This is a genomic window from Streptomyces triticagri (assembly GCF_003429565.1).
Classification (GTDB): domain Bacteria; phylum Actinomycetota; class Actinomycetes; order Streptomycetales; family Streptomycetaceae; genus Streptomyces; species Streptomyces triticagri.
Genome location: NZ_QUAK01000087.1, coordinates 55,194 through 103,791, shown reverse-complemented (window position 1 = coordinate 103,791; position 48,598 = coordinate 55,194). Strand labels below are relative to the sequence as shown.

Genomic DNA, 48,598 nt, shown 5'->3' with positions numbered 1-48,598 from the left:
GCCAGGTCCGCCCCGGCGATCGGGGCGGACCTGGCGCGGTCGATGTGGCGATGGACTCCGCGGCGCGGTGTCAGCCCGTCGGGGCGTCCTTGGCGAGACGCAGAGTGGAGAGGATCTTCATGATCGTCTCGTCCTTGACCTCGTCCTTGACGCCCTTGGCGCCGTAGAAGTGCCAGGACACGAAGTCACCCTTGGCGTTCTTGAAGCCGAAGGAGATCGCCTTGCCGTCGGTGGCGCACTTCGACTTGCCGATCTGCGGCGAGTTCGTGGAACGGGACCAGGCGTACTTGCCCTTGATGCCGGCCTTCGTGGTGAAGGACTTGCCCGAGCCGGCCTTCGGGACCGTGAGACTCTTCTTGTCGGGCTGGGTGTAGCCGCCGAAGACCCACCACGGCACCGAGTTGACCGCGACCTCGTCCTCGTTCTTCGCGCCGTTCGCACCCTTGGTGCCGGCTGCGGCGAGCCTCGTGTGGTCTTCCTTGCCGTCCTTGTCGTCGTCCTCCGAGCACCATTCGCCCTTGTACTCGGCGGGCGCCGACATGGTGATCAGCGGCTTCATGTCCTTGCTGTCCGGGTCCTCGAAGCCGATCGAGGTGCCCGGCGACATGACGTTCCACTCGGCGGGGACCTCGAAGGCGGTGCCCCACTTCGGGTTCACCACGACCTTCCAGCCCGGAATGGTCGCCTTCTCACCGCCGCTGCCGTCCCGCGGGTTGTCCTCCTCCGTCGGGGTCGGCTTCGGGGCCTTCGGCGCGGACGACGACTTGTCGCCGCCCTTGGCCTGGTCCTTCTTGTCGTCGTCCTTGTCGTCCCCGCCGAGCACGAGGAAGCCCGTGACGCCCGCTGCGACCACGACCGCGGTCGCGGCGACGATCGCGATGATCGTCGTCTTCTTGCGGTCGTCCCCCTGCGGCGGCTCCGGCGCGCCGATCGGGGCCGGAGTGTTCCACTGCGGTGCGCCGCCCGGCTGTTGCTGCTGCTGGTACGGATTCGGCGCCTGGTATCCCGGCTGCTGATACGGGTTCGGTGTCTGGTAACCCGGCTGCTGGTACGGGTTCTGACTCTGGTCCTGCGGGTTCTGCTCGCCCCCGGGCGGCTGCTGTCCTGGCCACATGGCGGTCAACGATAGACGGCGCCGGTCGGAGGGTGCCACGGCCGCCCCCTGAATGTGACCGTGCTGATGCGACTGTGACCGTGCTGATGCCGTACGGCCGGACAAAGGGGACGAGTTCGCCGGGAGAAGAGGCTGGCCGCAGATGGATACCAGCGAGTAACATCGCCTTCATGAGTACTGACGAGATGTCGATCGGCGAGATGCTGTCCGCCACCGTGCCGATGGTGAAGACCCTGGGGCTGTCCTACGGCGAGGTCACCCCCGAGCGTGCGGTGGTGCACCTGCCGGACGAGCCGGAGTACCGCAACCACGTCGGCGGCCCGCACGCCGGTGCGATGTTCACCCTCGGCGAGTCGGCGAGCGGCGCGGTCGTTCTGGCCGCCTTCGGCGACCAGCTCTCGCGTGCCGTGCCGCTGCCGGTCACGGCCGACATCGCGTTCAAGAAGCTGGCCATGGGCCCGGTGACCGCCACCGCCACGCTCGGCCGCCCGGTGGCCGACGTCATCGCCGAACTGGACGCGGGCGAGCGCCCCGAGTTCCCCGTCGCCGTCGCCGTGCAGCGCGAGGACGGCGCCGTGACCAGCGAGATGACGGTCGTCTGGACCCTGCGCCCGAACAGCTGAACCGGCCCGGCCGACGCGGCGGGTGTGCCCGTGACCGTTCTTCCCGATCCGGTCACGCACACCCGCCGCTCGCGTGGTGCCACGGGGCCAGACGCGTCGTCCTGCCCGGCGTCCGCGGTGTCCGACGGTCCGTCATGTCCCTTGTGTCGCATAGTGCGCTCCGGGGGATGTCAGACGATTCCCGCGCACATCGAGGAGTGACGGACCATGTCCGACACCGTGTCCCGGCGGTCCACACTGCGCCTGCTCGGCGGCTGCGCCCTGGTCGCCGCCGCGGCCGCGACCGGCAGTCCCGCCCACGCCCTGACCGGGCGGGCGTCCGCCGCCCGGCACCGCACCGGACCCCGCCCGCTGCCCCGCGTCGAAGCCCTGATCGGCCGCCTCACCCTCGACGAGAAAGTCTCGCTCCTGCACGGCGCGCAGGACCCCGACGACCTCGGTCAGGCCGGATACGTCCCCGGCGTCCCGCGACTCGGGATCCCGCCGCTGCGCCTCGCCGACGGACCCGCCGGCGTACGGGTGAAGGCGCACGCCACCGCGCTGCCCGCGCCGATCCTGCTCGCCGCCGCCTTCGACCCGCAGCTCGCGCGGGCCTACGGCCGGGTGATCGGGCGCGAGGGCCGTGCGCTCGGCCAGGACGTCCTGCTCTCACCGATGGTCAATCTGATCCGCACCCCGTACGCCGGACGGAACTTCGAGACCTTCGGCGAGGACCCGCTGCTCGCCGCCGACCTGGTCGCCGAGGAGATCCGCGGCATCCAGGGCGAGGGCCTCATCGCCACCGTCAAGCACTTCGCGGGCAACAACCAGGAGCAGGACCGGATGTCCGTCGACGTACGGATCGACGAACAGACCCTGCACGAAACGGAGTTGCGCGGATTCGAGTCCGCGGTGACGGCCGGCTGCGGCGCCGTGATGGCCGCGTACAACAAGGTCAACGGGCGCTTCGCGAGCGAGAGCGAAGCCCTCCTGGACACCGTCCTGCGCGGGCGCTGGGACTTCCCCGGCTGGGTGATGACCGACTGGGACGCCGCGCGCAGCACGGCCGCCTCGATCGGGGCGGGGCTCGACATGGAGATGCCCGGCGGCACCCGCTTCGGGGCTCCCCTCGCCGATGCCGTACGCGACGGCAGCGTGCCGCAGTCCGCCGTGGACCGCTCGGTGCGCAGACTGCTCGGCGTGCTCGACCGCTTCGGACTGCTCGACACCGACCCGCCCGCGCGGCCCGTTCGCGACGCGGAGGCCGGCGCGCGCGTGGCCCTCGAAGTGGCGAAGGCGGGAGCCACGCTGCTGCGCAACGAGGACGCCACCCTGCCCCTGACCGGCGAAGCAGCCCGCAGCCTCGCCGTGATCGGGCCCACCGGGCTTGTGCCGTTCGTCAGCGGCGGCGGCAGCGCCCATGTCGTACCCGATCGTGCGAGAAGCCCGCTCGACGCGATCCGCAGCCGCGCGGGCGACGGAGCACGGGTCGGCCATGCGCTCGGCGAGGACGTCTTCGGGCGCGCCCTTCCCCAGGGTGTGCTCACCCGCGGCTTCGACGCCGAGGGCCAGGGCGTGGACGCCGGCGAGGAGTGGCGCTACGACGGAACCCTCCGGGTCGCCGAGGACGACACATGGACGCTCGTCCTGCACTACACCGGGGAGCGGCCCGTGGTGCACCTCGGCGACCGCGAGCTGTACCCCGTGCGCGAAGGCACCGCCGAGTACTTCGCCGGCGGTTTCGTCAGCACCGCGCCGGACGGCCTGAGCGTACGGCGGGCGACTCTGCAACTCGCCGCGGGCGAGCACCGGTTGAGGATCACCGCGAAGGGCGGGGACGAGGGGCAGCTCTTCCGGCTCCGGCACATCACCGGAGCCACCCGGGCCGAGGACGTGGCCGCGGCGGTGGCCGCCGCCCGCGCGGCGCACTCCGTCGTACTGTTCGCCTACGAGGACGCAACCGAGGGGCAGGACCGCACCGGCCTCGCACTGCCCGGTCACCAGGAGGCCCTGATCGAGGCCGTCACCGCGGTCAACTCCCGTACCACCGTGGTCCTCAACACCTCGTCGGCCACCTCGATGCCCTGGCTGCGGCGCACCGGCGCGGTGCTGCAGATGTACTACCCGGGCCAGGAGGGCGCCGCCGCCACCGCGGCCGTGCTGTTCGGCGACACCGACCCCGGCGGCCGGCTCACCCAGAGCTTCCCGGCGGACGAACGCACCCACCCGACCGCCGGCGACCCGCGCCGCTACCCCGGAGTCGACGGACGGGAGGAGTACACCGAGGGCATCCACATCGGCCACCGCTGGTACGCGGCACGCGGACTGCGTGCCCTCTTCCCCTTCGGCCACGGCCTCTCGTACACGCAATTCGCCTACCAGGACCTCGATGTGCGGGCCGCGGACGGGGGACTCGATGTGACCTTCACCGTGCGCAACACCGGTGCCAGGCAAGGCATCACCGTGCCGCAGGTCTACGTCGGACCGGCGCCCGGCCTCCGGCTCGACCAGCCGGAGACCGCGCTCGCCGGATACCGCCGGCTCACTCTGGACGCCGGGGAGCGGCGCCGGGTCGCGGTGCGGGTGACCAGGCGCTCGCTCTCCTCCTGGGACGCGGGCCGGCACGGCTGGGTGCTCGGCACCGGACTGCGCACCGTGCGCGTCGCGGCCTCCGCCGAGGACGTACGGCTGTGGGGGCAGGTCCGGGTGTAGGCCCTGGGGCCGCGGGGGTCAGGACTCGTGCGCCGCGCGGTGGGTCTTCGCCAGATCGCAGTACACCTCGGCATTGAGGAGGAGCCCCGCGCGCTCCTCGTCCGTGAGCGGGCGCCGTACCTTGGCGGGCACCCCGGCCACCAGCGAACCGGGCGGCACCTGCATGCCCTGCGGCACGAGCGCCTGGGCCGCCACCAGCGAACCGGCCCCGATCACCGCGCCGTTGAGCACCGTCGCCCCCATGCCGACCAGGCAGTCGTCCTCCACGGTGCAGCCGTGCAGTGTGGCGTTGTGGCCCACCGACACCCGCTCGCCCACCGTCAGCGGGAAGCCGACGTCCACGTGTAGCGTGCAATTGTCCTGGATGTTGCTGTCCGCGCCGAGCACGATCGGGCCGCCGTCGGCGCGCAGCACCGCCTGGTACCAGACGCTCGACCCCGCGTGCAGGGTCACCTCGCCGAGTACGACGGAGGTCGGGGCCGTGAAGGCCTCGGGATGCACCTCGGGGGTCCGGCCGCCCACCGGGGCGATCAGTGCTTCGTTCGCCATCTTCTGCTCCTGCTCTCCTGTGACCGCGCCGTCGCGCTCACCCGGAACCGTAGGCGACGGCCACCGGGAGCCGCGCGGGGGTGGGTCGAAGATCACAGGTCAGGCCCGCTGCCGCGGTCACTACCGCTGAGTACGGTGTGCGTGTGCCGAAGAACCGGAACACGTTCTCCTCGCTCACCGCGCGCCGCCGCAAGGTCACCAGCCGCGCGGTCCACGCGGCTTGGCGCTGGGTGCAGCGCCAGGGTGCCGTGACGGCCGAGCGGCCCGGCCGGCTGCGGTTCCGCGCGATCGGGCACGGCACCCGGCTCGCCTTCCCGCAGGGCACCGTCTTCGGCGAGCCGTGGATCGAGATCGGCGACCACTGCATCGTCGCCGAGCAGGTGACACTCACCGCCGGACTGATGCCCGATCTGGACCTCGGACCCGACCCGATCCTCACGCTCGGGAACGGCGTGGTGCTCGGCCGCGGCAGCCATGTCATCGCCGACACCACGGTGACCATCGGCGACGACTGCTACTTCGGCCCGTACGTGTACATCACCTCGACCAACCACAGCTACGACGACCCCGAGCAGCCCGTCGGCAAGCAGTGGCCGCGCATGGAGCCGGTGCACATCGGCCCCGGCTGCTGGATCGGCACCAACGCGGTCGTGCTGCCCGGCACACGCCTCGGCCGGAACGTGGTGGTGGCGGCCGGCGCCGTCGTCCGCGGCGAGGTGCCCGACCACTGTGTGGTCGCCGGTACGCCGGCCCGCGTCGTCCGGCGCTGGGACGCCGAGCAGGGCTGGCAGCCGCCGCTGCGTACGCCCGCCCCGGTGCCGATCCCCGAGCACATGACTCCCGAGGCCCTGGTGGCGCTCGCGGAACTCCCGGACCCGCCCGGCGGGTGCTGACCTCACCCGGTGCTGCCGACCTCGTCCGAGGCCGTTGACCTCAACCGCGGTTGAGCAAAGAGCCTGGCACTCCCGGCGCGGACATCGGACGTCCGCGCCCGACATCCGAGGAGTGCCCCGTGAACGACACCGGATTCGTCCTGGTCGTCGGCGCCACCGGCAACCAGGGCGGCGCCACCGCCCGAGAACTGCTCGCCCGCGGCCGTGACGTGCACGCCCTGGTGCGAGACCCGGACAAGCCCGCGGCCCGGGAGCTGAAGGAACAGGGCGCGGTCCTGGTGCGCGGCGATCTGAACGACCCGGCATCGCTGCGGACGGCGATGTCCGGAGCGAGCGGGGTGTTCAGCGTCCAGGCGCTCGCGTACGAACCCGAGACGCTCGCCGCGGAGGTGCGGCAGGGCAAGGCAGTCGCCGACGCGGTCCTGGAGACCGGCGTGCCGCACCTGGTGTACAGCTCCGTCGGCGGCGCCGAACGAGGCACCGGAATCGACCACTTCGAGACCAAGGCCGAGATCGAACGGCACATCGGCGCGCTCGGCCTGCCCGCCACCGTCCTGCGCCCGGTGTTCTTCATGGACAACCTGCTGCACTACGCCGAGGCGGGCGAGGAGCGGGTCCTCGAGCTGCCGGTCGATCCGGCGCGGCCGATGCAGCTCGTGGCGTCCGAGGACATCGGACACTTCGCCGCGGACGCCTTCGCGGACCCCGGCCACCACCGGGGACGGCAGATCGAACTGGCCGGTGACGAGCTGACCTTCCCGCAGATCGCCGAGGTCTACCAGCGAGTGACCGGGACCCCGACGCGGCTCGTGCCGCTGCCGATCGAGGAGCGCATGTTCGAGTGGTTCGCCGAGGGGGGCTACCGGGCGGACATCCCGGCCCTGCGTGCGCTGCACCCCGGCCTGTCGACGTTCGAGGAGTTCCTGACCCGGCGACTGCGATCGGCCGCCGGCTGATCCGGGCCGGCGCCGGAAGCTGCGGGCAGCCCGTGGTCGCGCCCTCCGCGCGCGCCCCGGTGAGGCCGGTGACCAGGAGGAACGGAGCGCGCTCCGGGCCGCCGCGCTGCGTGGTGCGCGCCGTACGGCAGTACAGTGCGGTGCACGGCAAAGGACAAGGCACCGTGGTCCGCACCGAGCGGCCACGGACTCGGAGACGACGGGACGGACGCGTGTCGGACCTCGATCAGCTGACCCGGTCGCTCGCCCGCAACCTCCGGTACTGGCGCGGCGAGCGCGGCTACACCCTGGACGCGCTGGCCGCCCGCTCGGGCGTCAGCCGAGGCATGATCATCCAGATCGAGCAGGCCAGGACCAACCCCAGCGTGGGCACCACGGTGAAGCTCGCCGACGCACTCGGGGTGAGCATCACGACCCTGCTCGACCACGAGCAGGAGGCCGAGGTCCGGGTGGTGCCGGCCGAGCAGGCGGTCCGGATGTGGTCCACGGAACAGGGGAGTTGGTCCCGGCTCCTGGTCAGCGCCTGGGCGCGCGGGCCGTTCGAGCTGTGGTCCCTGCACTTCGAACCGGGCGAGGGCAGCGACTCCGACGCCCACCTCAAGGACACCGTGGAACTGCTCCATGTCACCGCGGGCGAACTGACCCTCGTCGTGGACGGCGTCGAGCACCGCGTACCGGCGGGCGGCTCGGTGACCTTCGAGGCGAACGCCCCGCACGGGTATCACAATCGCGGCCGGGAGCCGCTGGAGCTCACGATGGCGGTGTCCATTCCGCCCGCGGGCTGAGACGCCCCGCATCCGGCCGCCGGCCCCTGTTAGCTTGCGGTCATGCGTGCACCCATCGGCAACTTCGACGAAGCCCGGCCCGCCCCGGACTGCCTGGACCTGCTCGCCGCGCCCGTCGCCGACGCGGTACGGCGGTGGCGCGGCACGGTGCCCGCCGAGCAGTTCCTGTACGTGGACACCGACCCGGCGATCGCCGACACCGCCGTGTTCGTCGAGCACCACGGCGCCGAGCTCCTCGAGCAGTCGGCGAACTGCGTGGTCGTGGCCGGCAAGCGCGGCGGCGAGTCGACCCTGGCCGCATGTCTGGTGCTGTCCTCCTCGCGCGTCGATGTGAACGGCGCGGTACGCAAGCAACTCGGCGCCCGCAAGGCCTCGTTCGCCCCGATGGACACGGCGACCGGCGAGACGGGGATGGAGTACGGCGGCATCACACCCGTCGGCCTGCCGGGGGACTGGCGGATCCTGGTGGACGCCGCCGTGCTCGACGTGCCGCACGTGCTGATCGGCAGCGGGAGTCGGCGCGGCAAGCTGATCGTGCCCGGCAAGGCCTTCGCGGAGCTCCCCGGAGCGGTGGTCGTCGAGGGCCTCGGCCTGCCGTCCGCCTGACCTCGCCGAACGGCTCCGCACCACTGAGCGGAAAGCCTCCGCACCCGTGCGCCGAACGGCCCCACACCCGTGAACGGACGACGAACGACTCGCCAAGGTACGGAAGGGGGCTTGTCCAGGGCCCTCGCGTGCTGCAGGATTCGAGCCCCGTCTGACATCGATGTCAAGGGTCGGCAGCCAGGCAGCGTGCGGCCTCCCTTGCCCGCCCGGAGAGTGGTGAGCCGTGTCTCCAGAAGAAGTGTTGTCCCCACGCGTGAGGCGCAGAACCCGCCTCGCCGCATCCGCGGCCCTCGGCACCGGAGTCGCGGTGCTCCTCACCTGCCTGCCGGGCGCCACCTCCTCCGCCGACCCGGCGGCGGCCGCCGCGAAGGCCGAACCGGCCGCATCCGTCGACCCGTTGATCGGCTCGGCGAACGGCGGCAACACCTACCCCGGCGCCGTCCGGCCGTACGGAATGATGTCGTGGTCGCCGACCAGCACCAAGGGCGACCAGACCGACACCGGCGCCGCCAACGGCTACTCGTACGACACCACCCGGACCCGCGGATTCAGCCTCACGCATGTGAACGGCGCGGGCTGCCACCCGGGCGCCGCGGGCGACATCCCCGTGATGCCGTTCGCCGGCGAGGTCGACTCCTCGCCCTCCGCGGACACCGAGGACAAGGTGTACGCCTCCGACTTCTCACACGACAACGAGCGGGCCGTGCCCGGCCGTTACACCCTCGGCCTGGACTCCGGCGTCACCAGCGACCTCGCGGTCAGCGAACGCGCCGGGGTCGCCGACTTCATCTTCCCGGCCGACAAACCCGCCAACCTGCTCTTCCGGACCTCGAACTCGCTCAACGGCAGCGAGGACGCCCACATCGAGATCGACCGGGCCGCCCGCAAGGTCACCGGCTGGGTGCACACCGGCGCCTTCTGCGGACGCCGCGCCAACGGCGGTGAGAACAACCGCAAGAGCTACTACAAGCTGCACTTCAGCGCCACCTTCGACCGCGACTTCGCCGACCACGGCACCTGGCAGGACGACAAGCTGTCGCCCGGCTCCACCTCGGCCTCCGGCGGCGAGGGCTACGCCACCGGCGACGACCGGCGCGGCCGCGGCTCCGGCGGATACGTCGGCTTCGACACCGGCAAGGACCGCACCGTCTCGATGCGTCTGGGCATCTCGTACGTGAGCCAGGCAGGCGCCGAGGCCAATCTGCGCGCCGAGATCCCGCGCCGCGCGAGCGTCGACGACGTGGCCGCCGAGGGCTACAAGGCGTGGAACCGCGAACTCGGCGCCGTCGCCGCCCGCGGCGGCACCGAGGACCGCCGCACCGCGTTCTACACCGCCCTCTACCACTCGCTCCTGCAGCCCAACCTGGTCAGCGACACCGACGGCCGCTACCCGGGCATGGACGGCAAGCCGCACCGTCTCGCCAAGGGCCAGCGCGCCCAGTACACGAACTTCTCCGGCTGGGACCAGTACCGCGCACAGATCCAGCTGCTCGCCCTCCTGAAGCCGGACGTCGCGGGCGACTTCGCCCAGTCCCTGTACAACTTCGCCCGGCAGAACGGCGGGGTCTGGGACCGCTGGGTGCACATCAACGGCCCCACCCATGTGATGACCGGCGACCCCTCCGCCGCCACCCTCGCCACCTTCTACGCCATGGGGGTACGGAACTTCGACGCCGAGGGCGCCTTCGCCTCACTGGCGAAGCAGGCCACCGTGCCGCACCCGGACGGGCTCTCGGACGCCGGCTGCCCCGGCCAGTGCGAGGGCCAACGCCCCAACCTCGAGCAGTACTTGAGCAGCAAGTACGCGGCGCAGGACGACTGCCACTGCTGGGGCGGCGCCGCCGAGACCCTGGAGGCCGCGGTCGCCGACTCGGCGCTCGCACAGTGGGCGAAGCAGCTCGGCCGCAAGGCGGACGCGCGCCGCTTCGGTGAGCGGGCCGACTACTGGCGCAATGTCTTCAACCCGAAGGCCACCGACGAGGCCGGCTACATCCAGGCGCGCAATCTGGACGGCTCCTGGGTCACCCCCTTCGACCCGGCCGGCGACCTCGGCTTCGCCCAGGGCAACAGCTCCACGTACACCTGGATGGTGCCGCAGGACGTGCCCGGACTCGCCGACGCCATGGGCGGCCGCGACACCGCCGCCGAGCGGCTGGACGGCTTCTTCCACGACGAGGACGGCAACTGGTCCGTCTCCGGCGGCGACCCGCTGCGCTACGACCCGACCAACGAGCCCGGCATCCACACCCCGTGGCTGTACAACGCGCTCGGGCAGCCCTGGAAGACCCAGGAGACCGTCCGCGAGATCTCCGACACCGTCTATGGCACCGGGCCCGGCGGACTGCCGGGCAACGACGACCTCGGCACCATGTCCGCCTGGTACGTCTTCGCCTCGATGGGCCTCTTCCCGCAGGAGCCGGGCAGCGCCGCCATGCTCTACGGCACCCCGTCCTTCGAGCGGATCACCGTGGACCGGCGGCACGGCCGGGATCTGGTGATCAACGCGCCGGGCGCCGGTGACGACCGCCCGTACATCGACGCGGTACGGGTGAACGGCCGCAGCAGCGACCGCTCCTGGGACGCCGGCAAGCTGGTCACCGACGGCGGCCGGCTCGACTTCCGCCTCGCCGGGCAGCCGAACAAGGAGTGGGCCACGGCACCGGACAGCCTGCCGCGCTGACTCCGCCCCTTTCGTGGGCCCCGTGCCGGTGCGGGGCCCACGAAGGCGTATCGGTGCGGCGCCGTCGCGGCGGGCTCGGGGCTATCGGCGTGCGTTGATCTCGATCGCCGGGCAGCGGTCCATCACCATCTCGAGGCCGGCCTCCCGGGTCCGGGCGTACGCGTCCTCGTCGACGACACCGAGCTGGAACCAGACCGCCTTCGCGCCGATGGCCACCGCCTGATCCGCGACGGGGCCGGCCAGTGCGCTGTTCACGAACACGTCGACCACATCGACGGGGAAGGGGATCTCCTCGAGCGAGGCGTAGCCCTGCTCCCCGTGCACCGTCTCCGCCTTCGGATGCACCGGCACGATCCGCTTGCCGTAGCGCTGCAGCACCTGGGCCACGCCGTACGCCGCCCGCTCCTGGTTCGCCGAGAGGCCGACCACGGCCCATGTGTCGCCCGACTCGTCGAGGATCCTGCCGATGGTCGCGGGGTCGCCGTACACGTCCGGCCTCCTGTGCAGCTTCGTGCGGATTCGCCCGTCGCATCCGCTGCGTACCACAACAGCCGCACCGCACGACCGATTCCCTACCGCCGGCCCGTCCCCGGCCGGCGCATACGCTGGGCGGATGCAGGACGCGTACCGCACCGTGCCCCACGAGGGCGTGCACGAGACCGAGATCAACCGCTCGCGCTTCCGCTGCGCGCTCGCCCCCGCGGCCACCGAGTCCGAGGCACAGGACTTCATCGCGAGGATCCGGGCCGAGCACCCGGGCGCCAACCACAACTGCTGGGCGTACGTCATCGGCACCGACGCCTCGGTGCAGAAGGCGAGCGACGACGGCGAACCCGGCGGGACCGCGGGCGTGCCCATGCTGCAGATGCTGCTGCGCCGCGACATGCGGTACACGGTCGCCGTCGTCACCCGCTACTTCGGTGGCGTCAAGCTCGGCGCGGGCGGGCTCATCCGGGCGTACGGCGGGGCCGTCGGCGAGGCGCTCGACGCCCTCGGCACGGTCACCAGACAGCGCTTCCGCCTCGCCACCGTCACCGTCGACCACCAGCGCGCGGGCAAGCTCGAGAACGATCTGCGCTCCACCGGCCGCACGGTGCGCGACGTCCGCTACGGCGAGGCCGTCACCCTCGAGGTCGCCCTGCCGGACGCCGACGTCGACGCCTTCCGCCGCTGGCTCGCCGACGCCACCGCCGGCAGCGCACACTGCGAACTCGGCGGCGAGGCCTACGGCGACGCCTGAGCCGACGCCGTCGGGCGGATCTTGACACGGGTGGAAAAGCGGGGTCCGTGGGGAATCCGGGATGCCGCGGCGTTAACGTGATCCGTGCCTGCGGCCCGGAGAGGGCCGGGGAACGTACGTGTCCGTAGGGGCGCCGGAGCGAGGGGTGGAGCAGGGAGCATGCGGGCCGGAGTCGCGTCGTGAGGATCCTGCACACCTCCGACTGGCACCTGGGGCGGTCCTTCCACCGGGTGAGCATGCTGGATGCGCAGGCCGCGTTCATCGAGCACCTGGTGTCCACCGCCCGCGAGCGGCAGGTGGATGCCGTCGTCGTCGCCGGGGACATCTACGACCGGGCCGTGCCGCCGCTCGCGGCCGTGGAGCTGTTCGACTCCGCGCTGCACCGGCTCGCCGATCTCGGGGTGCCCACCGTGATGATCTCCGGCAACCACGACTCGGCGCGACGACTCGGTGTCGGCGCGGGTCTCATCGGCCGGGCGGGCATCCATCTGCGGACCTCGGCCGCCTCCTGCGGGACGCCCGTGGTGCTGGCCGACGAGCACGGCGACGTCGCCTTCTACGGACTGCCGTATCTCGAACCGGCCCTGGTCAAGGACGAGTTCGCGGTCGAGCGGGCCGGGCACGAGGCCGTGCTCGGGGCCGCCATGGACCGGGTACGGGCCGATCTCGCCGACCGGCCCGCCGGCACCCGCTCGGTCGTCCTCGCGCATGCCTTCGTCACCGGCGGCGAGGCCAGCGACAGCGAACGGGACATCACCGTCGGCGGCGTCGACTCGGTGCCGGCCGGCCTCTTCGACGGCGTGGACTATGTGGCGCTCGGGCACCTGCACGGCAGCCAGACGCTCTCGGAAAGGGTGCGCTACTCCGGCTCCCCGCTCGCGTACTCCTTCTCCGAGGAGCACCACCGCAAGAGCATGTGGCTGCTCGACCTCGACGCGGACGGCGATGTCGCCGCCGAGCGGCTCGACTGTCCCGTGCCGCGCCGCCTCGCCAGGATCAGCGGCACCCTGGAGGAGCTGCTGGCCGATCCCGGCCTCGAGACCCACATCGAGTCCTGGGTCGAGGCGACACTCACCGACGCGGTACGGCCCGCCGAGCCGATGGCCGCGCTCTGTGCACGCTTCCCGCACACCCTCAGTCTCGTCTTCGCACCCGAGCGGGCCCCGGGCGACGAGACCGGGTCGTACGCCCGCCGGCTCGACGGGCGCAGCGACCAGGAGATCGCCGAGGACTTCGTGGCACACGTCCGCGGCACCGACCCCGACGCCGCGGAGCGCGCGGTGCTGCGCGACGCCATCGACACCGTGCGCACCGACGACACCCTGCGCGAGGTCGCCCGATGAGGCTGCACCGGCTGTCGGTCAGTGCCTTCGGCCCCTTCGGCGGCACCCAGGAGATCGACTTCGACGCACTGTCCGAGGCCGGCCTCTTCCTGCTGCACGGGCCGACCGGCGCCGGCAAGACCTCCGTCCTGGACGCGGTCTGCTACGCGCTGTACGGATCCGTGCCGGGCGCCCGGCAGAGTCAGTCCGCCGCCCTGCGCAGCGACCACGCGCCGGCCGACACCCGTACCTCCGTCACTCTCGAACTCACCGTCGCCGGACGCCGGTTGGAGATCACCCGGCAGCCCGCGCGGGTACGCCCCAAGAAGCGCGGCACCGGCACCACCGTGGACAAGGCGCAGACCTGGCTGCGGGGCCGGGACGCCGCGAGCGGCGACTGGCAGGACCTGAGCCGGTCCCACCAGGAGATCGGTGAGGAGATCGGGCAGCTGCTCGGCATGAGCAAGGAGCAGTTCTGCCAGGTGGTGCTGCTCCCGCAGGGGGAGTTCGCCCGGTTCCTGCGCGCCGACGCCGAGGCCCGCGGCCGGCTCCTCGGCCGGCTCTTCGACACCCGCCGCTTCGCCGCCGTCGAGGAGAAGCTCGCCGAGCTGCGCCGCGCGGGCCAGGCCCGTGTCCAGTCCGGCGACGACCGGCTGCTCGCCGTCGCGCACCGCATCGAGCAGGCCGCAGGTCCCGCCGCCGAACTGCCGCTGCCCGACACCGCACCCGGCGAACCGGGCCTCTCCGACGACGTACTCGGCTTCGCCGCCGTCGCCCGCGCCGGCGCGCGGGAACGCAGGGCGCTCGCCCGGTCCCGAGTCACCGAGGCCGAACGCGCCCAGGCCGCCGCCCGCCGCACCCTGGACGCCGAACTCGCCACCCACCGGCTCCAGCAGCGCGCCGCCGATGCCCGCACCCGTGCCGCCGCCCTCGCCGCGGACGACCGCGCGTACGCCGAACTGCGCGCCCGGATGGAGCGGGGCCGCAGGGCCGGGACCGTCGCACCGGCCCTGCGCCTGCGCGCGGACGCCGAGCGCGAACTCCTCGAACGCAGCACGGCCGAGGACCACGCCCGTGCGGCCCTGCCCGCCGAACTGACCGGCGCCGACGCGGTCACGCTCGCCTCGGCGGCCCGCGGCACCCTGGAAGAACTCGGCAGCCTCGAGTCGGCCCGCAGGGCCGAACAGCGCCTGGCCGCCCTCACCGCCGAACGCGCCGAACTGGACCGCGAGGAACGCGCCGACGAGGAGGCTCTCCGCGACGTCACCGAATGGCTCGAGCACTCCGACGCCACCCACCACACCCTGCGCGCCGCGGTCGAGACCGCCCGGGACGCGGTCGCCCGAGCCGAACACCTCGCCGCCGATCTCGCCGCCGCGCAGGACCGCCTCGCCGCCGCCACCCGCCGCGACGAACTCGCCGGTCGGGCCGAGCGCGGTGAGCAAGCGGCGCTCGGGGCACGGGAGTCGGCCCTCGCCGCGCACGAGCACTGGCTCGGCCTGAAGGAGCAGCGGCTGCTGGGCATCGCCGCCGAGCTCGCCGGGAGCCTCGAGCCGGGCAAGGCCTGCGCGGTCTGCGGCTCCACCGCACACCCCGACCCCGCGACGAAGGTCGCCGGACATGTGGACCGGGCGACCGAGGAGGCCGCGCTCGCCGCCCACCGCGACGCCGACGCACGCCGGCAGGAGGCCGAGCGCGAACTCAGCGCGGTGCAGGCCTCCCTGGCCGCCGCCACGGAGGCGGCCGGCGACGACACCACGGCCGAACTCGCAGCGGGCGTCGAGCAGTTGCGGCGCGAGCACGCCGGCGTACGGGAGCGTGCGGCAGGACTGCACTCCGCGCAGGAAGCCCTCGCACACGCCGGTGACGAACACACCCGCCGCCTCACCGAACGCGAACAGACCCGCACCCGGATCGCCTCCCGGCAGGCCGGAGCCGACCGCCTGGACCGTGAACGCGCCGAGCTGAGCGCCGAGTTGGCCGACGCCCGCGGCGAGGCGGACAGCGTCGCGTCCCGGGCCGGCCAGCTGGAGCGCCGTGCGGAGCTGCTCACCGCCGCAGCCGACGCGGTACGCGCCGCCGCCGACGCCGCGCAGCGGCTCAAGGACGCCGACGCCCGGCTCGCCGACGCCGCCTACCGGGCCGGCTTCGACACCCCGCGGGACGCCGCCGACGCCGCACTCGACGACGCCACGCACCGCGAACTCCAGCACCGCATCGACCGCAGACAGCAGGAGGAGGCCGCGATCCGCGCGGTGCTCGCCGAGGACGAGACGCTCGCCGCCGAGGCCCGCCCGCCCGCCGACCCGGCGACCGCCAGGTCCCGGGCCGACACCGCCGACCGGATCCTGCGCGACACGGTCTCGGCCGACGACGCGGCCGCCCGCCGCTGCACCGAACTCGACCGGCTCTCCGCCCGCGCACACACCGAGGCACGCCAACTCGGGCCGCTGCGCGCCGAGTACGACCGGGTGGCCCGCCTCGCGAGCCTCGCGGCCGGCACCTCCAGCGAGAACGAACGGCGGATGCGCCTGGAGTCCTATGTGCTGGCCGCCCGGCTCGAACAGGTCGCGGCCGCGGCGACCGCACGACTGCAGCGGATGTCCGCGGGCCGCTACACCCTGGTGCACTCCGACGACCGCGCAGGACGCGGCCGTTCGGGCCTCGGTCTGCATGTCGTCGACGCCTGGACCGGACGCGAGCGGGACACCGCGACCCTCTCCGGCGGCGAGACCTTCTTCGCCTCGCTCGCCCTGGCACTCGGCCTCGCGGACGTGGTGACCGACGAGACCGGCGGTGTGCGCCTCGACACCCTCTTCATCGACGAGGGCTTCGGCAGCCTCGACGACCAGACCCTGGACGAGGTCCTCGACGTACTGGACTCGCTGCGCGAACGCGACCGCAGTGTCGGCATCGTCAGCCATGTGCCCGATCTGCGGCGGCGCGTGCACACCCAGCTCGAGGTGGTCAAGGAGCGCGACGGCTCCTCGCTGCGGCACCGTACGGCGACGAGCTGACCGCACNAGTGTCGGCATCGTCAGCCATGTGCCCGATCTGCGGCGGCGCGTGCACACCCAGCTCGAGGTGGTCAAGGAGCGCGACGGCTCCTCGCTGCGGCACCGTACGGCGACGAGCTGACCGCACGCCACCGCGCAGGTGACCACGGGCGCCCGCCGGCCGAAGTCGGTGACCGGCCGGCGGGCGCGCCGATCACAGCTTCGACAGCTCGTCGACCAGGTCGTCGAGGCCGAGGGAACCCTGGGAGAGGGCGGCCATGTGCCAAGCCTTGGCGTCGAACGCCTCGCCGTGCGCCCGCCGGGCGTTCTCCCGGCCGAGCAGCCAGGCCCGCTCACCCAGCTTGTAGCCGATGGCCTGGCCCGCCATCGACAGATAGCGGGTCAGTTCGCTCTCCACGAAGTCGGCCGGCCGGCCGCTGTGCCGGCCGAAGAACTCCTGGGCCAGCTCCGGAGTCCAGCGCTCGCCCGGGTGGAACGGCGAGTCCGCCGGGATGTCAAGCTCCAGATGCATGCCGATGTCGACGATCACCCGGACCGCCCGCATCATCTGCGCGTCCAGATAGCCCAGGCGCCGCTCCGCGTCCGTGAGGAAGCCCAACTCGTCCATCAGGCGCTCCGCGTAGAGCGCCCAGCCCTCGGCGTTCGCCGACACCATGCCGATCGAGGCCTGGTAGCGGGACAGGTCGTCGGCGACGTGCACCCACTGCGCAAGCTGCAGATGGTGCCCGGGGACGCCCTCGTGGTACCAGGTCGACACCAGGTCGTACACCGGGAAACGGGTGTCGCCCATCGTGGGCAGCCAGGTGCGGCCCGGCCGTGAGAAGTCCTCCGACGGCGGGGTGTAGTACGGCGCCGCGGCGCCGCCGGCCGGTGCGATCCGGGACTCCACCTGCCGTACCCGGTCCGCCAGTTCGAAGTGCTCGCCGTCCAGGGCCTCGATCGCCTCGTCCATCAGGCCCTGCAGCCACTCCTGGACCGCGTCCACGCCCTCGATGTGCGTGCCGTGCTCGTCCAGGTGCTTCAGGGCCTCCCAGGGGGTGGCCGCGCCGGGCAACACCTTCTCCGCCTCGGTGCGCATCTCGCCGAGGATGCGGTGGTACTCGGACCAGCCGTACGCGTAGGCCTCGTCCAGGTCCAGGTCGGTGCCGTTGTAGTAGCGGGACCAGCGGGCGTAGCGCTCGCGGCCCACGGTGTCCGGCTCGCCCTCGACGGCCGGTGCGTACACGTCCCGCATCCAGTCGCGCAGCGCGCGCACGGACTCGGTCGCCTGCGCGGCGGCCGCGTCGAGTTCCCCGCGCAGCGCGTCGGGGCCGGCGGCCGCGAATTCGTCGAACCACCCCCGGCCGGTACCGCTCCACTCGGTCAGCTGGCCCACGAAGGTCGCCGTGGCCCGTGGGCCGCCGTACAGCTTGCGCTCCAGGCCGAGGGCGAGGGACTGTCGGTAGCCCTCGAGTGCCGCGGGCACCGCCCGCAGCCGCTCGGCCACGGCCGCCCAGTCCTCGTCGGTCGCGGTCGGGGTGACGGTGAAGACCTCCCGCACCGCGTGCACGGGCGAGGACAGATTGCCCACCGTACGCAGGTGTTCGTCCGCCTCGTGCACGGCGAGTTCGGCAGTCAGACGCTCGCGCAGCAGCCGGGCGCAGCGGCGCTCCACGTCGCTGTCGCCGCCGGGCGCCCGCTCCGCCGTCGCGAGGCGCGCCAGCGTCGTACGGGCCAGCTCGGCCCACCGACGCGCACCCGCCGGCGAGAGGTCGGGCAGCCGTGACGAGCTCTCCGCGACTCCGAGGAACGTACCGGTGATGGGATCGAGGGCGATCAGGTCGTCGACGTAGGCGTCGGCCACCTGGCGGGGCAGTGGGCTCTGAGTGGTGTCTGACATGCGGACATCCTCTTACGAGCGGGTCGCTCGCGTCACCGGATTACGCTCCCGGAATCCTTCGTCCCGGGGTGATCCGGGGCAGCCGGCGGCAGCAGGGGACCGCAGTCCCACTGCTGGAATATCAGCCGGGTCTCCACCCGTGCCACCTCGCGCTGCGAGGTGAACTCGTCGATCACCAGACGCTGCAGATCGGCGGTGCCGGTCACCGCCACATGCACCAAGTAGTCGTCGGGACCGGTGAGATGGAACAGTGCACGGGACTCCGGCAGCGCCCTGATCCGCTCCACGAACGGGCCGATGAGCTCCCGGCGGTGCGGCCGTACCTGGACCGAGAGGAAGGCCTCGAGGCCGCGGCCGAGCTTCGCCGGATCCAGGCGAAGCCGATGCCCGAGGATCACTCCGGAGCGGCGCAGCCGCGCCACCCGGTCCAGACAGGTCGACGGCGCGACGCCCGCCTGCGCGGCGAGGTCCCGGTAGGTGGTCCGGGCGTCGTTCTGCAGAAGACTGAGAATCTGCAGATCCACCGGGTCCAGTACGACGGATTCGCTCATCCATCGAACATAGCGCGGGACGCGGCCCGACCGCACCGGACGGCGTTCACCGTACTGCGCATGGAGATGGACACGGACCACACCGCCGACCTGACCTCGCCCACACCCAGGGCCCTGGCCACCGAAGCCGTGCACGCCGGCCGCGAAGACCTCGCCGGCCTCGGCCTGCACGCCCCGCCGCTCGACCTGTCCACCACATACCCCTCGTACGACAGCAGGGCGGAGGCCGCCCGGATCGACGCCTTCGCCGCCGAGGGCGCGCTCGACGACGGGCCGCCGGTCTACGCCAGGCTCGGCAATCCCACCGTCGGCCGCTTCGAGACCGCGCTCGCCCGTCTGGAGGGCACCGAGAGCGCCGTCGCCTTCGCCAGCGGTATGGCGGCGCTGAGCGCGGTGCTCCTGGTCAGGGCGTCGATGGGGCTGCGGCACGTCGTCGCGGTACGACCCCTCTACGGCTGCAGCGACCATCTCCTGGACGCCGGTCTGCTCGGCACCGAGGTGACCTGGGTGGACCCGGCCGGCGTCGCCGACGCCATCCGGCCGGACACCGGCCTCGTCGTCGTGGAGTCACCGGCCAATCCCACCCTCGCCGAGGTCGATCTGCGGGCCCTGGCGCACTCCTGCGGCTCCGTACCGCTGCTCGCCGACAACACCTTCGCCACACCCGTGCTGCAGCGCCCGGCCGAGAGCGGCGCCGGCCTGGTCCTGCACAGCGCCACCAAGTACCTCGGCGGCCACGGCGACGTACTGGGCGGAGTGGTCGCCTGCACCGAGGAGTTCGCGCGGCGGCTGCGGCAGGTGCGGTTCGCGACCGGCGGTGTGCTGCATCCGCTGGCCGGCTATCTGCTGCTGCGCGGCCTCGCCACCCTGCCGGTACGGATGCGGGCCGCATCCGCGACCGCCGCCCGACTGGTCCGGCGGCTGACCGACGACCCGCGGGTGGGTGCGGTGCACTACCCGCGGATCGGCGGCGCCATGGTCGCCTTCGAGCCGCTGGGCGACCCGCACGAGGTGATCGCGGCGGTGCGCCTGATCACCCCGGCGGTCAGCCTCGGCAGCGTCGACACGCTCATCCAGCACCCCGCCTCGATCAGCCATCGCATCGTCGACGCAGACGACCGCAGGTCGTCCGGCGTGGGGGACCGGCTGCTTCGCATGTCGGTCGGTCTCGAGGACGCCGACGACCTGTGGGACGACCTGGACCGGGCGCTCAGCGCGGCGGAGTCGGCCCCGGACCAGGCCCCGCGTCCTCGAAGCCGGGCTGCCGGCTGACGGAGACCGGCTCCGCGTCCGCCGTGACCGGTCGCAGGCGGGCCGTGATCACCAGCGTGCCCTCCTCCACCTGGTAGTCGAGCGGCAGTCCGAGCGCGCGCATCGCGGCGACCATGGCGGTGTTCTGCGCCTGCGTCACCGCGTACACGCTCGTACTGCCCGCTTCGACGGCCAGGGCCACCAGCCGGCCGAGGAGCTCCCTGCCGATGCCGCGCCGCTGCCAGTCGTCCTCGACGAGCAGTGCCACCTCCGTCTCGTCGCCGTCCCAGAGCAGATGGCCGAGGGCGACCATCCGGCCGGAGGCGGTACGGACTGCCAGGGTGCGGCCGAAGCGGGGGCTGAGCAGGTGGTTGAGGTAGCGGTCCGCGTCCCCGACGGGGCCGTGGTAGCGCAGGCTCAGAGTCCGCTTCGAGCAGCGCTCGTGCAGCGCCCGCGCATCGTCCAGGTCGTCGGTGTCGGCCCGCTGCACGGTGATCGAGTTGCCCTCGGGCAGGGTGAGCACGTCCTGGCTGCGGGGGATGCGCGGGCCGAGACGGGCGTCAAGCTCCACCAGGGCGCGGGCCCGCGCGAACTCCGTGGGGGTGAAGGGGAGATGGGCCCGCTCCACGGTCAGGGTGCCGCCCGCCGGGTCGCGCAGCCGCATCAGGGTGCCGTCGAGCACGCCCTCCACGGGCGCGGGGTCGCCGGTCGAGCGGGTGCCGGCGAGTGACTTGGCGGGGATCGACCTGATGCTGCAGCGCCCCAGCAACTGGCGCAGTGCCAGCGGCAGTTCGGCCGCGTCCAAGGCGGTGCGGGTGGCAAGGGAGAGCACCCTGGTGGGGGCGTCCACCAGATCGTGGGCGTCGGCGCGCTCGATCCAGGTCTCCGCACCGCCCGCCCGGGACACCACGGCGGTCAGTTCGGCGGCCCCGCGGTGCCCCGGTGCCCGCAGCAGGAACTCGTCGACCGTGCCCTCGGCGAGCGGATGCGTCTGCAGGCTGAGGATGTCCACCTCGATCGAGGCGAGCGCCGCGCACAGTGCAGCCAGGGAGCCCGGCTCGTCCCGGACCGTGGTCCGCATCCGCCACAGGGTGGACTCGGGCAGATCGGAGCCCCGGTCGCCGGCAGGAGCGCTTGGCACGCCGACCGCCGCGCCCGGTGCCCCGGCCGCGCCGCCGCCCTCGGTCCCCGCGGCTCGCGGGGCGCCGGTATCGACCGGCGGCGGTGCGTGACCGTGGCGTCGTGACCACCAGGTGTGGAAGCCGGCCGTGGCGAGCAGGGTGAGTGCGGAGGCGACCAGCAGAACGGGCCCGTCTGGACCGTTCACGATCGTCTTCGCGATGGTGTCCGCGACCGCGACCGCGGTGAACAGCGCGGCGAGCTCCACCAGATCGCGCCGCCAGTGGTGGTGGGTGCGGCGCGCCCGCTTCGCGTTGCGCGCCTGGGCGTTGTCGATTTTTCGGGTCATGCCAGCACTCTGGACGACCGGTGTTGCGTGATCACAAACGCCTTGTGTCTGATCGGTTAAGAGCCCGTCTGACCCTTCCGTCGACCAATGAACCACGCGCCCCATTTGCGTACGGACAGGTCCCGCGTCCCGTATGCGCCTACTGGCCCACCCGCCCCGGCTCCAGGGTCTTGCTGAACAGCACCTCGCCGCCGTCCTGCCGCAGCCGGACGGTGAGTTCGCCGCTCGAGCCGTCGATGTCGACCTCGCCGAAGTACTGCGGAGTCTCCATGGGAGAGGTGTTCGCACGGTCCGGCGCCTTGATGAACTTCTGCTGCGGCCCGAACGTCCCGTCCAGCTTCAGCGCCTGGAAACCGCCGGCCGCCAACGGCCCAGAGACGAACTCCCAGAACGGCTCGAAGTCCTGGAACGCTGCCCGCTCCGGGTCGTAGTACTGGGCCGAGGTGTAGTGCACATCCGTCGTCAGCCACAGGGTGCCGGTGATCCGCCGCCGCTTGATGTGCCGCAGCAGCTCCGCGATCTGCAGCTCACGGCCGAGCGGTTCGCCGGGATCGCCCTGCGCCACGGCCTCGAAGTCGGTGTCGCCGTCCGGGACCACGAGGCCGAGCGGCATATCGGAGGCGATCACCTTCCACACCGCACGCGACCGGCTCAACTCCCGCTTCAGCCAGTCGAGTTGCCGCGCTCCGAGGATGCCCTGCGGATCGTCCGTCTGGCGGCCCGGCGAGTTCGCGTTGCGGTACGTGCGCATGTCCAGGACGAAGACGTCGAGCAGCGGGCCGTGCCGCACCACCCGGTACATCCGCCCGTCGGTGTCCTGGCCGCCCTTGCCGGGGGACAGCGACGACACCGGGAAGTACTCGCTGAAGGCGCGCAGCGAACGGGCCGCGAGCACGTCGACGTCCTTCACCGTGTAGCGGTCGTCGTCCAGGATCTCGCCCGGATACCAGTTGTTGCACACCTCGTGGTCGTCCCACTGGACGATGCCGGGGACCTGGGCGTTGAACCGGCGCAGATTCTCGTCGAGCAGGTTGTAGCGGAAGTTGCCCCGGAACTCGGCGAGCGTCTCCGCGACCTTGGCCTTCTCGTCCGTCGTGACGTTCCGCCACACCCGTCCGTCGGGCAGTGTGACGCTGGGCTCGATCGGCCCGTCCGCGTAGATCGTGTCGCCGCTGCACAGGAAGAAGTCGGGGTCCAGGCGCCGCATGTCCTCGAAGAGCCGGTAGCCGCCGAGGTCCGGATTGATGCCCCAGCCCTGGCCCGCGATGTCTCCGGACCACACGAATCTCGCGCCCTTGCCGCGCCCGCGCTCCGCGGTGCGGAAGGTGCCCGTGACGGGGCGGCCGGTGCGCCGCGGATCGTCCGGGTCGGCGAGCACCACCCGGTAGTGGATCTGCTCACCGGCCGGCAGCCCGCGCAGCCGGGTCGTCCCCGCGAAGTCGGTGCCGGGGCCGAGCAGCGGCCCGCGCCAGGTGGTGGGCCTGGCGAACGATTCGGTTGCGGACGTCTCCACGATCATCCGGGCGGGCCGGTCCGAGCGGACCCAGACCAGGCCCGAGTGCGCGGTGATGTCACCTGCCTGTACTCCCCAGTCGGCGCCGGGACGGCCCGAGCGGGCGAGCGCCGGGGCGGCCGCGCCGCCGAGTGCGGGCAGCGCGACCGCGGCGGAAGCGGCGACGGAACCACGCAGTACGGAACGGCGGCCCGGGGCCGAGCGGGGCAGACGGTCTGACATCGATGCGCCTCCAGAGACTTCAACCGGCTGGTGTGCGGTCACACACCTACTCGTGCCTCACAGCCTTCGTGCGAACCCCAAGTGAACAACTGGCGTGCCGTCAGGGGAACCCGGCGCACCGTACTGCACGGACCGGCCTGCGGGCACCGGCCTGCGCACACCGGCTTCCTGCGGCCGGCACCGGACTTCGGGACCAGGACGAACGGCCGATGTCCCCGCTCCCCGTGCGCTGCCTACGCTCGGTGAACAGCACGCGCCGGCACCACAGCCGCCCCGCGGACAGCCACCCGGCACAACCGCAAGGAACGGGAGCCCATGTACGACATCGGACAGCGTCATCTGCGCATCGCCCGCCCGACCCGCGACATCGAGGCCGCCGAGCGCTATTGGGTCGGCGGCCTCGGCCTGCACGTCGTGTACCGGGCCACCGCAGCCGGCGACCCGGACGCGCACGACCTCCTGATGGTCGGCGCACCGGACGCCGACTGGCACATCGAACTCACCCACCAGGAACACGCCCCGGTCGCACCTCGGCCGACCGAGGAGGACCTCCTGGTCCTGTACTTCGACGGCCCGGTGCCCGAGGACCTGGTGACCCGGCTCGAGGAGCACGGCGGCACCAGGGTCAAGTCCCCGAACCCCTACTGGAACGAATGGGGCGTCACGGTGCAGGACCCCGACGGCTACCGCCTGGTGCTGTGCACACGAGCGTGGTCCAACGCCTGACCCACCCCGCATCCCGGACCGGCTCGGCGGTGCAGCTGCTCAGCGGGCGCAGCGCGATCCCGGCCGTCGGCAGCGTGCTCGTCGGGGCCGGAGTGGCCCTGGGCTCAGGCGCGTTCACCCGCCGGGATCGCAAGCGGCGCGGCCGCCGTGGCGTCGAGCAGGACGCGGGCGACCAGGGCCGGGTCGTCGTTCATCGGGACGTGCCCGCAGCCGGGGAGCCGTATCAGCCGGGCGGACGGGACGACGTGCTTGGCCCTGACCCCCTGCCGGCGGGGGAGCAGCCGGTCCCGCTCGCCCCACGCGACGGTGACCGGCACGTCCGGGACGTCCTCGGCGGTCGCCGCCCCGGCGCCCTCGCGTCCGGCGGCGAGAGTGAGATCGAAGCCGGTCGCGTTCCGCAGCGCGAGGGTCTCGCCCACCACCGCCTCGGGTGAACGCCGCCACGGCCGTGCGTAGATGGTGCCCGTCAGGGCGGTGCGCCCGGCCGCGGTACGGGACAGCCGCTCGATCACCGGCACCGGGAGCAACCGGGCGCCATGGCGCATCGCGAGCAGGGTCGCGAACGCGTACCGTCGTTCACCCGGCGTCCAGAAACCGCCCGGTGAGAGCACCGTGGCGCTGCGGACCAGCTTCCTGCGCGCCATCTCCAGGCTCAGCATGCCGCCGAGCGAATTGCCCGCCACATGCGGCCGGTCGAGCCCGAGTTCGGCGCAGAACGCGCCCAGGACCGCGCTGACCTCCGGCAGTCCGTACGGCACGGCCGCCGGCAGCGCGGGGGACTCCCCGAAGCCCGGCAGATCGACCGCGATCACGTCCCGCTCCGCGGCCAGGATGCGTAGGACCGGCTCCCAGGCCTGCCAGTGGTGCCCGATGCCGTGCAGCAGGAGCAGCGGTTCGCCCGCGCCCTCCCGGTGATACGCGACGGACACCGTCTCGGGGCCGTGCGGAGTGTCGATGCTCAGGAAGGCGGTGGCGGACATGCTGCTCCTCGACGTGGACGGCGCTCTTGTGGACAGTTTGTCAGCAACCGTTACCCGCGGGTATACCCCCAGTCGTATCGGCGCACCCGTCAACCCGCCCGCCGGACGGCGGAGTTCGGGCGCGGACACCTCGGCGGCCGCACGCCACACGGTGCCCCGCGGCCGATTGTGCGCGGTGTCGCACCCGTGGTGCCTGGACAGCGGGACTGCGGCGGCTTTGGATGTAACCGTGGCAACGGACACCCTGACCGACGTCTTCGAAGAGCACCGCCCCACCCTGACGGGCGTCGCCTACCGCATGCTCGGCCGGGTGGCCGACGCGGAGGACGTCGTACAGGACGCCTGGCTGCGCTGGTCGTCGGCCGACCGCGCGGACGTACGGGAGCCGCGTGCGTTCCTGGTGCGGATGACCACGCGCCTCGCCATCGACCGGCTCCGCCAGGTCACCGCACGGCGCGAGACATACATCGGACCCTGGCTGCCCGAGCCCCTGGTCACCGACTTCGGGCCCACCGTGCAGGACTCCGCGGAGCGCGCGGTGCTCGCGGACTCGGTGTCCCTCGCCGTCCTCGTCGTACTCGAGTCGCTCTCGCCGCTCGAGCGCGCGGTGTTCGTGCTGCGCGAGGCCTTCGGCTTCCCGTACGCCGAGATCGCCACCACCCTGGACCGGACCGAGGCCGCGGTACGCCAACTCGCGGGCCGGGCCCGTAGACACGTGCAGGAGCGCAAGCCGCGCTTCGACGTGAACCCGGCGGAGCGACGCGATCTGACCGAACGATTCCTGACCGCCGCCGTCGAGGGGGACCTGGACGGCCTCATGGCGCTGCTCGCCCCGGACGCGCGGCTCGTCGGGGACGCGGGCGGCAAGCACAAGGCGCCGCTGCGGGTCATCGAATCCGCCGACAAGGTCGGGCGCTTCCTGCGCGGTGCCGCCCAGCAGACCCTGGAGACGGGCGACTTCGAGGTACGTGCGGTCGAGATCAACGGCGGCCCCGCCGTACTCATGCTGATCGACGGCAAGCCCGACTCGGTGTTCCAGCTCGACGTCCTCGACGGCCGCGTGAGCTGCGTGTACGTGATCCGCAACCCCGACAAGCTGACGTCGTTCACCGCCTGAGAGCCCACGGATCGAGCCCGTCCAGCCCGTCCAGCCCGTCGAGGCAATCCGGCGATCGAGGGCCAGGCGCCCGAGTTCCGGCGCTCGACCAACAACTCATGAACACATCGGGCTACGCCCGCCCCGCGCTCTGTAACGGACCCAGGATTGGTCTTGACCAAGTCAGAGGCCCGGCCTATCGTCGGCGGATAGTGCAGGAACCTTTAATAAACAAGGGCACGAAAAACCGCCGGGCCACGGCGATTGCGGAGGATCAGGGTGGGGACCACGCAGCTGGAGACGGTGCCGGAGCCGAAGTACTGGCACCTCAAGAACGTCATCGGGGAAGCACTCGACTCCGAGTTCTCGATCGGCGAGATCCTGCCCAACGAGCGTGACCTCGCAGCCCGATTCGGCGTCGCCCGCGCCACCCTGCGTCAGGCGCTCGAGCAGCTCGAGCTGGAGGGCCGGCTGCAGCGCCGCCGAGGAGTCGGCACCACCGTCGCCCCGCCCCGTATGGGTGTCGCCGTGGGGTCACCCCGGCAGAACTGGCCGGGCAACGACGACGACTGGCGCACCGTCGACTGCATGCAGACCCTGGCCCCCGTCGCCGTCGCACGCCTCCTCGACCAGGACCCCGCGCGCACCGTGCACCTGGTGCGCAGGTCCCGGGTCAGCGGCGGTCAGCCCGTCGCCGCCGAGCTCCTGTACGTCACCGAGTCCGCCGTGCCCGAGCTCTCCGGCATCGACGCACCCGCGGGACCGGCCCGTGCGCGCGCCGTGCTGCGCGAACTGCACCGGCTCGACCTGGAGGGCGAGGACCGCTCGGTGGAGCTGGCCTCCGCCCGCGCGGACGACGCCAAGGAACTCGACCGCCTCCCCGGCGCCCCCGTCCTCCTGGTCACCACCCGCTACTTCGCCCAGGGGCGTACCGCAGCCGTGTCCATGGCCACCTACCGTGCCGACACCTGCCGCCTCACCTTCGGCGACACGGGTGACGTCGAGATACACCACGGTGCGGAGCGCCAGGCCCAGGCCTCTTGACCCCGGCCTCGACCGACCAGCCCGTCTCCCGGCACACGGCCGCCCCGCTCAGCGCCGCGCCGTCACCGTGCCCTCCACGGCGAACAGCTCCTCCTCCACATGATCGAGCGCAAGCCGCAGCGCCCCCGTGGCGACGGCCGCCTCACCCAGCAGGGACAGCGTGACGCGGGGGCTGCGCAGGCAGTATCGCGCCAACTCCCGCCGCAGCGGCTCCAGTACACCGTCCAGACCGGCCGCCCAGCCGCCGATCACCACGAGTTCGGGGTCGAGCGCCAGGACCAGCGCGGCGACATCGTGCACCAGGCGCTGGATGTAGCGCTCGACCGCCGCCGCGGCCCGGTCGTCGCCCTGACGGGCATGCGCGAACACCTCGGTCACGGCCTGCTCGTCCAGCGGATGCAGCGGCTCGTCCGTCGTCGAAAGCAGCGTCTCCGGCGTCACCTCACGGCCGAGCAGATGCAGTGCGCCGATCTCGCCCGCCGCCCCACCGAACCCCCGGTGCAGCCGGCCGCCGATCAGCGATCCCGCTCCCGGACTGAGCCCGGCGAGCACGAAGACCACGTCGTCGCAGTCCCGCGCCGAACCCTTCCAATGCTCCGCGACAGCGGCCGCGTTGGCGTCGTTCTCGACCAGCACCGGGCAGGCGAACGAACGCCGCAGCCGATCGCCCAGCTGCAACCCCGTCCAGCCGGGCAGCGCCGTGCCCAGCCGCACCGTCCCGTCGGCCTCCACGATCCCCGGACTGCCCGCGCCGACCGCGCGCAGCGAATCACGCGACACCCCGGTCCTGCGCAGCACATCGGCGATCGCCGCACGTAGCCGGTCGAGCCGCTCGTCCGCCGAGGCCGTCGCGTCCACGGACTTCTGCCCCGCGCCGACCACCCGTCCGTCCAGATCGGACACCACGGCGGCGACCCGGTGCGAACCGATCTCCAGGCCCAGCAGATGACCCGCCTCGGCGCGGAAACGGAACCGCCGCGCCGGCCGGCCCTGGCGGCGGGCCGTACCGTCCTCGGCGGGCACCTCCACCACCAGCGCGGCCGCCATCAGCCCGTCCACCACACCCTCGACCGTCGGCCGGGAAAGGCCGGTGCTGCGGGTGATCTCGGTCAGCGACGCGGACTCGGCGCCGCGCAGCGCATGCAGTACCACGGCCGAATTGATCCGCCGCAGCAACGAGGGATCTCCGCCGGTCAGGCCCGCCAAGGTCGTCCTCCCAGCTTGTCCGCGTGATGGCCGGATCGTACTCGTAGCCCGGTGCCCGGGCGAGGGCCGGGTGGCGGCGAACGGAACCCGGCCCTCAGCCCGGTGCGACGAAACCGGACTCATAGGCCGCGATCACCGCCTGGGTGCGGTCGCGTGCCCCCAGCTTCGCCAGTACGGAACTCACATGCGACTTGACCGTCTCGCCGCCCACCAAGAGCTCGGCGGCGATCTCCGCATTGGACAGGCCCCGCGCCATCAGGCGCAGCACCGCCGACTCTCGTTCGGTGAGCGCCGCACGGTCGAGGGCCGCGCGGGCCTCGGCGTTCCCGTACTCAGCGGCGAGCGAGCGCACCGCGGCCGGGAAGAGCAGCGAATCACCGAGGGCCACCAGGCGGACGGCGTGCACGATCTCCTCCGGCCGTGACCGCTTGAGCAGAAAGCCGTCGGCGCCCGCCCGCAGCGCCCGGTACACGTACTCGTCGTTCTCGAAGGTCGTGATCACCAGGATGCGCGGGGGATCGGACACCGTCCGCAGCACCGCGCGGGTGGCCTCGATCCCGTCGAGCAGCGGCATCCGCACATCCATCGCCACCACATCGGGCCGCAGTTGCCGCACCATCGGCACCACCGACGCCCCGTCCGCGGCCTCGCCCACCACCTCGATGCCGTCCTGCGCCTCGAGCACCGCACGCAGTCCGGCACGTACGAGAGGCTCATCGTCCACGAGCAGCACAGTCACCGACACGTCGGAGAGCTTAGAGGCCCCGGGAGGAGGACGGGCACACGACCATGCGCCAGGTCACTGCCGCACCGGCCACAAGTCCCACGGCGGCCGGCACGGTGGCGGCCAGGAACGGATCGAAGGAGTGCACGGACGGAGCGAACCCGATCCCGACGAAGAGCGCCACCCCGGTCGCACCGCCCAGTTGGTCGGCGGCGCGCTGGACGCCCGAGGCGGTCCCGGCGTCGTCCTCACCCACGCCGCTGACCGCGAGGTACTGCAGCCCCACCAGGCCGAACGCCATCCCGGCCGCGAGCAGAATCATGGCGGGGACCATCGTCACACCGTCTGCCCGCACAGCCGCGACGGCCGCGATGGCGGCCATCGCGGCCGCGGTGCACCCGATGCCGGCGAGCACGCACGCGCGTGCTCCCCAACGGCCGAGCAGCCGGGGCACAAGCATGGAGAACACGATCAGCGAGAGCGCGAGCGGCACCATCGCCAGACCGGCACCGAGCGGGCCGATCCCCAGTGCGCCGGGAAGGTCCAGCGCCGGGGCGTCCTCGGACACGGGTCGTTCCCCCTCGACCAGGACGACGGCTGCCAGCAGCACGATCAGGATGAACGGGACCGAGATCAGGAAGATCCACCGCCAGCCCAGATGGGCCGTGACGACTCCGGAGAGCACGAATCCGACGACGAGGCCACAGCTGGCCACCGCCGCCCATACGCTCAACGCCCTCGACCGGCGCGGCCCTTCGGGGAACATCAGGACGATGGTGGCCATGGCCGCGGGCAGCGCGACGGCCTCACCGGCGCCCTGCAGGAGGCGCGCGATCACCAGGAACGCGAACGTGGGGGCCAGACCCGCCAGCAGGGACGCGGCGCCGAACAGGCACTAGCCGGGCGGGTCGCCCGGGCCAAGGTCGCGATCCCTCCCGGCACCCACGGGGCCCCGCACCAAGCCCTGGCCGAGCGGCAGCTCCACACGTACCCGCCACTCGCTGTCCTCGGGGCCGGCCGTCGCGCGGCCGCCGAGCAGTGCCGCCCGCTCGCGGATGCCGCGCAGACCGCTGCCGGCACCGACGTCCCGGACACCGGACGGGACGGGCAGCGGATTGCGTACGTCGATCTCCAGGAGGGCGTCGTCGACGGTCATGCGGAGCCGTACCGGCGCACCGCGGGCATGACGCAGCACATTGGTGAGGGACTCCTGCAGGATCCGGTACCCCTCGCGCGAGACCGGGGCAGGAATCCCGCCGAGCGGCCCCGTGATGGCTGCCTGCACATCGGTGCCCGCCGCACGGGCCGAGTCGAGGAGCCCGTGCGCGTCGGCGAGCGTCGGCTGCCCGCTCGCCGGCGGCGACGGGTCCCGCAGGACGCGCAGCACCCGGTCCAGATCCTCCAGCGCCGCACGGCCCGTGCCCTCGATCGCGTCCAGCGCCCGGTCGGTGAACTCCGAGCTGCCCGCCGCACGCGCCGCACCCGCCTGCACCACCGCGACGGTCAGCGCGTGCCCGATCGAGTCGTGCAGCTCGCGCGCGATGCGGTTGCGCTCCAGAAGCAGCTCGGTACGCGCTTCGAGCGCCGCGAGGCGCTCCGCGGGCGACGGACCGAGCAGCCGGCGGGCCGCGGTCGTCATCAGTACACCGGCCCCGGCCATCAGATACACCAGCACGATCGCCGGTACGGGTGAGAGCAAGCCGTACGTCCAGTGCCCGCCCTCAAGGTGCAGCACCGCCGCCTGACTCGGCGGGGCGCCCGTCGCCGCGGTGACGAGATCCAGGCTCATCGCGAGCATCTGGGTGGTCGCCGCCGCCACCGCACACCCCACCTCGAGGCGCAGCACCAGCCACACCGCGGTACGCCCACGATCCCGCCAGGAGGCCGACGGGGCCGCCACGATGTCGTCCACCCGCTCGGTGGCGCCGCCCCCGCGCACCCGCGCATGCGGACCGGGCAGCAGCATGACCTGCGCCTGCAGCCCTTCCGCGAGCCGTATCGACGGGATCAGCGCCGCCACCAGGAGCAGCGGGACCGGCACCAGCGGAACGACCGCCCAGTCACCGGCCGTCGGATCGATCCAGCCGGGATAGACGAACGTGGTGATGATCGCGATCAGCGACCCGAGGACCATGTGCAGCCAGCGTGTGTAGGTCACGGCCCGGGTCAGCGGGGCGAGAAGTGCGGGCATGCCGCCATCCTGCCAGCGCCCCGCCACGGGACAGTTCCCCCTGGCGGGGGAGACGGACCCCACCGGCGGGGGAAGTGCCGGGCCGCCCCCGACCACCAGCATGATTCCCATGACCAGCATCCACGTACAGGACCTCACCAAGGACTACGGGGCCAGACGCGCCGTGGACGGCCTGACGTTCACCGTGCGGCCCGGGCAGGTCACCGGGTTCCTCGGCCCCAACGGCGCCGGCAAGTCCACCACCATGCGCATGGTGCTCGGCACCGACACCCCCACCTCGGGCACGGCGACGGTCGGTGACCTGGACTACCGGTCGATCCCCGAACCCCTGCGTGTGGTGGGCGCGTTGCTCGACGCCGGTGCGGCACACGGGTCACGCACCGCACGCAACCACCTCCTCGCCCTCGCCACCGCCAACCGGATCCCGGCCGCACGCGTGGACGAGGTCCTCGAGGAGGCGGGACTCGCCGAGGTCGCCCGGCACCGGGTGCGGACGTACTCGCTCGGCATGCGCCAGCGCCTCGGCATCGCGGCCGCGCTGCTCGGCGACCCGCAGGTCGTCATGCTCGACGAACCGTCCAACGGCCTCGACCCGGAAGGCATCATCTGGATCCGCGAGCTGCTGCGCCGCCTCGCCGCCGAAGGCCGCACCGTCCTGGTCTCCAGCCATCTGATGAACGAGACCGCCACCTTCGCGGACCAGTTGGTCGTGCTCGGCCGGGGGCGGCTGCTCGCGGACACCCCGATGCGGGACTTCATCGACGCACACAGCAACCCACGCGTACGCGTACGCGCACTGGAGAGCTCCCGGCTCGAGGCCGCGCTGACCCGGGCCGGACACCCCACCGAGCGCGCGGACGACGGACGGCTGCTCGTCGAAGGGGTCCGCGCCGAACAGGTCGGCGCGATCGCCGCCCGCGAGGGCGTCCCCGTACTCGAACTCGCCGACCAAGAGGGCTCGTTGGAGAAGGCCTACTGCGCGCTCACCGCGGACGACGCGGAGTTCGCCGCCCGACCCGCCACCGCCGGCCGTCGCGAGGCCCGCACATGACCCCAGGAGGCGCCACCGCCATGTCCACCGCCGCCGAGCCGACCACCTCCCCGCGTCCGGCAGCACCCGCCGTCATCCGATCCGAGTGGATCAAGGTCAGATCGGTGCGGGCCAGCCTGATCTCCCTGGTCTGCATCGTGGCCGTGACACTCACGGTCACCCTCCTCGTGTTCCCCACGGTCGGCCAGGCCGAGGCCGACAACCCGGGCGCCGACCTCCTCTTCAACGCCTTCTACGCCCTCAACTTCGCCCAGATCGCAGCCATCTGCTTCGGCGCGACCGCGGTCTCGTCCGAGTACCGGGACGGCGCACTGCGGGTCTCCCTGAGCGCCGTACCGCGCCGCGGACTCCTGTACGCGTCCAAGATGACCGTGATCGGGGCGCTCGGCATCGCAGCCGGAATCCTCACCGCGTACGCGAGCTTCGCCGTCGGCCAGGCCTTCATGGGCGAGTACGCCATCGGGCTCGACGAACCCGGGGCGCTCCGGGCCTGCACCGGCGGCGGCATCTACCTCGGCCTGATGGCACTCTTCGCGGCGGGCGTCACGGTGCTGCTGCGCAGCGGCGCGGGCACGCTGGGCCTGCTCATCCCGTTCACACTGATCGTGTCGTTCGTGATCGGCGACATGTCGTCGACCGCGGCCGACCTGCTGCCCGACCGCGCGGGACAGGTCGTCCTCTACCAGGACGCGCCCAGCGGCATCGGGCCCTGGCAGGGTCTCGGCATCAGCGCGCTGTGGGCCCTGGCCGCGGTGCTCGCCGGCTGGTGGGCGTTCCGGCGCCGGGACGCCTGAGGAGGGCCGGGCGCGGGTCGGCGCTCAGCGCGCCTCGGCCGCCTCCCGCAGCCGCCCGTACTCCTCGGCCATCGCGTCGAGCGACCAACGGGCGTTCAGGCCACTGGGGTTGGGCAGCACCCAGACCCGGCTGCCGCCGATCCGCTCCCGCTGCGGCCCGATCCGCGCCGTCCGGTCGCCGAACGCCGCCCGGTACGCCGTGACTCCGACCACCGCGAGCCACCCCGGCCGCAGCCGCTCCACCTTGGCGGCGAGCACGCTGCCACCGGCAACGAACTCGTCCGGCGCCAGCTCATCGGCCCGTGCCGTCGCCCGCGCCACCACATTCGTGATGCCCAGACCGTACGAGAGGAGTTCGTCCTGCTCGGCCGGGAGCAGCCGGCGCGGGGTGAAACCCGCGGCGTGCAGCACCGGCCAGAACCGATTGCCCGGACGGGCGAAGTGGTGACCGGTCGCCGCCGTCATCAGGCTCGGATTGATGCCGCAGAACAGCACACGCAGTCCGCCCGCGACCACATCGGGGACGATGCGGCCGCGGGCGGACTCGAGCTCCTGCGGAGTGAACCGGCTCAGAGGATCGCTCCCGGCGCGTAACCGGCGGCCTCCGGATGGTGCTTCACCAGCTCCTCGACGCGGGCCACCACCGTCGCCACCTGGTCGCCCGCGGCGCCGGTGAAGGACAGCTTGTCGGCCATCAGGGCGTCGAGACCCGCACGGTCGAGCGGGATGCGCTCGTCGGCGGCGAGCCGGTCGAGCAGCTCGTTGCGCTCCGCGCCCTGCTCACGCATCGCGAGCGCCGAGGCGACCGCGTGCTCCTTGATCGCCTCGTGCGCGAGCTCGCGGCCGACGCCGCCGCGCACCGCACCCATCAGCACCTTGGTGGTGGCGAGGAACGGCAGATACCGGTCGAGCTCACGGGCGACCACCGCGGGGAAGGCGCCGAACTCGTCGAGCACCGTCAGGAACGTCTCGAGCAGACCGTCGAGCGCGAAGAACGCGTCCGGCAGCGCGACCCGGCGGACCACCGAGCACGACACATCGCCCTCGTTCCACTGGTCGCCCGCGAGCTCGCCCGTCATCGAGGCGTAGCCGCGCAGGATCACCATCAGGCCGTTGACCCGCTCGCAGGAACGGGTGTTCATCTTGTGCGGCATCGCCGAGGAGCCGACCTGGCCGGGCTTGAAGCCCTCGGTGACCAGCTCGTGGCCCGCCATCAGCCGGATCGTCTTCGCCAGCGACGACGGGGCCCCGGCGAGCTGCACCAGAGAGGTGACGACCTCGTAATCGAGCGAGCGCGGATACACCTGCCCGACCGAGGTGAACGACCGCGCGAAGCCGAGGTGCGCCGCCACCCGCTGCTCCAGGTCCGCCAGCTTCGCCGCGTCCCCGCCGAGCAGGTCGAGCATGTCCTGGGCGGTGCCGACCGGGCCCTTGATGCCGCGCAGCGGATAGCGGCCGAGCAGCTCCTCGATCCGGCCGTGCGCGACAAGCAGCTCGTCGGCCGCGGTCGCGAAGCGCTTGCCGAGCGTGGTGGCCTGGGCCGCGACATTGTGCGAGCGGCCGGCCATCACCAGTTCCCCGTACTCGCCCGCCAGCCTGCCGAGCCGCGCGAGCACGGCCACCGAGCGGTCCCGCACCAGCTCGAGGGAACGGCGGACCTGCAGCTGCTCCACGTTCTCCGTGAGGTCGCGCGAGGTCATGCCCTTGTGGATGTGCTCATGCCCGGCGAGGGCGTTGAACTCCTCGATACGCGCCTTCACATCGTGCCGGGTGACCTTCTCGCGCTCCGCGATCGAGGCGAGGTCCACGGTGTCGAGCACCCGGGCGTAGTCCTCGAGCGCGGCGTCCGGCACCTCGATCCCGAGATCCTTCTGAGCACGCAGGACAGCCAGCCAGAGCTGCCGCTCGAGGCGCACCTTCTGCTCGGGGGACCAGAGGTCGGCCAGCTCCGCGGAGGCATAGCGGCCGGCCAGGACGTTGGGGATACGGGGCTTCGCAGTCACGTGCACGGAGTTTACCGGGCGTCCGTACAGCCTCCCGACCATCCCTGACCTGTAGGAACCCACAGGACGGGAGGTGCGGCTATGCGGACGGCGGCGGCTCGTACGGGAGCAGCTCGGCGCGCTTGGGGTCGCGGCCGTCGCCCGAGGAACGGCCGGTGAGACGGCGGCCGATCCACGGCAGCAGATGCTCGCGGGCGAAACGCGCGTCGTCGATGCGTCGGCTCGCCCAGCGCGGCGGCACGGCCGGCGGGAGCGGGGCGCGCCAGTCGAACTCGGGGTCGAGGCGGAGGCTCTCGCCGACGGCCGCGGCCACCCTGCGGTGTCCGTCCGCGGTGAGATGCAGCCGGTCGACGTCCCACATGCGCTGATCGGCGAGCACCGGGCTGCCGTACAGATCGACGACCAGGGCATCGTGCCGGCCGGCCAGCTCGTCGATGTGGGCGAACAGCTCCTCCATGCGCGGCCGGAAACGGGTCAGGACCGGGCCCTGCCGGCCGGGGCTGCGCATGAGGACGAGCTGCTTGCAGGAAGGGGCCAGCCGTTCGACCGCCTCGTCGAGCAGCGACCGGACCCTGCCCATGTCGCACTTGGGCCGCAGGGTGTCGTTCAGACCACCGACGAGCGTCACCACATCCGCACGCATCGCCGCGGCGACCTCGACCTGCTCCGCCACGATCTGGCCGATCAGCTTGCCGCGTACGGCGAGATTGGCGTACCGGAAGCCGGGCTGCCGTGTCGCGAGACGTGCGGCGAGCAGATCGGCCCAGCCGCGATAGCTGCCGTCGGGCAGCCGGTCCGACATGCCCTCGGTGAACGAGTCGCCGACGGCGACCAGACTGGTGTAGGTGGCATTGATCTCCATGGCGGGATCGATGCTAACCCGCTCTCAGACCGGCTGGCCGAACAGCTCCCGCAGTACGTCCTCCATCGTCACCAGACCCGCGAGCCGGCCGTCGTCGCCGAGGACGGCCGCCAGATGTGTCCGGCTGCGCCGCATCGCGGTCAGTACGTCGTCGAGCGGAGTGTCCGCGCGGACCCGGGCGATCGAGCGCATGTCCCGCACCGGGAACGGCAGATCCCGCGGCATCGCGTCGAGTGCGTCCTTGACGTGCAGATAGCCGACGATCCGGCGCCCCTCGTCGACCACCGGGAACCGCGAGAAGCCGGACTGCGCCGAGAGCTCCTCCAGCTGCTCCGGCGTCACCCCGACCTCCGCGTACACCAGGCGCTCCAGGGGCAGCACCACGTCCCGTACCGGACGGCGGCCCAGTTCGAGCGCGTCGTGCAGCCGCTCCTGGGCACGGTCGTCGAGCAGGCCCGCATCGCCCGAGTCCTTGACCAGGCGCGCCAGTTCGTCGTCCGAGAACGTCGACTCGACCTCGTCCTTCGGCTCCACACGGAGCAGTTTGAGCAGCCCGTTCGCAAAGGCGTTGACCGTGAAGATGACCGGGCGCAGGGCGCGGGTCAGGGCGACCAGCGGCGGACCGAGCAGCAGGACGGTACGGACCGGCTCGGCGAGTGCGACGTTCTTCGGGATCATCTCGCCCAGCAGCATGTGCAAGTACGTGGCCACGGTCAGGGCGATCACGAACGAGATCGGGTGCACGAGACCATGCGGCACTCCCACCGCGTCGAAGATCGGCTCGAGGAGATGCGCGATCGCCGGCTCGGCCACCACACCCAGGACCAGGGTGCACAGCGTGATCCCGAGCTGGGCCGCGGCAAGCAGCTGGGAGACGTGCTGCAGGCCCCACAGGACGCTGCGGGCCCGCCGGTCGCCCGCTTCGGCGCGCGGCTCGATCTGGCTCCGGCGGACCGAGATCACCGCGAACTCGGCGCCCACGAAGAAGGCGTTCACCACCAGCGTCGCCACACCGATCAGCAGTTGCAGGACGATCATCGCTGCTCCTCCTCGGGCCGCCCGGTCTCGGTTTCGGCCGCGGTGGCGGCCGGGGCGCGCAGCTGCACGCGTGCGGCGCGATGCCCCGTGGCGTCGACGACATTGAGCTGCCAGTCGTGCACCCGAAGGGTGTCGCCCACCTTCGGGATCTGGCCCAGCTCGTGGGCCACCAGGCCCGCCAGCGTCTCGTACGGTCCGTCCGGGGCACGCAGGCCGATCTTGAGCAGCTGGTCGGTACGGGCCGAGCCGTCCGCCGAGTACAGCCTGCGACCGTCCTCGTCCTCGCCCGCGGGTGCGAGATCGGGGGTCTCGTGCGGGTCGTGCTCGTCCCGCACCTCGCCCACCACCTCCTCGACGATGTCCTCGATGGTGGCGACGCCCGCCGTGCCGCCGTACTCGTCGATCACGACGGCCATGGTCCGGCGCCCCGACAGCCGGTCGAGGAGCCGGTCCACGGTGAGCGTCTCCGGGACGAGGAGCGGCTCGCGCATCAGCTCGGCGACCGGGTGGCGGGCGCGGCGCTCGGCCGGGACGGCGAGGACGTCCTTGATGTGCGCCACCCCGACCACGGAGTCGAGGCTCGAGCGGTAGACGGGGAAGCGGGACAGCCCCGTCGCGCGGGTGGCGGACGCGACGTCCTCGGCGGTGGCGCGTACATCGAGGGCCATCACCTGGACCCGGGGCGTCATCACGTTCTCCGCGGTCAGGTCGGCGAGGTTCAGCGTGCGGACGAACAGCTCCGCGGTGTCCGCCTCGAGCGCGCCCCGCTGGGCCGAGTGCCTGGCCAGGGCGACCAGTTCCTGGGGGCTGCGGGCCGAGGCCAGCTCCTCGGCGGGCTCCATGCCGAAGCGGCGCACCGAGCGGTTCGCCGTGTTGTTGAGATGGGTGATGAACGGCTTGAACGCCGCGCTGAACCAGCGCTGTGCCGTCGCCACCCGGCGGGCCACCGCGAGCGGCGAGGAGATCGCCCAGTTCTTCGGCACCAGCTCGCCGACCACCATCAGGAAGACCGTCGACAGGGCCGTACCGATGATGAGGGCGATCGACGAGGTCGCCGACTCCGGCACCCCCACCGACCGCAGCGGACCGGCGATCAGCTTCGCGATCGACGGCTCGGAGAGCATGCCGACGACCAGGTTGGTGACGGTGATGCCCAGCTGGGCGCCCGACAGCTGGAACGTCAGACTGCGCACCGCCTTCAGTGCGCTCGCGGCACCGCGGTCGCCGCGCTCCACGGCCCGCTCCAGGTCACTGCGCTCGACCGTGGTCAGCGAGAACTCCGCGGCGACGAAGACGCCGCAGGTCAGACAGAGCAGGACGGCCACGGCGAGCAGGAGCAGTTCGGTCATCGGGTCACCTCCGTACCATGATCGGCCAGCTGTCGGGGGACCGCGCGATGACGGATGCGACCGCCCGCGCGACGGCGAACCGGCGCGGGTGCGGGCTCGGCTCGGTCACCCGTCCGTGCGGTTCGGGCGGCTCACGCGGTGAGCGGCTTGGTCCAGCGCCGCCACTGCTCTTCGGGCCGGTAGCCCGCCGACTGCCAGGCCGGGTGTGCGGTCTCATTGGCCACCAGGACCATGGCATCGCCGCGGCGGCCGCCCAATGCGGTGAAACGCTGCTCGGCGGCGCGCAGCAGCGCACTGCCGATACCGCGTCGGCGCTGCTCCGGGTGGACGGCGAGCCGGTAGAGGTGGCAGCGCCAGCCGTCGAAGCCGGCGATCACCGTGCCGACGAGCCGGCCGTCCAGCTCGGCGAGGATCAGCGCATCGGGATCGCGGGCCACGAGACGCCGCACGCCGTCCTGATCGTCACTGATGCTGGTGCCCTCGGCGGCCGTCCGCCAGAAGTCGAGCACCGCGGCGACGTCCTCGGGGGTCGCTGTCCGTATCCGGGGGCTGTCCGCCGGTGCAAGGTGCTGGGTTGCCTTCGGCGAAAGGCGCGGTGCTGTCTTGTCGGCTGCGCCGGCCACGTCGGCAGCTTCGGCTGCGTCGGCCGTGGCTGCCTGTGTCGTTGTGTGCCGTGCTGCCGACTGGGCGGGGTGCGGTTCTGCCATGGCGGTATCCCATCACCTGCTGCCGCTCGCGCACCAGCCGATCGTCCGCATGCCGGAACGGCCGTCCGGCCGCTGCACCGGTCCGTCACTCGCCGCTCAACTCCCGTACGACCGGCGCGAAAGCCTCCAGATGAGGCTCGAGCACGGTGAAATAGCTGAAGCCGAACCGCTCGCGCCGCGCCCGCAGCTGGCCGCAGATCTCCGGCACGGTGCCGAGCGCCAGGATGGGCAGGGCCAGAAGCTCGTCCTCGGTGAGATCGGGCGCGAGCGGGCCGAGCGCGCCGGCTTCCGCTGCCCGGTCGTCGGTCACGGCGACGAGCTGCAGCAGCAGATTCAGCTCGGGATCAGTCCCGTGCCGGGCCGCTCGCGCACGGAACGCGGCCACCCGCTCCTCGAGGGCGTCGGCCGTGTGCGCCTTGATGCCCTCCTTGGTCTCGCGGCCGCCGGAGAAGGCCACCGTCTCGGCCCGCTCGGCCGCCAGGTCCAGGACGCGGTCGCCGTTCCCACCGATGAGGAGCGGCGGCCGGGGCCGCTGCACCGTACGCGGCAGATGCTCCTCGTCTCCCAGCAGCCGGTCCAACTCCTCGACGGTGCGCCGAAGATGACGCACCCGGGCGCCAGGAGACGGGAACTCGAGACCCGCCCGCTCGTGCTCCTCGCGCACATATCCCGCACCCAGACCGATCTCCAGACGGCCGCCGGCGAGTGCGTCCGTACCGGCGATCTCCCTGGCCAGCAGTGTCGGATTCCAGAAGCCGGTATTGAGCACGAAGGTGCCGAGGCGCGGACGCTCGGTCACCTCGGCGGCCGCGACCAGGGCGGGGAACGGCGCCGGCATGCCCAGATGATCGGGCACCAGGATCACGTCGTACCCCAGCTCCTCTGCGCGACGGCACTTCGCACGCCAGCTGCTGCCGTCCGCCTGATCCATCAGATTCACGCCGAAACGGAAGGGACGTGGCATCAACTCTCCTGTGTACGGGGGCGGGTGGCATCGGGCAGGAGCCTGCGTGCGGGGCGATGGGCGCTACTCGTGTGCGATCGCCGCCAGGACGTTCATCCGGGAGGCGCGCAGAGCCGGCAGCAGCGCGGCGGTCAGGCCGACCACGATCGACCCGATCAGGACGGCGACGATCGTGCCCCAGGGCAGGGCGAGTTCGGTCATGCCCTCCAAGGCGAGCACCTGCTGTATCGCAAGCCCCCAGACAAGACCGAGGCCCAGACCGAGCACGGCGCCGAACACGGCGATCACCACGGACTCGAGGCGGATCATCCGGCGAAGCTGCCGCCGCCCCAGGCCGATCGCGCGGAGCAGTCCGATCTCCCGGGTGCGCTCGACGACCGACAGCGCCAGGGTGTTCACCACTCCGAGCACCGCGATGATGATCGCGAGGCCGAGGAGTGCGTACACCAGATAGAGCATCACCGCGATCTGTCCCCGCACCAGCTCCTTGTAGTCAGCCTGGTCGCGCACCTGGACCTGGGGATACGGGTCGAGTGCCTTCTCGAGCTCGGCGCGGAGCGCGTCCTTGTCGCCGCCCTTCGAGGCGTTGACATAGAGCGCCGAGTCCTGGCCGTCCGGCAGATACTTCTGGGCGGTGTCGAAGCCCATCACCAGACCGCCCTCGGAGCCTGGACCCGTCGTCGAGCCGAGGTCCGTGAAGGCGCCCACGGTCAGTGAGGCCTTGCGTCCGCCGGGGAACTCCACCGGGATCTTGCCGTTCAGCCGCACGCCGTGGTCCTTGGCGAACTCCACGTCCATGGCGATCCGGTCGGGAGCGAGCACCGCGGCGCTGTCACCCTGGGCATAGTCGATCTTGGCCACCTCGTCGAGCCCCGACTCGTACGCCCCCGCGGTCGACTCCACGCGCTTGCCGTCGGGCAGGCGCAGCTCCAGCGGTACGAAGCGCTGACGGACCACCAGACCGGAGCCGTCCGCCTCCTGCACCCGCTCACGGATCTCGTCGGGGAACGGCATGAAGTTGGTGTTCTGCACGATGAAGTCGGCGCCGAGGGTGCGGTCGATCTCGCGGTCGAAGGACGCGCTCATCGACTCGCTCGCCACCGAGAGCCCGCCGACCAGGGCGAGCCCCACCATCAGGGCGGCTGCCGTGGCACCGGTACGCCGGGGATTGCGCAGGGCGTTGCGCTGGCTCATCCGGCCCACCGAGCCGAAGACCGCGGGGAAGGCGGAGCCGAGCACCCGGATCACCGGCCGGACCAGGAGCGGTCCTGCGATCACCATGGCGATCAGGGTCAGCACGACCCCGAGACCGAGTAGCGGTGCGGCCGTCCCGGTCCTGTCCGCCGCCGCGCACCCGGCGAGAGCCGCCACTCCGGCCGCTCCGGTCACCCCGCCGACGATCGCCCGGACCGTCAACGGCCGCCCCACACCGGTGACTTCGACATCGGAGAGTGCAGCCATCGGGGACACCCGGGCGGCACGCCTGGCCGGCAGATACGCCGAGACGAAGGTGACACCGACGCCGACCACATACGCCGCGACCGGGGTGACCCAGCCGATCACCATCTCGGTGGTGTCCAGATTCATCCCGAGCAGGCCCATCAACTCGATGAGCCCGGCGGCCAGACCGATTCCGGTGAGCAGACCGAGGGTCGAACCGACCAGGCCGAGCAGCAGCGCCTCGGTGAGCACCGAGCGCCTGACCTGGCGGCGGTCCGCACCCAACGCCCGCATCAGGCCGAGCTCCCGGGTGCGCTGGGCGATGAGCATCGAGAAGGTGTTGACGATCAGGAAGATGCCGACGAGGACCGCGATCCCGGCGAAGCCCAGCATCACGTACTTGATGACGTCGAGGAAGCTGCCGAAGTCCGCGGCCGCCGACTCCGCCTGCTCGTCGGCGGTCTTGAGCTCGTAGGCCGAGCCCAGCTCGGCGGCGAGGCTGCGCTTGAGCTGCGCGTCCGTGGTCCCGTCCGCGGCCTCCACGCCGATGGAGGTGGCCAGGTCCTTGTCGCCGAGGAGCTTCTCCTGTGCGGTCGGGGTGTCGAGGAAGACCAGTGCCGCACCCGGGTTGGTGGTGGTGAACGTCGCGATCCCGACGATCTCGACCTCGAACGAACCGGGCCGCGCCAGCACCTTCAGGGTGTCGCCGATGGCCAGGTCCTTGTTGTCCGCGGTGTCGGCGTCCAGAAGGGCCTCACCGGCACCGCGCGGCGCCCGCCCGTCGGTGAGCTCGACCGGGCTGCGCTCGGCCGCGTACCAGTTGGTCGCGATGGTGGGGGCTCCGGTGGTGGGGCCCACCGGGTCGTTGTGCTCGTCGACGACCGTGATGTTCTCCACCGCGGCGTCGATCTCGGCCTTGGCCACACCGTCCACGCCCTTGACGCGCTCGGCAAGTGAGGCCGGCACGGTCGGGGTCGCCCCGGACGGCAGAGCGCTCCCGACGCCCTCCTTGGGCCCCACGGTGACATCCGCCGAGGTGGAGGCGAACAGTCGGTCGAAGGTACGGGTGACCGTGTCCGAGAAGATCAGACTGCCCGCCACGAAGGCCACGGACAGCACCACCGCGAGCGCGGACAGCAGCAGCCGGCCCTTGTGCGCGAAGAAGCTCCGCAGCGTCGCCTTCAGCACCGCGCCTCAACTCCCGTCCGTGGTGCGGCCGGTGTCGGGGTCCTCCGGCCGGCCGCTGTCGAAGCGCTTCATGCGCTCGAGGACCTTCTCCGAGGTGGGCTGCGGCATCTCGTCCACGATCCGGCCGTCCGCGAGGAACAGCACGAGGTCGGAGTACGCGGCGGCGTTCGGGTCGTGGGTGACCATGACCACCGTCTGGTCCAGCTCGTCGACCGCCTCGCGCAGGAAGCCGAGCACCTCGGCACCGGCCCTCGAGTCCAAGTTCCCCGTCGGTTCGTCGGCGAAGATCAGCTCGGGGCGGGCGGCCAGCGCCCGCGCACAGGCGACCCGCTGCTGCTGGCCGCCGGAGAGCTGAGCCGGTCGGTGACCCAGCCGGTCACGCAGCGCCAGCGTGTCGATCACGCGGTCGACCCACTCCCGGTCGGGGCGCCGGCCGGCGATGTCCATCGGCAGCGTGATGTTCTCCCGGGCGTTGAGCGTGGGCAGCAGATTGAAGGCCTGGAACATGAACCCGATGCGGTCGCGCCGCAGCCTGGTGAGCTCCCGGTCCTTCAGACCGGTGATCTCGGTGGACCCGAGCCAGACCTGGCCGGCGGAGACGGAGTCGAGTCCCGCAAGGCAGTGCATCAAGGTGGACTTGCCGGACCCGGAGGGCCCCATCACCGCGGTGAAACGCCCGGCGGCGATGTCCACGTCGACCGCGTCCAGAGCGAGGACCGTGGTCTCGCCGGAGCCGTAGGCCTTGGTCAGACTCCTGGCCCGGGCGGCGGGTCCGTCCAGGCCGGTCTCCTGTGCTCCTTCAGATGCGGACAAGGCAGCCTCCCAGAGGGCGTATCGGTCCCAACTCCCTTACCGGGGGCGAGAGTAGTCGCCCCGCACCGACCGTCGGTATCCGTCCGGGGCCGGGCCGATCGCGGACACACGGCGCCACCGGGCAGTCCGCGCGCACCGGACTCACCCCGTCACCGGACGGCGCGCGGAACCCAGGACGAAGTACGAGACGGGGGTGCGCGGCCCGCGCTCGGGGATCAGCATCCGATGCTGCTCGAGCTCGCCGAAGCCCGCTTCCCGGAGCGAGGTGACCGGCGTACGCGAGACATGACAGCCGCCGGTGAACATCCCCCACACCCGGGACCGGTCCAGGCCCTTCTGCAGCACCGGCATGGCCCGTCCCCGCGGACTGAGCTCGTGCTCGAAGAACCGCACCTCACCGCCGGGGCGCACCACCCGGTGCACCTCGGCCAGGGCCCGCCGGACGTCCCGCACGCTGCACAGCACGAGCGACAGCACCGCGCCGTCGAACGCCTCGCTCTTGACCGGCAGCGCCTCCGCCGTACCCGGCACCACGTCCACCGGCACCTCGGCCCGCCGCGCCGCCGTCAGTGCGTACTCCCGCAGCAGGCGCTCCGGCTCGATCGCCACCACCTCCGAGACGGAACTCGGGTAGTGGGAGAAATTGAGGCCGTTCCCCGCGCCGATCTCGATGATCCGACCGGACAGACCGCTCAGGAGCTCCCTGCGGTACCGCGCCACTATGCGCTCGGAAGCGACGCTCTGGCGGGCGTAGACCCGCGCGAACACAGGGTGGTGAACGGCGTCGGTCGACGCCGCGGAACGCTTGGAACGAAGCAGTGCCATGGAGATCCCTCCGGCTTCGGGCGATGCCCCCATTCTGCTCCGCGGGCACGGGATCGGCCTCGGCCCGAGGGTGGACCTTGCGCCTCTACCCTGGGGTGGAGTCCGCCGGACGAGCCCTCCACCGGGTCACCCGCACGTCACTCCACCCCGTACGTCACATCACCCCGAACCGGCTCCGCGCCGCCTCGACGTCCCAGGACCCGCCCAGCGGCTCCGCCAGCCAACTCCCGGCCCTCGCCCGGAAGTCCGGCCCTTCCAGCGCCCCCGCTCCCTCCGGCACCGCCCCGAGCAGCGGAACCCCGGCGACCTCCGGCAGATCGGTCAGATTGCAGCGCACGGCGAGGTCCGGCAGCGCCGGCAGACTGCCGACCACCACGCCGAGCGGGGTGAGCGACCGGGACCGCAGTGCCTCCGTCGTCAGGGCGGTCGCGTTCAGCGTCCCGAGCCCGGCCGCCGCCACGACCAGGACAGGCGCGTCGAGGAGCGACGCCGCGTCCGCGAGCGTCCCGCCTTCGGCGTCGAAACGTACGAGCAGACCTCCTGCGCCCTCGACCAGGACCAGGTCGTGCGAGGCGGCCAGCTTCTCCGCCGCCTCGGCGATCTCCGCGGGCCGCAGCGCAGGCAGCCCCGCTCGCGCGGCCGCCGTCGCCGGAGCCAACGGCTCGGGATAGCGGGCCAGTTCGGCACCCGTCACGGCCGGGCCCGCGAGGCGGAGCACCTCCGCCACATCGCCGTCCGCACCGGCCGCGACCCCGGTCTGCGCGGGCTTCAGGACCGCGACCGAACGCCCCTCGGCGACCGCGACGGCCGCGAGCGCCGCCGTCGTCACGGTCTTGCCGATCTCCGTGCCGGTCCCCGTCACCACCACGACCGTCATACGACCGCCCTCACCTTCCCGGCCGCCGACCGGCCGACCGGCACCGTCCTGGTCATCGCGCGTCCCGCCCGGCAGCCGCCGCAGCGCACACCGCGCGGCAGATCCGCGCGACGTCCTCGTCTCCCGTGATGTACGGCGGCATCGTGTACACCAGGTCGCGGAACGGGCGCAGCCAGACCCCCTCCGCCACCGCGGCCCGGGTGGCGGCCGCCATGTCCACCTCGTGGTCGAGCTGGACCACGCCGATCGCGCCGAGCACCCGGACGTCCCGGACACCCGGCAGCTCCGAGGCCGCCGCGAGCCCTTCGCGCAGTCCGCTCTCCACCCGCTTCACCTCGGTCGCCCAGTCCTGTCCGGTGAGCAGTCCGAGCGAGGCGTCGGCGACCGCGGCCGCCAGCGGATTGCCCATGAACGTCGGCCCGTGCGCGAGCACGGGCACCTCGCCCCGGGAGATCCCCTCGGCAACGCGTGGCGTGCACAGGGTCGCGGCGAGCGTCATATAGCCGCCGGTCAGGGCCTTGCCGACGCACATCACATCGGGTGTGACACCGGCGTGATCCGCCGCGAACAGCGCGCCCGTACGCCCGAATCCGGTCGCGATCTCGTCGAACACGAGCAGCACACCATGGGCGTCGCAGGCCTCCCGAAGCACCCGCAGATACGAGGGGGAGTGGAACCGCATTCCGCCCGCGCCCTGCACCACCGGCTCCACCACCACGGCCGCCAGCTCGTCCGCGTGGCGCTCCACGGTCGCCCGCAGATGGTCCGCGTACGTCTCGTCGTACTCGGCGGGCGGGGCGTCGGCGAAGACCTGCCGGGGCAGCGCCCCGGACCAGAGTTCGTGCATCCCGCCGTCCGGATCGCAGACCGACATCGGCTGCCAGGTGTCCCCGTGGTACCCGCCGCGCCAGGTGGCGAGCCGGTGCTTGGCGGGCTTGCCGCGCGAACGCCAGTACTGCAGACACATCTTGAGGGCGACCTCGACCGACACGGAGCCCGAGTCGGCGAGGAACACATGCTCCAGACCATCGGGCGACATGTCGACAAGACGCTTGGTGAGCCGGACGGCGGGCTCATGAGTGAGGCCGCCGAACATCACATGGCTCATCCGGTCGAGCTGACCACGCACCGCCTCGTTCAGGACCGGGTGGTTGTAGCCGTGGATCGCCGACCACCACGAGGACATGCCGTCGACCAGTTCGCCGCCCGAGTCGGCGAGCCGCAGCCGTACCCCGGAGGCCGACTCGACGACCAGCGGCTCCTGCCGGCCGGGCATCGGCCCGTAGGGATGCCAGACGTGCTGCCGGTCGAGGGCGAGCAGTTCGGGCGTGGACAGTTCAGGCATTGGGCGCGAGATCCGTTCCGGCGCCGCGCCGGCGCACCGCGACCAGGTCGGTGCGGGCGTCGGCGGCCGTGGCCGGCTCCTCGGCGGGCCCCGCCGGCTGATCCGCGGAGCCGCACGGACCGCAGCCCTGCGCGCCCTGCGCTGCCGTGTCCTCCGCATCGTGCGACCCGCACCCACCGCCCGGTGAACCACAGCCCCCGGCGGCAGCGACATGGGCCCGGTGCTCGGGCAGCGTCACCGTGTCCGCGCCCTCCACCTCGAATCCGGCGTCGGCGATCATCTCGAGATCCGCCGCACCGGCCTGGCCCTCGCTGGTCAGATAGTCGCCCAGGAAGATCGAGTTGGCGAGATGCAGGGCCAGCGGCTGCAGCGTGCGCAGATGCACCTCGCGCCCGCCGGCGAGACGTACCTCCACATCGGGGCAGACGAACCGCACCATGGCGAGAATCCGCAGCGCACGCTGCGGCGTGAGGTTCCACTCCTTGCCCAGCGGAGTGCCCTCGAACGGGATCAGGAAGTTCACCGGCACCGAGTCCGGGTCGAGTTCACGCAGCGAGAAGACGACATCGACCAGGTCGGCGTCGCTCTCGCCCATGCCCGCGATCAGCCCCGAGCAGGCGGACAGGCCCGCGGCCTGCGCCTGCTGCACGGTGTCCACCCGGTCCTGGTACGTGTGGGTGGTGGTGATCTCCCCGTAGGTGCCCTCGGAGGTGTTCAGATTGTGGTTGTACGCGTCGGCGCCCGCCGTGCGCAGCCGGTCGGCCTGGCCGTCGGAGAGCAGCCCGAGGCAGGCGCACACCTCCACGTCCTCGTTCTCCGACTTGATGGCCTCGATGGTGCGCGAGACCCGGTCGACGTCCCGGTCGGTCGGTCCCCGGCCGCTGGCCACCAGACAGACCCGCTTGGCGCCGCCGGCGACTCCGGCGGCCGCCGCCTGCGAGGCCTCTTCGGGCTTCAGCCAGGTGTACTTGAGGATGTCGGCGTTGGACCCGAGCCGCTGCGAGCAGTACGAGCAGTCCTCGGGGCACAGGCCCGACTTGAGGTTCACCAGGTAGTTGAGTTTGACCCGGCGGCCGAACCACTGACGGCGCACCCGGCCCGCCGCGGCCACCACGTCCAGGAGTTCGTCGTCCGTCGTCGCCAGTACGGCGAGCGCCTCGTCTCGGGTCGGCAGCTCGCGCCGAAGCCCCTTGTCCACCAGCGTGTTCAGCAGGTCCATGGGGAACGATCCTGGCTCACCGAGCCACTCACGGCCAAGTAGGAACCACACAATCGACGTCCCCGGAGGTGTGGGTATTACCACACCCTGACCTGGCGAATCTCCCGCTAGTGTCTGTTGACTGCTGACAAACACACCGCAGGCCGACGACCGTGGAACGACCCACGGCGACCGGGCGCCCGACCGCCCCCGACACGAGGAACGGCCCATGCCAAGGGACGCGATCACGCCGCCCACACCGTTCGACTGGATCGACGGGCAGGCCGACCGGCGCCGCAGCGCGGGCCTCGAACGCGTGCTGCGCCCGCGCCCGCCCCGCAGCGACCTCCTGGATCTGGCGGGCAACGACTACCTCGGACTCACCCGCCATCCGGCCGTGGTCGACGCGGCCGCGGACGCCGCGCGCGTCTGGGGCGGCGGCGCGACGGGTTCGCGACTGGTGACGGGGTCGACGGAACTGCACGCCGAACTCGAGGCGGAACTGGCCGAGTTCTGCGGCTTCGAGTCGGCTCTGGTGCTGTCCTCCGGTTACGCGGCCAATCTCGCCGCGGTGACCGCACTCGCCCCGCACGGCACCCTGATCGTCTCCGACGCCGGCAATCACGCCTCCCTGATCGACGGTTGCCGCCTGGCCCGCGGCACCACATCGGTCGTCCCGCACGCCACCCCGGAAGCCGTACGCAAGGCCCTGGCCACCCACACCGGCGCGGGCCTGGTGGTCACGGACTCGGTGTTCTCGGTCGACGGCGACGCCGCCCCGCTCGCCGAAACGGCCGGAGTCTGCCGCGAGTTCGGT

General features: G+C 72.3%; 41 protein-coding genes and 1 pseudogene (1 of these 42 running past the window's edge). 17 read left to right on the top strand and 25 right to left on the bottom strand.

Annotation, left to right across the window (positions count from 1 at the left end):
* Positions 1-70 precede the first annotated feature (70 nt).
* Positions 71-1,114 (bottom strand): hypothetical protein, encoded by a 1,044-nt coding sequence (locus tag DY218_RS16460; RefSeq protein ID WP_128556793.1) that lies wholly within the window; start codon positions 1,112-1,114, stop codon positions 71-73.
* A gap of 185 nt (positions 1,115-1,299) precedes the next feature.
* On the opposite strand from DY218_RS16460, the gene DY218_RS16455 reads away from it, so the two are divergent.
* Positions 1,300-1,737 (top strand): DUF4442 domain-containing protein, encoded by a 438-nt coding sequence (locus tag DY218_RS16455; protein WP_128556801.1) that lies wholly within the window; start codon positions 1,300-1,302, stop codon positions 1,735-1,737.
* 207 nt (positions 1,738-1,944) lie between these two features.
* Entirely contained in the window at positions 1,945-4,428 is a 2,484-nt protein-coding gene (locus DY218_RS16450) for a beta-glucosidase family protein (RefSeq protein WP_128556792.1), read from the top strand.
* A gap of 18 nt (positions 4,429-4,446) precedes the next feature.
* On the opposite strand, the gene DY218_RS16445 is transcribed toward DY218_RS16450, so the two are convergent.
* The gene (locus tag DY218_RS16445) at positions 4,447-4,977 is read right to left on the bottom strand and encodes a gamma carbonic anhydrase family protein (protein ID WP_128556791.1); all 531 of its coding nucleotides are present in this window, start codon (positions 4,975-4,977) and stop codon (positions 4,447-4,449) included.
* A gap of 143 nt (positions 4,978-5,120) precedes the next feature.
* On the opposite strand from DY218_RS16445, the gene DY218_RS16440 reads away from it, so the two are divergent.
* From DY218_RS16440 to DY218_RS16420, 5 genes are all read left to right on the top strand, one after another.
* Complete coding sequence (locus DY218_RS16440) at positions 5,121-5,870, top strand: acyltransferase (protein ID WP_128556790.1); 750 nt, start codon at positions 5,121-5,123, stop codon at positions 5,868-5,870.
* A 119-nt stretch (positions 5,871-5,989) separates the two neighbouring features.
* Positions 5,990-6,826, top strand: coding sequence for an NmrA/HSCARG family protein (locus DY218_RS16435; protein ID WP_128556789.1), 837 nt, complete (start codon positions 5,990-5,992; stop codon positions 6,824-6,826).
* A 212-nt stretch (positions 6,827-7,038) separates the two neighbouring features.
* Positions 7,039-7,611: a helix-turn-helix domain-containing protein gene (locus DY218_RS16430; RefSeq protein WP_128556788.1), complete on the top strand. Its 573-nt coding sequence runs from the start codon at positions 7,039-7,041 to the stop codon at positions 7,609-7,611.
* Between the two features lie 42 nt (positions 7,612-7,653).
* On the top strand, positions 7,654-8,217 hold the full coding sequence (locus tag DY218_RS16425; RefSeq protein WP_128556787.1) for a YbaK/EbsC family protein: 564 nt from the start codon (positions 7,654-7,656) through the stop codon (positions 8,215-8,217).
* A gap of 253 nt (positions 8,218-8,470) precedes the next feature.
* Positions 8,471-10,897: a GH92 family glycosyl hydrolase gene (locus DY218_RS16420; RefSeq protein WP_128556786.1), complete on the top strand. Its 2,427-nt coding sequence runs from the start codon at positions 8,471-8,473 to the stop codon at positions 10,895-10,897.
* Between the two features lie 81 nt (positions 10,898-10,978).
* On the opposite strand, the gene DY218_RS16415 is transcribed toward DY218_RS16420, so the two are convergent.
* Positions 10,979-11,386 (bottom strand): CoA-binding protein, encoded by a 408-nt coding sequence (locus DY218_RS16415; protein WP_128556785.1) that lies wholly within the window; start codon positions 11,384-11,386, stop codon positions 10,979-10,981.
* Positions 11,387-11,510: 124 nt separating this feature from the next.
* On the opposite strand from DY218_RS16415, the gene DY218_RS16410 reads away from it, so the two are divergent.
* The 3 genes from DY218_RS16410 (at position 11,511) to DY218_RS16400 (ending at position 16,476) form a co-directional block, all read left to right on the top strand.
* The gene (locus DY218_RS16410; protein ID WP_128556784.1) at positions 11,511-12,137 is read left to right on the top strand and encodes a YigZ family protein; all 627 of its coding nucleotides are present in this window, start codon (positions 11,511-11,513) and stop codon (positions 12,135-12,137) included.
* A gap of 179 nt (positions 12,138-12,316) precedes the next feature.
* Positions 12,317-13,480 (top strand): exonuclease SbcCD subunit D, encoded by a 1,164-nt coding sequence (locus DY218_RS16405; protein WP_128556783.1) that lies wholly within the window; start codon positions 12,317-12,319, stop codon positions 13,478-13,480.
* Positions 13,477-16,476 (top strand): AAA family ATPase, encoded by a 3,000-nt coding sequence (locus DY218_RS16400; RefSeq protein WP_128556782.1) that lies wholly within the window; start codon positions 13,477-13,479, stop codon positions 16,474-16,476. Before DY218_RS16405 ends, DY218_RS16400 begins: the two co-directional genes overlap by 4 nt.
* A 193-nt stretch (positions 16,477-16,669) precedes the next feature.
* On the opposite strand, the gene DY218_RS16395 is transcribed toward DY218_RS16400, so the two are convergent.
* Positions 16,670-18,355, bottom strand: a complete 1,686-nt coding sequence (locus tag DY218_RS16395; protein WP_128556781.1) for a DUF885 domain-containing protein — start codon at positions 18,353-18,355, stop codon at positions 16,670-16,672.
* A 32-nt stretch (positions 18,356-18,387) separates the two neighbouring features.
* Positions 18,388-18,906 (bottom strand): Lrp/AsnC family transcriptional regulator, encoded by a 519-nt coding sequence (locus tag DY218_RS16390; protein ID WP_128556780.1) that lies wholly within the window; start codon positions 18,904-18,906, stop codon positions 18,388-18,390.
* 60 nt (positions 18,907-18,966) lie between these two features.
* Here DY218_RS16390 and DY218_RS16385 point away from each other — a divergent pair, with 60 nt between their 5' ends.
* On the top strand, positions 18,967-20,178 hold the full coding sequence (locus DY218_RS16385; protein WP_128556779.1) for a trans-sulfuration enzyme family protein: 1,212 nt from the start codon (positions 18,967-18,969) through the stop codon (positions 20,176-20,178).
* Here DY218_RS16385 and DY218_RS16380 read toward each other — a convergent pair.
* Both DY218_RS16380 and DY218_RS16375 read right to left on the bottom strand, forming a co-directional pair.
* Positions 20,117-21,625: a GNAT family N-acetyltransferase gene (locus tag DY218_RS16380; RefSeq protein ID WP_128556778.1), complete on the bottom strand. Its 1,509-nt coding sequence runs from the start codon at positions 21,623-21,625 to the stop codon at positions 20,117-20,119. The two genes, DY218_RS16385 and DY218_RS16380, sit on opposite strands and share 62 nt — an antisense overlap.
* Positions 21,626-21,764: 139 nt before the next feature.
* On the bottom strand, positions 21,765-23,360 hold the full coding sequence (locus DY218_RS16375; protein ID WP_128556777.1) for an alkaline phosphatase D family protein: 1,596 nt from the start codon (positions 23,358-23,360) through the stop codon (positions 21,765-21,767).
* Between the two features lie 315 nt (positions 23,361-23,675).
* Between DY218_RS16375 and DY218_RS16370 the strand changes: the two genes are divergently transcribed.
* A complete protein-coding gene (locus DY218_RS16370) occupies positions 23,676-24,086 on the top strand; it encodes a VOC family protein (protein WP_128556776.1) in 411 nt (136 codons plus the stop codon).
* Between the two features lie 104 nt (positions 24,087-24,190).
* Here the strand turns inward: DY218_RS16370 and DY218_RS16365 are convergent, their stop codons facing one another.
* Entirely contained in the window at positions 24,191-25,066 is an 876-nt protein-coding gene (locus DY218_RS16365; protein WP_128556775.1) for an alpha/beta fold hydrolase, read from the bottom strand.
* A 229-nt stretch (positions 25,067-25,295) separates the two neighbouring features.
* On the opposite strand from DY218_RS16365, the gene sigJ reads away from it, so the two are divergent.
* Both sigJ and DY218_RS16355 read left to right on the top strand, forming a co-directional pair.
* Positions 25,296-26,183: an RNA polymerase sigma factor SigJ gene (gene sigJ / locus DY218_RS16360; protein WP_128556774.1), complete on the top strand. Its 888-nt coding sequence runs from the start codon at positions 25,296-25,298 to the stop codon at positions 26,181-26,183.
* A gap of 258 nt (positions 26,184-26,441) precedes the next feature.
* Positions 26,442-27,206 (top strand): GntR family transcriptional regulator, encoded by a 765-nt coding sequence (locus DY218_RS16355; RefSeq protein ID WP_128556773.1) that lies wholly within the window; start codon positions 26,442-26,444, stop codon positions 27,204-27,206.
* 48 nt (positions 27,207-27,254) lie between these two features.
* Here the strand turns inward: DY218_RS16355 and DY218_RS16350 are convergent, their stop codons facing one another.
* The 4 genes and pseudogenes from DY218_RS16350 to DY218_RS16335 all read right to left on the bottom strand — a co-directional run bounded on the left by DY218_RS16350 (position 27,255) and on the right by DY218_RS16335 (position 31,327).
* Entirely contained in the window at positions 27,255-28,412 is a 1,158-nt protein-coding gene (locus tag DY218_RS16350; RefSeq protein WP_128556772.1) for an ROK family transcriptional regulator, read from the bottom strand.
* Positions 28,413-28,506: 94 nt separating this feature from the next.
* A complete protein-coding gene (locus DY218_RS16345; protein WP_128556771.1) occupies positions 28,507-29,157 on the bottom strand; it encodes a response regulator transcription factor in 651 nt (216 codons plus the stop codon).
* Positions 29,158-29,167: 10 nt separating this feature from the next.
* Positions 29,168-30,028: pseudogene (locus tag DY218_RS16340) on the bottom strand (MFS transporter); the annotation flags it as partial.
* A gap of 3 nt (positions 30,029-30,031) precedes the next feature.
* A complete protein-coding gene (locus DY218_RS16335; RefSeq protein WP_128556770.1) occupies positions 30,032-31,327 on the bottom strand; it encodes a sensor histidine kinase in 1,296 nt (431 codons plus the stop codon).
* Between the two features lie 109 nt (positions 31,328-31,436).
* Here DY218_RS16335 and DY218_RS16330 point away from each other — a divergent pair, with 109 nt between their 5' ends.
* Complete coding sequence (locus DY218_RS16330; protein WP_128556769.1) at positions 31,437-32,378, top strand: ATP-binding cassette domain-containing protein; 942 nt, start codon at positions 31,437-31,439, stop codon at positions 32,376-32,378.
* A 20-nt stretch (positions 32,379-32,398) separates the two neighbouring features.
* Positions 32,399-33,172, top strand: a complete 774-nt coding sequence (locus tag DY218_RS16325; protein ID WP_128556768.1) for an ABC transporter permease — start codon at positions 32,399-32,401, stop codon at positions 33,170-33,172.
* A 24-nt stretch (positions 33,173-33,196) separates the two neighbouring features.
* Here DY218_RS16325 and mug read toward each other — a convergent pair whose 3' ends face one another.
* The 13 genes from mug to bioB form a co-directional block, all read right to left on the bottom strand.
* On the bottom strand, positions 33,197-33,745 hold the full coding sequence (gene mug, locus DY218_RS16320; protein WP_128556767.1) for a G/U mismatch-specific DNA glycosylase: 549 nt from the start codon (positions 33,743-33,745) through the stop codon (positions 33,197-33,199).
* Positions 33,742-35,217 (bottom strand): adenylosuccinate lyase, encoded by a 1,476-nt coding sequence (gene purB, locus DY218_RS16315; RefSeq protein ID WP_128556766.1) that lies wholly within the window; start codon positions 35,215-35,217, stop codon positions 33,742-33,744. Before purB ends, mug begins: the two co-directional genes overlap by 4 nt.
* Before the next feature lie 37 nt (positions 35,218-35,254).
* On the bottom strand, positions 35,255-36,037 hold the full coding sequence (locus tag DY218_RS16310; RefSeq protein ID WP_128556765.1) for an SGNH/GDSL hydrolase family protein: 783 nt from the start codon (positions 36,035-36,037) through the stop codon (positions 35,255-35,257).
* 24 nt (positions 36,038-36,061) lie between these two features.
* Entirely contained in the window at positions 36,062-37,075 is a 1,014-nt protein-coding gene (locus DY218_RS16305; RefSeq protein WP_128556764.1) for a hemolysin family protein, read from the bottom strand.
* A complete protein-coding gene (locus tag DY218_RS16300) occupies positions 37,072-38,424 on the bottom strand; it encodes a hemolysin family protein (protein ID WP_128556763.1) in 1,353 nt (450 codons plus the stop codon). Before DY218_RS16300 ends, DY218_RS16305 begins: the two co-directional genes overlap by 4 nt.
* A gap of 131 nt (positions 38,425-38,555) precedes the next feature.
* Complete coding sequence (locus DY218_RS16295; RefSeq protein ID WP_128556762.1) at positions 38,556-39,131, bottom strand: GNAT family N-acetyltransferase; 576 nt, start codon at positions 39,129-39,131, stop codon at positions 38,556-38,558.
* An 85-nt stretch (positions 39,132-39,216) separates the two neighbouring features.
* A complete protein-coding gene (locus DY218_RS16290) occupies positions 39,217-40,095 on the bottom strand; it encodes a TIGR03621 family F420-dependent LLM class oxidoreductase (RefSeq protein ID WP_128556761.1) in 879 nt (292 codons plus the stop codon).
* Positions 40,096-40,158: 63 nt separating this feature from the next.
* Positions 40,159-42,723 carry an FtsX-like permease family protein gene (locus DY218_RS16285; RefSeq protein ID WP_128556760.1) on the bottom strand — a complete coding sequence of 855 codons (2,565 nt, stop codon included), beginning with the start codon at positions 42,721-42,723 and terminating at the stop codon, positions 40,159-40,161.
* Positions 42,724-42,729: 6 nt separating this feature from the next.
* Positions 42,730-43,536, bottom strand: a complete 807-nt coding sequence (locus DY218_RS16280) for an ABC transporter ATP-binding protein (protein ID WP_128556759.1) — start codon at positions 43,534-43,536, stop codon at positions 42,730-42,732.
* Positions 43,537-43,677: 141 nt separating this feature from the next.
* A complete protein-coding gene (locus tag DY218_RS16275) occupies positions 43,678-44,361 on the bottom strand; it encodes a class I SAM-dependent methyltransferase (RefSeq protein WP_128556758.1) in 684 nt (227 codons plus the stop codon).
* A gap of 154 nt (positions 44,362-44,515) precedes the next feature.
* Positions 44,516-45,238, bottom strand: coding sequence for a dethiobiotin synthase (gene bioD, locus DY218_RS16270; protein ID WP_128556757.1), 723 nt, complete (start codon positions 45,236-45,238; stop codon positions 44,516-44,518).
* Between the two features lie 52 nt (positions 45,239-45,290).
* Positions 45,291-46,583: an adenosylmethionine--8-amino-7-oxononanoate transaminase gene (locus DY218_RS16265; protein WP_128556756.1), complete on the bottom strand. Its 1,293-nt coding sequence runs from the start codon at positions 46,581-46,583 to the stop codon at positions 45,291-45,293.
* Positions 46,576-47,802 (bottom strand): biotin synthase BioB, encoded by a 1,227-nt coding sequence (gene bioB, locus DY218_RS16260; RefSeq protein ID WP_128556755.1) that lies wholly within the window; start codon positions 47,800-47,802, stop codon positions 46,576-46,578. Before bioB ends, DY218_RS16265 begins: the two co-directional genes overlap by 8 nt.
* Positions 47,803-48,010: 208 nt before the next feature.
* Between bioB and DY218_RS16255 the strand changes: the two genes are divergently transcribed.
* A protein-coding gene (locus tag DY218_RS16255) for an 8-amino-7-oxononanoate synthase (RefSeq protein WP_128556754.1) crosses the window boundary here: on the top strand, positions 48,011-48,598 show its 5' portion. The gene runs 585 nt beyond the window's last position; only the first 588 of its 1,173 coding nucleotides appear in the window; it begins with the start codon at positions 48,011-48,013; the stop codon falls past the right edge of the window.

What these genes read in the sequence shown, in the direction of transcription:
- DY218_RS16265 (WP_128556756.1), bottom strand. Translation starts at nt 46,583, where the DNA reads ATGCCTGAACTGTCCACGCCCGAACTGCTCGCCCTCGACCGGCAGCAC.
- DY218_RS16310 (WP_128556765.1), bottom strand. Translation starts at nt 36,037, where the DNA reads ATGGAGATCAATGCCACCTACACCAGTCTGGTCGCCGTCGGCGACTCG.
- DY218_RS16385 (WP_128556779.1), top strand. Translation starts at nt 18,967, where the DNA reads ATGGAGATGGACACGGACCACACCGCCGACCTGACCTCGCCCACACCC.
- DY218_RS16295 (WP_128556762.1), bottom strand. Translation starts at nt 39,131, where the DNA reads ATGGCAGAACCGCACCCCGCCCAGTCGGCAGCACGGCACACAACGACA.
- DY218_RS16275 (WP_128556758.1), bottom strand. Translation starts at nt 44,361, where the DNA reads ATGGCACTGCTTCGTTCCAAGCGTTCCGCGGCGTCGACCGACGCCGTT.
- bioD (WP_128556757.1), bottom strand. Translation starts at nt 45,238, where the DNA reads ATGACGGTCGTGGTGGTGACGGGGACCGGCACGGAGATCGGCAAGACC.
- bioB (WP_128556755.1), bottom strand. Translation starts at nt 47,802, where the DNA reads ATGGACCTGCTGAACACGCTGGTGGACAAGGGGCTTCGGCGCGAGCTG.
- DY218_RS16380 (WP_128556778.1), bottom strand. Translation starts at nt 21,625, where the DNA reads ATGACCCGAAAAATCGACAACGCCCAGGCGCGCAACGCGAAGCGGGCG.
- DY218_RS16290 (WP_128556761.1), bottom strand. Translation starts at nt 40,095, where the DNA reads ATGCCACGTCCCTTCCGTTTCGGCGTGAATCTGATGGATCAGGCGGAC.
- DY218_RS16450 (WP_128556792.1), top strand. Translation starts at nt 1,945, where the DNA reads ATGTCCGACACCGTGTCCCGGCGGTCCACACTGCGCCTGCTCGGCGGC.
- DY218_RS16370 (WP_128556776.1), top strand. Translation starts at nt 23,676, where the DNA reads ATGTACGACATCGGACAGCGTCATCTGCGCATCGCCCGCCCGACCCGC.
- DY218_RS16400 (WP_128556782.1), top strand. Translation starts at nt 13,477, where the DNA reads ATGAGGCTGCACCGGCTGTCGGTCAGTGCCTTCGGCCCCTTCGGCGGC.
- DY218_RS16390 (WP_128556780.1), bottom strand. Translation starts at nt 18,906, where the DNA reads ATGAGCGAATCCGTCGTACTGGACCCGGTGGATCTGCAGATTCTCAGT.
- DY218_RS16330 (WP_128556769.1), top strand. Translation starts at nt 31,437, where the DNA reads ATGACCAGCATCCACGTACAGGACCTCACCAAGGACTACGGGGCCAGA.
- DY218_RS16335 (WP_128556770.1), bottom strand. Translation starts at nt 31,327, where the DNA reads ATGCCCGCACTTCTCGCCCCGCTGACCCGGGCCGTGACCTACACACGC.
- DY218_RS16425 (WP_128556787.1), top strand. Translation starts at nt 7,654, where the DNA reads ATGCGTGCACCCATCGGCAACTTCGACGAAGCCCGGCCCGCCCCGGAC.
- DY218_RS16300 (WP_128556763.1), bottom strand. Translation starts at nt 38,424, where the DNA reads ATGACCGAACTGCTCCTGCTCGCCGTGGCCGTCCTGCTCTGTCTGACC.
- DY218_RS16305 (WP_128556764.1), bottom strand. Translation starts at nt 37,075, where the DNA reads ATGATCGTCCTGCAACTGCTGATCGGTGTGGCGACGCTGGTGGTGAAC.
- purB (WP_128556766.1), bottom strand. Translation starts at nt 35,217, where the DNA reads ATGGTCGGGAGGCTGTACGGACGCCCGGTAAACTCCGTGCACGTGACT.
- DY218_RS16455 (WP_128556801.1), top strand. Translation starts at nt 1,300, where the DNA reads ATGTCGATCGGCGAGATGCTGTCCGCCACCGTGCCGATGGTGAAGACC.
- DY218_RS16445 (WP_128556791.1), bottom strand. Translation starts at nt 4,977, where the DNA reads ATGGCGAACGAAGCACTGATCGCCCCGGTGGGCGGCCGGACCCCCGAG.
- DY218_RS16410 (WP_128556784.1), top strand. Translation starts at nt 11,511, where the DNA reads ATGCAGGACGCGTACCGCACCGTGCCCCACGAGGGCGTGCACGAGACC.
- DY218_RS16460 (WP_128556793.1), bottom strand. Translation starts at nt 1,114, where the DNA reads ATGTGGCCAGGACAGCAGCCGCCCGGGGGCGAGCAGAACCCGCAGGAC.
- DY218_RS16395 (WP_128556781.1), bottom strand. Translation starts at nt 18,355, where the DNA reads ATGTCAGACACCACTCAGAGCCCACTGCCCCGCCAGGTGGCCGACGCC.
- DY218_RS16365 (WP_128556775.1), bottom strand. Translation starts at nt 25,066, where the DNA reads ATGTCCGCCACCGCCTTCCTGAGCATCGACACTCCGCACGGCCCCGAG.
- DY218_RS16325 (WP_128556768.1), top strand. Translation starts at nt 32,399, where the DNA reads ATGTCCACCGCCGCCGAGCCGACCACCTCCCCGCGTCCGGCAGCACCC.
- DY218_RS16375 (WP_128556777.1), bottom strand. Translation starts at nt 23,360, where the DNA reads ATGTCAGACCGTCTGCCCCGCTCGGCCCCGGGCCGCCGTTCCGTACTG.